Origin of the sequence: Nonomuraea sp. NPDC050786, assembly GCF_040654115.1 — a bacterium.
Taxonomy (GTDB): Bacteria; Actinomycetota; Actinomycetes; order Streptosporangiales; family Streptosporangiaceae; genus Nonomuraea.
Genome location: NZ_JBFAHJ010000041.1, coordinates 1 through 56471, shown reverse-complemented (window position 1 = coordinate 56471; position 56471 = coordinate 1). Strand labels below are relative to the sequence as shown.

Annotated in this window: 54 protein-coding genes (1 of these 54 running past the window's edge); 29 read left to right on the top strand and 25 right to left on the bottom strand. The window is 69.7% G+C overall.

The window, feature by feature from the left end:
- Nucleotides 1-1200: the 5' portion of an ABC transporter permease subunit gene (locus tag AB0H84_RS47085; protein WP_357619818.1), read on the bottom strand. It extends 762 nt beyond the left edge of the window; the window shows 1200 of its 1962 coding nt (coding positions 1-1200); it begins with the start codon at nucleotides 1198-1200; the stop codon falls past the left edge of the window.
- Entirely contained in the window at nucleotides 1197-2252 is a 1056-nt protein-coding gene (locus AB0H84_RS47080) for a glycine betaine/L-proline ABC transporter ATP-binding protein (RefSeq protein ID WP_357619816.1), read from the bottom strand. Before AB0H84_RS47080 ends, AB0H84_RS47085 begins: the two co-directional genes overlap by 4 nt.
- Nucleotides 2253-2590: 338 nt before the next feature.
- On the opposite strand from AB0H84_RS47080, the gene AB0H84_RS47075 reads away from it, so the two are divergent.
- The 4 genes from AB0H84_RS47075 to AB0H84_RS47060 are packed head-to-tail and all read left to right on the top strand — an operon-like array spanning nucleotide 2591 to nucleotide 6616.
- Nucleotides 2591-5278 carry a nitrate- and nitrite sensing domain-containing protein gene (locus AB0H84_RS47075; protein WP_357619814.1) on the top strand — a complete coding sequence of 896 codons (2688 nt, stop codon included), beginning with the start codon at nucleotides 2591-2593 and terminating at the stop codon, nucleotides 5276-5278.
- Complete coding sequence (locus tag AB0H84_RS47070) at nucleotides 5278-5697, top strand: roadblock/LC7 domain-containing protein (RefSeq protein ID WP_357619812.1); 420 nt, start codon at nucleotides 5278-5280, stop codon at nucleotides 5695-5697. The genes AB0H84_RS47075 and AB0H84_RS47070 overlap by 1 nt, the downstream gene beginning before the upstream one ends.
- Nucleotides 5698-5709: 12 nt before the next feature.
- Nucleotides 5710-6072, top strand: a complete 363-nt coding sequence (locus AB0H84_RS47065; RefSeq protein WP_357619810.1) for a DUF742 domain-containing protein — start codon at nucleotides 5710-5712, stop codon at nucleotides 6070-6072.
- Nucleotides 6053-6616, top strand: coding sequence for an ATP/GTP-binding protein (locus AB0H84_RS47060; protein WP_357619808.1), 564 nt, complete (start codon nucleotides 6053-6055; stop codon nucleotides 6614-6616). The genes AB0H84_RS47065 and AB0H84_RS47060 overlap by 20 nt, the downstream gene beginning before the upstream one ends.
- On the opposite strand, the gene AB0H84_RS47055 is transcribed toward AB0H84_RS47060, so the two are convergent.
- Together AB0H84_RS47055 and AB0H84_RS47050 are read right to left on the bottom strand one after the other, a co-directional pair.
- On the bottom strand, nucleotides 6617-7576 hold the full coding sequence (locus AB0H84_RS47055) for an SIS domain-containing protein (RefSeq protein WP_357619806.1): 960 nt from the start codon (nucleotides 7574-7576) through the stop codon (nucleotides 6617-6619).
- Entirely contained in the window at nucleotides 7573-8487 is a 915-nt protein-coding gene (locus tag AB0H84_RS47050) for a hypothetical protein (protein ID WP_357619804.1), read from the bottom strand. Before AB0H84_RS47050 ends, AB0H84_RS47055 begins: the two co-directional genes overlap by 4 nt.
- A 360-nt stretch (nucleotides 8488-8847) precedes the next feature.
- On the opposite strand from AB0H84_RS47050, the gene AB0H84_RS47045 reads away from it, so the two are divergent.
- The 4 genes from AB0H84_RS47045 to AB0H84_RS47030 are packed head-to-tail and all read left to right on the top strand — an operon-like array spanning nucleotide 8848 to nucleotide 12640.
- The gene (locus tag AB0H84_RS47045) at nucleotides 8848-9972 is read left to right on the top strand and encodes a spermidine/putrescine ABC transporter substrate-binding protein (RefSeq protein WP_357619802.1); all 1125 of its coding nucleotides are present in this window, start codon (nucleotides 8848-8850) and stop codon (nucleotides 9970-9972) included.
- Between the two features lie 5 nt (nucleotides 9973-9977).
- The gene (locus tag AB0H84_RS47040) at nucleotides 9978-10832 is read left to right on the top strand and encodes an ABC transporter permease (RefSeq protein WP_357619800.1); all 855 of its coding nucleotides are present in this window, start codon (nucleotides 9978-9980) and stop codon (nucleotides 10830-10832) included.
- Between the two features lie 10 nt (nucleotides 10833-10842).
- A complete protein-coding gene (locus AB0H84_RS47035) occupies nucleotides 10843-11604 on the top strand; it encodes an ABC transporter permease (RefSeq protein ID WP_357619798.1) in 762 nt (253 codons plus the stop codon).
- The gene (locus AB0H84_RS47030; RefSeq protein ID WP_357619797.1) at nucleotides 11591-12640 is read left to right on the top strand and encodes an ABC transporter ATP-binding protein; all 1050 of its coding nucleotides are present in this window, start codon (nucleotides 11591-11593) and stop codon (nucleotides 12638-12640) included. Before AB0H84_RS47035 ends, AB0H84_RS47030 begins: the two co-directional genes overlap by 14 nt.
- Nucleotides 12641-12642: 2 nt before the next feature.
- Here the strand turns inward: AB0H84_RS47030 and AB0H84_RS47025 are convergent, their stop codons facing one another.
- Nucleotides 12643-13257 carry a TetR family transcriptional regulator gene (locus tag AB0H84_RS47025; RefSeq protein WP_357619795.1) on the bottom strand — a complete coding sequence of 205 codons (615 nt, stop codon included), beginning with the start codon at nucleotides 13255-13257 and terminating at the stop codon, nucleotides 12643-12645.
- Between the two features lie 138 nt (nucleotides 13258-13395).
- Between AB0H84_RS47025 and AB0H84_RS47020 the strand changes: the two genes are divergently transcribed.
- The 6 genes from AB0H84_RS47020 (at nucleotide 13396) to AB0H84_RS46995 (ending at nucleotide 20922) form a co-directional block, all read left to right on the top strand.
- On the top strand, nucleotides 13396-14649 hold the full coding sequence (locus AB0H84_RS47020) for a glycosyltransferase (RefSeq protein WP_357619793.1): 1254 nt from the start codon (nucleotides 13396-13398) through the stop codon (nucleotides 14647-14649).
- 1 nt (nucleotide 14650) lies between these two features.
- Nucleotides 14651-16048, top strand: coding sequence for an aminobutyraldehyde dehydrogenase (locus AB0H84_RS47015; RefSeq protein WP_357619791.1), 1398 nt, complete (start codon nucleotides 14651-14653; stop codon nucleotides 16046-16048).
- Nucleotides 16049-16297: 249 nt separating this feature from the next.
- Entirely contained in the window at nucleotides 16298-19519 is a 3222-nt protein-coding gene (locus AB0H84_RS47010; RefSeq protein ID WP_357619789.1) for a nitrate- and nitrite sensing domain-containing protein, read from the top strand.
- A 5-nt stretch (nucleotides 19520-19524) separates the two neighbouring features.
- Nucleotides 19525-19938, top strand: coding sequence for a roadblock/LC7 domain-containing protein (locus AB0H84_RS47005; RefSeq protein ID WP_201760494.1), 414 nt, complete (start codon nucleotides 19525-19527; stop codon nucleotides 19936-19938).
- Nucleotides 19939-19958: 20 nt separating this feature from the next.
- The gene (locus AB0H84_RS47000) at nucleotides 19959-20363 is read left to right on the top strand and encodes a DUF742 domain-containing protein (RefSeq protein ID WP_055507219.1); all 405 of its coding nucleotides are present in this window, start codon (nucleotides 19959-19961) and stop codon (nucleotides 20361-20363) included.
- On the top strand, nucleotides 20344-20922 hold the full coding sequence (locus tag AB0H84_RS46995) for an ATP/GTP-binding protein (RefSeq protein WP_357619787.1): 579 nt from the start codon (nucleotides 20344-20346) through the stop codon (nucleotides 20920-20922). Before AB0H84_RS47000 ends, AB0H84_RS46995 begins: the two co-directional genes overlap by 20 nt.
- Nucleotides 20923-21005: 83 nt before the next feature.
- Here AB0H84_RS46995 and AB0H84_RS46990 read toward each other — a convergent pair whose 3' ends face one another.
- On the bottom strand, nucleotides 21006-21800 hold the full coding sequence (locus AB0H84_RS46990; RefSeq protein WP_357619785.1) for an oxidoreductase: 795 nt from the start codon (nucleotides 21798-21800) through the stop codon (nucleotides 21006-21008).
- Nucleotides 21801-21861: 61 nt separating this feature from the next.
- On the bottom strand, nucleotides 21862-22440 hold the full coding sequence (locus AB0H84_RS46985; protein ID WP_357619783.1) for a TetR/AcrR family transcriptional regulator: 579 nt from the start codon (nucleotides 22438-22440) through the stop codon (nucleotides 21862-21864).
- Between the two features lie 130 nt (nucleotides 22441-22570).
- Here AB0H84_RS46985 and AB0H84_RS46980 point away from each other — a divergent pair, with 130 nt between their 5' ends.
- On the top strand, nucleotides 22571-23986 hold the full coding sequence (locus AB0H84_RS46980) for a glycoside hydrolase family 6 protein (protein WP_357619781.1): 1416 nt from the start codon (nucleotides 22571-22573) through the stop codon (nucleotides 23984-23986).
- Nucleotides 23987-24031: 45 nt separating this feature from the next.
- On the opposite strand, the gene AB0H84_RS46975 is transcribed toward AB0H84_RS46980, so the two are convergent.
- The 4 genes from AB0H84_RS46975 to AB0H84_RS46960 form a co-directional block, all read right to left on the bottom strand.
- A complete protein-coding gene (locus tag AB0H84_RS46975) occupies nucleotides 24032-24760 on the bottom strand; it encodes a class I SAM-dependent methyltransferase (protein ID WP_357619779.1) in 729 nt (242 codons plus the stop codon).
- A 31-nt stretch (nucleotides 24761-24791) separates the two neighbouring features.
- Nucleotides 24792-25667 carry an aldolase/citrate lyase family protein gene (locus tag AB0H84_RS46970; protein ID WP_357619778.1) on the bottom strand — a complete coding sequence of 292 codons (876 nt, stop codon included), beginning with the start codon at nucleotides 25665-25667 and terminating at the stop codon, nucleotides 24792-24794.
- Nucleotides 25657-26853, bottom strand: coding sequence for a CoA transferase (locus tag AB0H84_RS46965; protein WP_357619777.1), 1197 nt, complete (start codon nucleotides 26851-26853; stop codon nucleotides 25657-25659). Before AB0H84_RS46965 ends, AB0H84_RS46970 begins: the two co-directional genes overlap by 11 nt.
- 142 nt (nucleotides 26854-26995) lie before the next feature.
- Nucleotides 26996-27925 (bottom strand): LysR family transcriptional regulator, encoded by a 930-nt coding sequence (locus AB0H84_RS46960; protein ID WP_357619775.1) that lies wholly within the window; start codon nucleotides 27923-27925, stop codon nucleotides 26996-26998.
- A 149-nt stretch (nucleotides 27926-28074) separates the two neighbouring features.
- Between AB0H84_RS46960 and AB0H84_RS46955 the strand changes: the two genes are divergently transcribed.
- From AB0H84_RS46955 to AB0H84_RS46945, 3 genes are all read left to right on the top strand, one after another.
- Nucleotides 28075-29379 carry a citrate:proton symporter gene (locus tag AB0H84_RS46955; RefSeq protein WP_357619773.1) on the top strand — a complete coding sequence of 435 codons (1305 nt, stop codon included), beginning with the start codon at nucleotides 28075-28077 and terminating at the stop codon, nucleotides 29377-29379.
- Between the two features lie 27 nt (nucleotides 29380-29406).
- Complete coding sequence (locus AB0H84_RS46950; protein WP_357619771.1) at nucleotides 29407-30924, top strand: CocE/NonD family hydrolase; 1518 nt, start codon at nucleotides 29407-29409, stop codon at nucleotides 30922-30924.
- Between the two features lie 278 nt (nucleotides 30925-31202).
- Nucleotides 31203-32450: an erythromycin esterase family protein gene (locus AB0H84_RS46945; protein WP_357619769.1), complete on the top strand. Its 1248-nt coding sequence runs from the start codon at nucleotides 31203-31205 to the stop codon at nucleotides 32448-32450.
- A gap of 282 nt (nucleotides 32451-32732) precedes the next feature.
- Here the strand turns inward: AB0H84_RS46945 and AB0H84_RS46940 are convergent, their stop codons facing one another.
- The 3 genes from AB0H84_RS46940 to AB0H84_RS46930 form a co-directional block, all read right to left on the bottom strand.
- A complete protein-coding gene (locus AB0H84_RS46940) occupies nucleotides 32733-33815 on the bottom strand; it encodes a CU044_5270 family protein (protein ID WP_357619767.1) in 1083 nt (360 codons plus the stop codon).
- Nucleotides 33812-34369 carry an RNA polymerase sigma factor gene (locus tag AB0H84_RS46935; protein ID WP_357619765.1) on the bottom strand — a complete coding sequence of 186 codons (558 nt, stop codon included), beginning with the start codon at nucleotides 34367-34369 and terminating at the stop codon, nucleotides 33812-33814. Before AB0H84_RS46935 ends, AB0H84_RS46940 begins: the two co-directional genes overlap by 4 nt.
- A gap of 287 nt (nucleotides 34370-34656) precedes the next feature.
- On the bottom strand, nucleotides 34657-34896 hold the full coding sequence (locus tag AB0H84_RS46930) for a recombinase family protein (protein ID WP_357619763.1): 240 nt from the start codon (nucleotides 34894-34896) through the stop codon (nucleotides 34657-34659).
- A gap of 177 nt (nucleotides 34897-35073) precedes the next feature.
- On the opposite strand from AB0H84_RS46930, the gene AB0H84_RS46925 reads away from it, so the two are divergent.
- A complete protein-coding gene (locus tag AB0H84_RS46925; protein ID WP_357619761.1) occupies nucleotides 35074-35793 on the top strand; it encodes an SDR family NAD(P)-dependent oxidoreductase in 720 nt (239 codons plus the stop codon).
- A 60-nt stretch (nucleotides 35794-35853) separates the two neighbouring features.
- Here the strand turns inward: AB0H84_RS46925 and AB0H84_RS46920 are convergent, their stop codons facing one another.
- Nucleotides 35854-36789, bottom strand: a complete 936-nt coding sequence (locus AB0H84_RS46920) for a DUF2218 domain-containing protein (protein ID WP_357619759.1) — start codon at nucleotides 36787-36789, stop codon at nucleotides 35854-35856.
- A gap of 127 nt (nucleotides 36790-36916) precedes the next feature.
- Here AB0H84_RS46920 and AB0H84_RS46915 point away from each other — a divergent pair, with 127 nt between their 5' ends.
- Nucleotides 36917-37453, top strand: coding sequence for an ArsR family transcriptional regulator (locus tag AB0H84_RS46915; RefSeq protein WP_357619757.1), 537 nt, complete (start codon nucleotides 36917-36919; stop codon nucleotides 37451-37453).
- A gap of 10 nt (nucleotides 37454-37463) precedes the next feature.
- Here the strand turns inward: AB0H84_RS46915 and AB0H84_RS46910 are convergent, their stop codons facing one another.
- Nucleotides 37464-37931, bottom strand: a complete 468-nt coding sequence (locus tag AB0H84_RS46910; protein ID WP_357619755.1) for a MarR family transcriptional regulator — start codon at nucleotides 37929-37931, stop codon at nucleotides 37464-37466.
- A gap of 101 nt (nucleotides 37932-38032) precedes the next feature.
- Between AB0H84_RS46910 and AB0H84_RS46905 the strand changes: the two genes are divergently transcribed.
- From AB0H84_RS46905 to AB0H84_RS46890, 4 genes are all read left to right on the top strand, one after another.
- Nucleotides 38033-38980: a zinc-binding dehydrogenase gene (locus AB0H84_RS46905; RefSeq protein WP_357619753.1), complete on the top strand. Its 948-nt coding sequence runs from the start codon at nucleotides 38033-38035 to the stop codon at nucleotides 38978-38980.
- Between the two features lie 61 nt (nucleotides 38981-39041).
- Nucleotides 39042-39617 carry a sugar O-acetyltransferase gene (locus tag AB0H84_RS46900; RefSeq protein ID WP_357619751.1) on the top strand — a complete coding sequence of 192 codons (576 nt, stop codon included), beginning with the start codon at nucleotides 39042-39044 and terminating at the stop codon, nucleotides 39615-39617.
- Complete coding sequence (locus tag AB0H84_RS46895) at nucleotides 39614-40189, top strand: TetR family transcriptional regulator (protein WP_357619749.1); 576 nt, start codon at nucleotides 39614-39616, stop codon at nucleotides 40187-40189. The genes AB0H84_RS46900 and AB0H84_RS46895 overlap by 4 nt, the downstream gene beginning before the upstream one ends.
- Before the next feature lie 166 nt (nucleotides 40190-40355).
- Nucleotides 40356-41726 (top strand): MFS transporter, encoded by a 1371-nt coding sequence (locus AB0H84_RS46890; RefSeq protein WP_357619747.1) that lies wholly within the window; start codon nucleotides 40356-40358, stop codon nucleotides 41724-41726.
- 129 nt (nucleotides 41727-41855) lie between these two features.
- On the opposite strand, the gene AB0H84_RS46885 is transcribed toward AB0H84_RS46890, so the two are convergent.
- Together AB0H84_RS46885 and AB0H84_RS46880 are read right to left on the bottom strand one after the other, a co-directional pair.
- A complete protein-coding gene (locus tag AB0H84_RS46885) occupies nucleotides 41856-43520 on the bottom strand; it encodes an FAD-dependent monooxygenase (protein WP_357619745.1) in 1665 nt (554 codons plus the stop codon).
- Nucleotides 43517-44098 carry a PadR family transcriptional regulator gene (locus tag AB0H84_RS46880; protein WP_357619743.1) on the bottom strand — a complete coding sequence of 194 codons (582 nt, stop codon included), beginning with the start codon at nucleotides 44096-44098 and terminating at the stop codon, nucleotides 43517-43519. The genes AB0H84_RS46885 and AB0H84_RS46880 overlap by 4 nt, the downstream gene beginning before the upstream one ends.
- 214 nt (nucleotides 44099-44312) lie before the next feature.
- On the opposite strand from AB0H84_RS46880, the gene AB0H84_RS46875 reads away from it, so the two are divergent.
- The 4 genes from AB0H84_RS46875 (at nucleotide 44313) to AB0H84_RS46860 (ending at nucleotide 49035) form a co-directional block, all read left to right on the top strand.
- On the top strand, nucleotides 44313-44888 hold the full coding sequence (locus tag AB0H84_RS46875; RefSeq protein WP_357619741.1) for a dihydrofolate reductase family protein: 576 nt from the start codon (nucleotides 44313-44315) through the stop codon (nucleotides 44886-44888).
- Nucleotides 44889-45002: 114 nt separating this feature from the next.
- A complete protein-coding gene (locus tag AB0H84_RS46870) occupies nucleotides 45003-45608 on the top strand; it encodes a response regulator transcription factor (protein WP_357619739.1) in 606 nt (201 codons plus the stop codon).
- Entirely contained in the window at nucleotides 45605-47560 is a 1956-nt protein-coding gene (locus tag AB0H84_RS46865) for a histidine kinase (RefSeq protein WP_357619737.1), read from the top strand. Before AB0H84_RS46870 ends, AB0H84_RS46865 begins: the two co-directional genes overlap by 4 nt.
- A gap of 14 nt (nucleotides 47561-47574) precedes the next feature.
- On the top strand, nucleotides 47575-49035 hold the full coding sequence (locus tag AB0H84_RS46860) for a multicopper oxidase domain-containing protein (RefSeq protein WP_357619735.1): 1461 nt from the start codon (nucleotides 47575-47577) through the stop codon (nucleotides 49033-49035).
- Between the two features lie 84 nt (nucleotides 49036-49119).
- Here the strand turns inward: AB0H84_RS46860 and AB0H84_RS46855 are convergent, their stop codons facing one another.
- The 7 genes from AB0H84_RS46855 to AB0H84_RS46825 all read right to left on the bottom strand — a co-directional run bounded on the left by AB0H84_RS46855 (nucleotide 49120) and on the right by AB0H84_RS46825 (nucleotide 54550).
- Nucleotides 49120-49371: a hypothetical protein gene (locus AB0H84_RS46855; protein ID WP_357619733.1), complete on the bottom strand. Its 252-nt coding sequence runs from the start codon at nucleotides 49369-49371 to the stop codon at nucleotides 49120-49122.
- Nucleotides 49368-49709, bottom strand: coding sequence for a hypothetical protein (locus AB0H84_RS46850; protein ID WP_357619731.1), 342 nt, complete (start codon nucleotides 49707-49709; stop codon nucleotides 49368-49370). Before AB0H84_RS46850 ends, AB0H84_RS46855 begins: the two co-directional genes overlap by 4 nt.
- A gap of 84 nt (nucleotides 49710-49793) precedes the next feature.
- Nucleotides 49794-50648 carry a helix-turn-helix transcriptional regulator gene (locus tag AB0H84_RS46845; RefSeq protein ID WP_357619729.1) on the bottom strand — a complete coding sequence of 285 codons (855 nt, stop codon included), beginning with the start codon at nucleotides 50646-50648 and terminating at the stop codon, nucleotides 49794-49796.
- Between the two features lie 457 nt (nucleotides 50649-51105).
- On the bottom strand, nucleotides 51106-51876 hold the full coding sequence (locus AB0H84_RS46840; RefSeq protein WP_357619727.1) for an ABC transporter ATP-binding protein: 771 nt from the start codon (nucleotides 51874-51876) through the stop codon (nucleotides 51106-51108).
- Between the two features lie 60 nt (nucleotides 51877-51936).
- A complete protein-coding gene (locus AB0H84_RS46835) occupies nucleotides 51937-52743 on the bottom strand; it encodes an ABC transporter permease (RefSeq protein WP_357619725.1) in 807 nt (268 codons plus the stop codon).
- Nucleotides 52740-53555 carry an ABC transporter permease subunit gene (locus AB0H84_RS46830; protein WP_357619724.1) on the bottom strand — a complete coding sequence of 272 codons (816 nt, stop codon included), beginning with the start codon at nucleotides 53553-53555 and terminating at the stop codon, nucleotides 52740-52742. The genes AB0H84_RS46835 and AB0H84_RS46830 overlap by 4 nt, the downstream gene beginning before the upstream one ends.
- Nucleotides 53552-54550, bottom strand: coding sequence for an ABC transporter substrate-binding protein (locus tag AB0H84_RS46825; protein ID WP_357619723.1), 999 nt, complete (start codon nucleotides 54548-54550; stop codon nucleotides 53552-53554). The genes AB0H84_RS46830 and AB0H84_RS46825 overlap by 4 nt, the downstream gene beginning before the upstream one ends.
- A 621-nt stretch (nucleotides 54551-55171) precedes the next feature.
- Between AB0H84_RS46825 and AB0H84_RS46820 the strand changes: the two genes are divergently transcribed.
- Nucleotides 55172-56471: nitrate- and nitrite sensing domain-containing protein (locus AB0H84_RS46820; protein WP_357619722.1), on the top strand; the 1300-nt coding region annotated here is incomplete at its 3' end.

The following is a 56471-nucleotide window of genomic DNA, read 5'->3' as shown; positions in this document are numbered from 1 at the left end:
CGAGGTGAGCAGCGTCTCCAGGGGATTGAGCAGGGCGCCGGTGGTGAGGTCCTTGATGAACGTGGTCACCGCGAACCAGTTGTCCTCGGCCCAGAGGACGGCGACGTTCACCTCGGTGACGAAGTTGACCGTGAGGCCGTCCGGCCACGTCCGGGGGAGCACGGGGATGAGCGCGAGCCCGGCCGCCGCGAGGACGCCGGCCCCGACAAGGTCCGCCCGGCTCGGCCTGGAGTGCGGTCCTCTGCGGGAAACCGCCATCGTCATCCTGTCCAGCAGCACCGCCATGATCACGACGGCCACGCCGGCCGGGAGCATGATGCCCACCTGCGCCCGTGACAGGCCGCGGATGATGTCGCCGCCCAGCCCGGGGGCCGAGATGAGGTTCGCGATGACGACCATGGAAAGGGCCATCATGATCGTCTGGTTGACGGCGAGCGCCATCGTTGGCCTGGCCAGCGGGAGGTAGACCTTGAACAGCGTCTGCGTACGCGTGGCGCCCAGCGAGGTGGACGCCTCGACGGCCGTGGGGGAGACCTCCGAGACGGCCAGCGCGGTGATGCGGATGGCGGGCGGGATCGAGTAGATCATCGTCGCGATGGCCCCGGCCGGCGCGCCGATGTGGAAGAAGAGCGCGAGCGGCGCCAGGTACGCGAACGTCGGCATGATCTGCATGACGTCCAGCGCCGGCGTGACCAACCGCCGCACCCGGCGGGAGAGCCCGGCCCAGACGCCCAGCGGGATCCCGACCGCCAGCGACAGCAGCACGGAGACCGCGACCAGGGCCAGCGTGTCGACGCTCGACTGCCAGAGCCCGAGGAGGCCGAACGCGCTCACGCCCGCGACCGCGAGGAGCGCGATCCGCCGGCCGCCCGCCAGCCAGGCCAGCCCGCCGAGCACGCCGGTGATGCCGGGCCAGCCGAGCGCGTACAGGACGGCCTCGAACAGGTCGTAGAGCCGGCCGACGAAGAGCCGGATGTAGTTGAGGAAGTACAGGAAGAGCGGGTTGTCGTTGCGGTGGTCGTCGATCCACTCACGCAGGTCGGTGACGGCCAGGAACTGCGGAGCCTCCTTGTCGTGCGGCAGCGTGGCCGTGCCGCGGAAGAGCAGGTACGCGACCACGAGCAGGACCGACACGCCGGCAGGCGCCACCCACCTGGGCAGCCGGAGCCCGGCCGGGGTGCTGACCGCCGTCGAGCTCATGTCCCGGCCTGCGCCGCGAGGTCCTGGCCTGACAGGAAGGAGAGCAGGTCCACGCGGTCCACGACGCCCGCCAGGTCGTCGCCGTCCACGACCCGGATCGGGCGGGAGGAGGCCGAGCAGGCGGCGATGGCGTCCTTGACGAGCGTGGTGACCGGTAACGCCGGCCCGTCCAGCGGCTCGCCGGGCTCCGGGTCGCGGCAGATCCAGCGCAGCGTCAGCACGTGGCTCCTCGGCACGTCGCGGACGAAGTCGGCCACGTAGTCGTCGGCGGGCGCGCCCACGAGCTCCTCCGCGGTGCCGAGCTGCACGATCGAGCCCGCCCGCATGATCGCGATCCGCTCGCCCAGCTTGAGCGCCTCGGACAGGTCGTGGGTGATGAACACCATCGTCTTGCCGACCTCCCGGTGCAGGCGGATCACCTCCGCCTGCATGTCGCGCCTGATCAGCGGGTCGAGCGCGCTGAACGGCTCGTCGAACAGCATCACCTGCGGCTCCACGGCCAGCGCGCGGGCCAGCCCGACCCGCTGCTGCATGCCGCCGGAGAGCTGGTCGGGGTAGGCGTCGGCGTAGCCGTCGAGGCCGACGAGGGAGAGGATCTCCGCGGCCCGCGCGTGCCTGGCCGCCCTGGCGGTGCCCTGGATCTCCAGCCCGTACGCGACGTTGTCGATCACCTTGCGGTGCGGGAGCAGGCCGAAGTGCTGGAAGACCATGCTGACCCGGTGGCGGCGGATCTCGCGGAGCCGGGCGGGGGAGGCGCCGCCGATGTCCTCGCCGCCGATCCTGATCTCGCCCGCGCTGGGCTCGATCAGCCGGGTGAGGCAGCGTACGAGGGTGGACTTGCCGCTGCCCGACAGGCCCATGACCACGAAGACCTCACCCGGGCGCACCTGGAAGCTCACGTCTCTGACGGCCGCGGTGCAGCCGGTCTTCTCTCTCAGAGTCGCCTGGTCGAGATGTCTGTCCTCGCTGTCCAGCACTTTCTGCGCCCGGGAGCCGAAGATCTTCCAAAGACCCTCGACGGTGATGGCCGCGCTGTCGGGAGAATCTCCCACCCTGCCTCCTTCATGACTGGCACAACATATGTCGCAAATAACGGGTATCTCAACGCCGTGACCGTCCAGAGATCGGGGCGCTTCTCGCACGTTATGGAGTTGGAACGAGCGAAACTCCCACTACCGGACATGTAGTGCGTTAAGGGTTTATTTCCCACTGTTTTGTCATTTATGGCGTGACCCCAGATTTTGTCTCAAGAGTCACAAGACTTGTTTTTTGTAGCGTTATCTTCGTGTGGGCTACTCTGCGTTGGGATGTGTTCTAATTACCGGCACTTGCGGCTTTCCCCTGGGGCACATCACCCTCAAATACGCCGATTTCGGGCGAGGTGCGTTCTGTGAGTACGGAGCTGGGCGAGAGGCAGGCCGGCAGGGGCAACTGGCGGCTGAGCAATTGGCGGGTACGCGCACGTCTCGTCGCTCTCATCCTGATCCCGACGGCCGCCGCCGTGCTGCTCGGCGGCATCCAGGTACTCACGAGCACGGCCGCCGCCGGCGATTACGCCCGTACCAACCAGTTCGCCCAGCTCTCCGTCCAGCTGGGCAGCCTCACCCACGAGGTGGCCGCCGAGCGGGCCAGGACCGCCTGGTACATCGCCCGCGACCGCCCGGCGGACGGGCTGGCCCCGGTGCGCGAGCAGATGGACGAGGTGGACAGGATCGCCGGTCAGGTACGCGGCACCGTCCGGCAGCTGCTGGACGACGCGACCGGCCGCTCCGCCGACCAGCTCGAGAACCTGCTCGGCCGGCTCGACGACCTGACCGCCCTGCGCAAGCAGGCGCTCGACGCCACCCTGCTGCCCGGCCCGGCCGTGGAGCTCTACACGACCGTGATCGGCGACCTGCTCGCCGTCCACAACGAGCTGGTCAAGGGGAGCGTGGACGACGAGCTGTTCCGCCGCACCCGCATGCTCGACGCCCTGGCCAGGGCGAAGGAGAGCGTCTCGTACCAGCAGGCGCTCGTCACCGTCGCGCTGGTCGAGGGGGCGTTCGACGAGGACCAGCTCGAGCGCTTCCTCGGCGAGCAGTCCAAGGAGCTCAACGAGCGCAGGGCCTATGCCGTCGAGGCCACCGCGGACGAGCGGCGCTTCTTCGACGAGACCGTCAACGGCAGGTCCGCCGACCGCATGCTGTTCCTGCGCGAGCTTGTGCTGATCAGGGGCACGAAGGGGCTCCCCCTGCGCGGCCTCGACCTGAGCAGGCGCGATGACGCCAAGGAGTGGTCCGACGCGACAGGCGTGGTCGTCGACTCCATGCGCAAGGTCGAGGAGCGCCAGGCCCAGGGCATCGTGGCCCGCAGCGAGGCGCTCAGCGCCGACGAGCGGCGGCAGGCGTTCGTCGTCGCCGGCGCCGTGCTGGCGCTGCTCGTGGCCGTCCTGCTGGTCACCACCGGCGTCGCCAGGTCACTCGTACGCCCCCTGCGCCGCCTGCGGAGCGAGGCGCTGCAGATCGCGGGCAAGCGGCTGCCCGACTTCGTCCAGCACTTGCGCGAGTCGCGCGACGGCGCGGTCCAGGCCGAGGTGCCGCCCATCGGGATCTTCTCCAAGGACGAGGTGGGCGAGGTCGCCCGCGCGTTCGACGAGGTGCACCGCGAGGCGGTACGCCTGGCCGGCGACGAGGCCAGGCTGCGCGCGAACGTCAACGCCATGTTCGTGAACCTGTCGCGGCGCAGCCAGACGCTGGTCGAGCGGCAGCTGACGTTGATCGAGAGGCTGGAGCGCGGCGAGCGCGACGACGCCAGGCTCGGCGACCTGTTCAAGCTCGACCACCTGGCCACCCGCATGCGCCGCAACAGCGAGAACCTCCTGGTCCTGGCCGGTCAGGAGGCGGCACGCAAGTGGAGCGAGCCGGTCGAGCTGATGGACATCGTGCGCGCCGCGCTCGGCGAGGTCGAGAGCTACGACCGGGTCAGCATCCAGGTCCAGTCGGACGTCGCCATCGCCGGTCAGGCCGTCACCGACGCCGTCCACCTGCTCGCCGAGCTGATCGAGAACGCCGTCTCGTTCTCCCCGCAGGAGACCAAGGTCATCATCTCCAGCAGCCGCATCGACGGCGGCTCGCTGATGCTGTCGGTCACCGACCACGGGATCGGCATGACTCCCGAGGAGCTGTCGGAGGCCAACTGGCGGCTGGCGAACCCGCCCGTCGTGGACGTGTCGGTGTCGCGGCGCATGGGGCTGTTCGTGGTCGGCCGCCTCGCCCTGCGGCACAGCATCAGGGTCCAGCTGCGCAGGCAGGACATCGGCGGGCTGACCGCGATGGTGCTCGTCCCGCCCGCGCTGCTCACGGCGGTGCCGGGCCCTGCGCCCGCCCCGCAGCGCGTCCAGGTGCCCGCCCAGGCGACGCGGCCGCCCGCCGCACCGATCCCCGACCCGTTCACCGGGCCGTTCACAGAGCCATTCACTGGGCCATTCACTGGGCCGTTCACTGAGCCACTCACTGGGCCACTCACTGGGCCGGTGAACGGGTCGCCGATCTCCGGGCACCCGTCCTTCTCCACCCTGCCGCCCGCCGGGCTCCTCCCCGGGCACCCGTCGCTGGACAGCGTGCCCCCGGCGCCTCCCGAGCCCTCGTCCTGGTTCAGCTCGGCCCCGGCCCACTCGGTCGAGTCGCAGCCGCCGGACGTGCCGGGCCGGCTCGCCACGCCGCAGGACTCCTACCCCTCCTTCGCCACCCCCAGCCCGGCCAAGGACGACTTCCTGCCGATCTACGACGCCGTCGAGGAGACCGGCTGGTTCACCAAGACGGCGCCGACCGCGGACCACCGCGACCCGGCCTGGGCCTCGCCCGCCGACCAGGGCTGGCGGGCCGCCGGCGCGGCCACCGAGCCCGCGCAGGGCGGCACCACCCACTCCGGCCTGCCGAAGCGGACCCCGAGAGCGAACCTGGTACCGGGTACGGCGAATCCGAAACCCCCGCCCGCTCCCGCTCCCGCTCCTCCGGTGTCGCCTGATCGGCTGCGTAACAGGCTGGCCAGTTACCAGCAGGGCGTGCGCAAGGGCCGCGCCGAGCTCGAGGAGGATTGATGAGGGAGTTGAGCCAGGGGGCCAGGGACATCAACTGGCTGGTCAGCCGCTTCGTGGACGAGGTCCCCGGCGTGGCGCACGCCGTGGTCGTCTCGGCCGACGGGCTGCCCATGGCCTACTCCAGGGGCTTCCCCCAAGACCGCGCCGACCAGCTCGCCGCCGTCGCGGCCGGGCTCGTCAGCCTCACGCAGGGGTCGGCGCGCGTGTTCGAGGGCGGAGGCGTCACCCAGACCCTCGTCGAGATGGAGCGCGGCCTGCTGCTGGTGATGTCGATCAGCGACGGATCCTGCCTGGCGGTGCTGGCCGCGCCCGACTGCGACATGGGGCTGGTGGCGTACCAGATGACGATCCTGGTCGAGCGCGCGGGGCAGGTGCTCACACCGGCCGTCCGGGCGGAACTGTCGGCGGCGCGGCCTTGAACGGGGACGTCCATGTGGCGCAACGATGAGCCGGAGCAGGAGCGCAGCTCGCTCGTCCGGATGTACGCCGTCACCGGCGGCAGGACCGCTCCTCGCACGGAGCTCGCCATGGAGGCCCTGGTATCGTCGGCCACCTCCGCGCGACTCGGCCCGAGGTACACCCGTGAATACCGCGCGATCAGCGAGCTGTGCCGGCAGGTGCGCTCCGTCGCGGAGATCTCGGCGCTGCTCAGCGTGCCGCTCGGGGTGGCGCGGGTGCTCGTGGCCGACATGGAGGCGGACGGGCTGGTCAGGGTGTACCAGCCGCAGCTGGACGCGGGCCTCCCCGACAGAGACTTGCTCGAAAGGGTGTTGAGTGGACTTCGCAGGCTCTAGTGGGCTCACCTCCACGAAAATCGTCGTGGCGGGCGGCTTCGGCGTCGGGAAGACCACGTTCGTGGGCTCCGTCTCCGAGATCATGCCGCTGACCACGGAGGCGGTGATGACGGACGCGTCCGCGGAGATCGACGATCTCGCGCACACGCCGGGCAAGACCACCACCACCGTGGCGATGGACTTCGGGCGGCTCTCGCTGGAGCGCGACCTGATCCTCTACCTGTTCGGCACGCCGGGGCAGCACCGGTTCTGGTTCATGTGGGACGACATCGTGCGGGGAGCCATCGGGGCCGTCGTGCTGGTCGACTCGCGGCGGCTGGCCGACAGCTTCCCCGCCGTGGACTACTTCGAGGAGTCCGGCATCCCGTTCGTCGTCGGACTGAACGGGTGGGACGGGGAGTTCCCGCACGTCGAGAGCGAGGTGCGGGAGGCGCTCACCCTGTCGCCGCACGTGCCGATCGCGCGTACGGACGCCCGGGAGCGGCAGGCGGTCAAGAGCACCCTCATCACGCTCGTCGAGCACGCCCTGAGCGTCCGGCCCTAGCTAGCCCGCCGACCACCAGGAGGCGGCCACCAGCTCGGCCACCAGGGTCTCGGTGAGCAGGGCCACGTCCGGTTCGGAGTCGTGGACGTACCTGACGGCGGCCGTGGCCCCCTTCACCTCCGCGCCGACGGCGACCACCGTGGAGCCGCGCTCGCGTACCCACTCCATGGCCTGCTCGTCGTAACGGGAGCCGGGGAAGAGGACGGCGCGGTAGGCGAGGGTCTTGGTGAGGTAGACGTCCACGTGGGACCAGTCGCCGCTCTCGCAGGCGTCGGCGGGCCGGCGCGGACCCTCGCGGAACATCAGCGCCGACTGCTCGGCCGACGACAGGCGCTCCGCGGGGGCGATGGCGTAGACGCCGTGCCCGCCGTCCAGCAGCTCCATCGTCCCGGGGAGCCATTCGTCCCTGCGGTCCAGGAGGTCCTCGGTGGCCTCGGCGACCCGCTCCAGCAGTCCCGGCACGTCGCGGCCGGTCCCGGTGAGGTGCGCCTCCAAGGCCAGGAGCAGGGCCAGGGTGTGCTGGAACGTACGGCAGGCCACGCCGCCGCGCTCCTCGCCCGCCCCCATGCCGACCACCAGGTCGGCCGCCTGGGCGAGGGGGGAGCCGGGGGAGTTGGTGAGCGCGGCGAGGAAGGACGGGCCGCCCGCGTACCGTTCCGTGGCGTCCAGGGTCTCCCTGCTGGCGCCGGTGGCCGAGATCGGGACGACCAGGGTGCCCTCGGCGGCCGGGTAGGTGGCGGCGGCCGAGGCGTAGTCGGCGTACGCGTCGATGCCCGCGGCGCGCAGGCGCAGGGCGGCCACCCCGGCGGCGTACCTGGAGCTGCCCATGCCCAGGAAGAGCACCCGGGTGAGGCCCTGGGGGAGCGCGGCGAAGGGGTTCTCCTTCCTCAGGACGGCGGCCAGGCTCCTGAGCGCTGCAGGCTTGGCCTCCAGGTCGGACAGGTAGAGCTCGGAATTCACGTGATGTTCTCCTCTTGGTACCAGGTACGCAGAACGCCCATGGGGGCGTAACGCCAGCGGGGCAGGTGGCGGGCGGCGTAGATCAGCTCGCGGCACTCCTGCTCCACCTCGAACGGGCGGATCAGCCTTTCGTCCAGCAGGTCCGGCCTGTTCCGCTCGGCCAGGCGCCATCCGTAGGCGGAGAGCAGCCCGGCACGGGCCTTCGCCGCCCACGCCGCCGCCTGGGCGGGCTCGGTGCCCCGTCGCAGGATCGCCACCTGGGCCACGTGCTCGAGGCTCGTGGTGAGCTGGGCGACGTCCCGGGCGGCGGGCTGGGACGGGGCCGCGTCCGCGACGGTGGGATTGCCGTCGAAGTCGATCACCGCGTAGCCGTCCCGCCAGCGCAGGATCTGGCCCACGTGGAGGTCGCCGTGGATCCGGATGCGGGGGCTCCTGATGTCGTCCTGGAGGGGTGCCAGCTCCTGCCTCATGCGTCCCGCCCTGGTGGCCAGCCACGCGCCGTCCGCGCCGCCGGTCAGCTCCAGCGCCTCGGCGAGCGCCGCCTCCGCCCTGGCCGCGGCGAGGGTGTCCTCCGCACCGGTGGAAGGGAGTGTGGCGAGGGCGAGGTGGAGGTCGGCGGCCAGGCGGCCGATCTCGGCGGCGAAGTCCGCGCTGCCTGCGGCGGCCTCGTCCACGCACCACTCCCAGCCGTCGCGGGCCTCCGGCAGATAGCCGGTGACCAGCGCGAGGAGCTCCTCGTGGGTGTCCGTCGCAAGGGTGAGTGCGGCGTAGGGCGGGGCCGTGTCCGTGAAGCCCGCCTCAACGAGGTGGGCGAAGATCTCCGGAGTGGGATGCGGGAGCGGGACCGGCGGGGTGAGCCACTTGACCACGACCTTCTCGTCCACCACCACGGAGTAGTTCGTCTGGTCCACGTGGGGGCCGAAGTCGCGCTCAGCTGGAGCCCCAGTGTGGAGATCTCCAACCCCGTACGAGAGGGTTGGCAACGGCAGGAACCGGCGGACCGCGAACGGCGCCGGCACATCACCCTCCAGCAGCGGGAGAAGCGCCGCTGTGAGGCCGCGGTCTCGGGCAGTGAGTGGAGACTCACCCAGAGAGAGCAGCCGGGCGGCTATTGAAGCCCAATTCAACTCATTTACCAAACTTCCAGGTAGCAATGTGGGCAAAAGTCTTGCTCATGTTGATTTACCCTGCAACACTCCTGCTTTGGTCTGCTGTGTCCGGTAAGGTCGCGCGACCCCTCGTACAGCACAAATTCAGAAGGAGTAGCGGCCGTGTCCCGTACCCGGTTCACCCGTCGTCTCCCGGCCGCCGTGGCGGCGGCCGGCCTCACGCTTGCCGTCGCGGCGTGCGGCGGTGAGTCGTCGACCAGCTCAGAAGGCACGACCGCGGCGGCGGCCGACCAGCTCAAGCCGAACGCGGACCTGTCGCAGCAGACCCTCCAGATCACGGTATGGGACGGCTACACGCCCCAGGAGCTGCCGCAGAAGGTCAAGGAGAAGCTCAAGGTCAAGGAGATGAAGGTCACTCTCCACGACACCAACGAGATCGCGATGACCAAACTCACCGCTCCCGGTGACAGCGGCATCGACGTGGCGTTCGTGTCGGGCCAGTACGCCCAGGCGCTCAACGCGGCCGGCCTGCTGGAGCCGATCCACCCCGAGCTGATCCCCAACCTGGCCAACCTCTACCCGGAGGCCACCCAGCTCTCCTACGACAAGGGCAACAAGTACTCGGTGCCCTACACCTGGGGCACGACCGGCATCTGCTACCGCAGCGACCTGGTGAAGTCCGAGCCGAAGAGCTGGAACGATCTGCTGAAGCCCCCGTCCTGGGCCGACAAGAAGGTCACCATGATGACCACCGAGCGCTGGCTGGCCCTGCCCGCGCTCAAGGCGCTCGGCTACTCGCTCAACACCGACAAGGACGACGAGATCGCGAAGGTCAAGGAGCTCCTCCTCGCGCAGAAGCCCCACCTGCTCACCTACGACGACACCACGTTCGGCGAGAAGCTGAAGTCCGGCGAGGCCGTCATGGTCGAGGCGTGGGACGGCTGGTGCCCCACCACGGACCCGAAGAACAACATCAAGTTCGTGGTGCCGAAGGAGGGCAGCGACCTCTGGGTGGACACCATGGTGATCATGAAGTCCTCCAAGAACAAGGAGGCCGCGCACGCCCTGATCAACTACATCCTCGACCCCGAGATCCACAGCTGGGCCGCCGAGAACATCAACTACAAGGTCCCGAACAAGGCCGCCATGGAGCGGGTCACGATCCCCAAGGGCTCGCTGCTGGGCATCAAGCCCGCCGAGCTGCTCAACGGTGAGTCGATCATCGACCTGGGCCAGGCGTCGACCAAGTACACGCGCCTGTCGACCGAAGTCACGGCCCAGCAGTAATTGCGGTGAAGTCAGAGGTCAAGGCCCGGCCGGTGTCCCGTTGGTGGGGACGCCGGCTGGGTGCGTTCGTTTTCCTGTCACCCGGTGTCACCTACCTGATCGTGCTGCTGCTGGTGCCGCTGGCGCTGGTGCTCAGCAACACGGTGTTCCGGCGCGGCCGCTTCGGCGGCGTCGTCTACGAGTTCACCACCGAGAACTTCCAGCGCCTGGTCGACCCGCTCTACCTGGGCGTGGTGGTCGTCTCGCTGAAGCTCGCGGCGCTGACGACGCTCGTCGCGCTGCTGATCGGCTATCCGACGGCGTACGTGATCGCGCAGCTCCCGCGCAAGTGGAAGACGGTGGCGCTGGTCGCCATCGTGCTGCCGTTCTGGACCAACTTCATCATCCGCGTGTACGCGTGGATCATCCTGCTCAGCGGTCCCGGCGTGGTCAACTCGCTGCTGGGCACGCACATGGAACTGCTGTACAAGCAGGGCACGATCGTCGCCGGGCTGCTCTACTCGTACCTGCCGCTGATGGTGCTGCCGCTGTACTCCGCGATCGAGCGGCTGGACCCGCAGCTCAGGGAGGCCTCGGCCAACCTGGGAGCGTCGGGGTTCACGACCTTCAGGAAGGTCACGCTGCCGTTGACGGTGCCCGGCGTGCTGACCGGTTGCCTGTTCGTCTTCGTGCCGAGCTTCGGCAACTTCGTCATCCCGGAGATCCTCGGCGGCAGCAAGTCGATCATGGTGGGCAACCTGATCCGCGACCAGTTCCTGAAGGCGCGCGACTGGCCCTTCGGCGCGACGCTCGCGCTGGCGCTCATCGCGGTGCTGATCGTGCTGCTCCTCCTGCAGGCATGGGCGGCCCGCCGTGCGTAGATCCAGGTTCTTGTACGTCCCGTTCTGGGCCACGTACGTCTTCCTCTACCTGCCGATCGTCGTGCTGGTCGTCATGTCGTTCAACTCCGGCAGGTCGGCGTACACGTACGAGGGCTTCAGCCTCAAGTGGTACGGCGAGCTGGCCCGCGACGAACGCGTCAGGGACGGCCTGGTCAACACGCTGATCGTGGCCGCGGGCTCCACGGTGATCGCCACCGTGCTGGGCACGCTGCTGGCCGTCGGGCTGGCCAGGCACAGCAGGTCGAAGCTGCTGGACGCCATCGCGCTCATGCCGGCCGTGCTGCCCGACCTGGTGATCGCGATCGGCCTGCTGCTGTTCTACGGCCTGATCGCGCTCACGCTCGGCCTGTACTCGACGGTGCTCGCGCACGGCCTGTTCTCGATGTCGTTCGTGGCCGCGGTGGTGCGCACGAGGCTCGCCAACGCCGACACCTCGCTGGAGGAGGCCTCGCGCGACCTCGGCGCCGGGCCGGTGGAGACGTTCGTCAGGATCACGCTGCCGCAGCTCGCGCCGGGCATCATCGCGGGCGCGCTGCTCGCGTTCACGCTGTCGCTGGACGAGTTCGTGATCGCGTACTTCACGATCGGCAACAGCGAGCAGACGCTGCCGATCGTCATCTACTCAATGATCCGTTTCGGGGTCACCCCCAAGATCAACGCGCTGGCCGCGATCCTGCTCCTCGTGAGCTTCACGGCGGTGATCGCCGGGCAGCGTATGACGAAGATCGGTGAAGCTCGTGCTCAAGATTGATGGCATCACCCGCAGGTTCGGTGAGGTCACCGCGCTCGACAACGTGTCGCTGGAGATCGGCCAGGGCGAGTTCTTCGCCCTGCTCGGGCCGTCCGGCTGCGGCAAGACCACGCTGCTGCGCATCATCGCCGGGTTCGAGACGCCCGACGCGGGCACGGTGACCCTCGACGGCGAGGACCTGCTGTCCAAGCAGCCGAACCGGCGGCCGATCAGCCTCATGTTCCAGTCGTACGCGCTGTTCCCCCACATGACCGTGGCCAAGAACGTCGCCTACGGCCTCGAACGGGAGGGGCTGCCCCGCCAGGAGGTCAAGCAGCGCGTCGGCGAGGTGCTGGAGACCGTCGGGCTCTCGGCGCACGCCGGCCGCAAACCCGCCCAGCTCTCCGGCGGGCAGCGGCAGCGGGTCGCGCTGGCCCGTTCCATCGTCAAGCGCCCCCGCCTGCTGCTGCTCGACGAGCCGCTGTCGGCCCTGGACAAGAAGGTCCGCGCCGACATGCAGCTGGAGCTGAAGCGGCTGCAGCACGAGGTCGGCATCACGTTCGTGGTCGTCACGCACGACCAGGAGGAGGCCATGTCGCTGGCTGACCGCATCGCGGTCTTCGACAGTGGCAGCGTGCGCCAGGTGGACGAGCCGGTCGCGCTCTACGAGCGGCCCCGCACGCCGTTCGTGGCCGACTTCGTGGGGGCCAACAACCTCTTCCACGGCACGGCGAGCGGGCTCGACGGGATCAAGACCGACGACTTCGGCATGCTGGCCGGCACCCCGCTGGAGGAGCTGGAGGCGGGCGCCAAGGCGCTGCTGGCGGTCCGGCCGGAGAAGCTGGAGCTGGCCGGCGAGAGCGCCGCCCGCGGCCTGAAGGGCAGCGTCCTGGACGTCAGCTTCTACGGCGGCGTGTCGCACATCTCCGTGGACGTGCCGGGCCGCGCCAAGCCGGTGCTCGTCGCCGTGCAGGGGGCGAGCTCGGTGGAGGTGGGCGCCAAGGTCAAGGTGCGCTGGAAGGCCGAGGACGCGGTCATCATGGCGGTCGATGCATGATGTCAGCGGGTCAGGTCGTTGCCCGTCGCCGTGCGCGCGTACGACAGGATCAGCTCGGCCGCCTCCTCCGGGCCGATGACCGGGTGCCTGGCCGTGATGCGGTAGCCGTACGCGTCCTCCAGGGCCACCAGGTTGCGCGCGATCGTCACCGAGTCGGTGCTCAGCCTGAACACCCCGAGGGCGGCCCCCGTGTCCAGGATCGCCTGGTACATCGAGACCTGGCGGTCGTAGAGCGAGGTGAGCAGCACGCCGTAGACCCGGTTGCGGCCCGCGGCCCCGCCGAGCTCGTTGAGCAGGCGCACGTCGGGGTCGAGCGGCCCGGTCGGCAGCCCCGACCTGACCGTGACGACCAGCTTCTCGGCCGGGTCGGTGAGCGTGGCGAGCTGGCGCAGGCGCTGCTCGTAGAAGCGCTCCATGCCCGCGTGCTGCGCCTCGACCAGCAACTCGCTGAGGTCGGGGTAGTGGTAGAGCACCGCGCCGGAGGTGAGCCCGGCCTCCTCGGCGACGTGCGAGAGCTGCACGCCGTCGACGCCGTGGCGGATGATGGCCCTGCGCGCGGCCTCGATCAAGTCGATGCGCCGGTCGCCACGGCTCTTGCGCTGGGCCACTCGCACCATCCTCACTCGTTTGCCCGCCGTTCAGTTAGCCGTGACCATAGTGCCCGCTACTTGACCTCAACGCTAGACGAGTTCTTGAATTCCTCTTCAAATTGATGAGTTTCCCCCGGAGTTGAGATGTCGCTCACCATTCTGTTCATGCCTGAAAGCGCATACGGCCCGACCAACAACTGCATCGGCATCGGCGACATCCTCCGCCGCCGCGGCCACCGCGTCGTCTTCGCGGCCGAGGCGTCGTGGAAGGGCAAGCTCGAGGCGCTGGGCTTCGAGGAGGACCTCGTGGACCTCGCCCCGCCGCCGGAGAACGCCGAGGAGCAGGACCCCGGCCAGTTCTGGAAGGACTTCATCCGCGAGACCGCGCCCGAATACCGCAAGAGCACGCAGGAGCAGCTCGAGACCGTCACCAAGCCCATCTGGGTCGAGCTGATCGACGGCGTGAAGTACTGCGAGCCGCAGCTCAAGGCCATCATCGAGCGGGTGAACCCCGACGTGATCGTCGAGGACAACGTGATCACGTTCCCGGCGCTGCTCACCGCGGGCAAGAAGTTCGTCCGCATCGTCTCCTGCAACCCGCTCGAGGTGCGCGGCGAGAACATCGCGCCGGTCTTCTCCGGCCTGCCCGCCGACGACCGCTCCGAGTGGGAGGCGTTCCGCGCCGAGTACGACCGCACCCACCGCGAGGTCTGGAGCGCCTTCAACGAGTGGTGCGTCGAGCAGGGCACCGCGCCGCTGCCCGACCTCGACTTCATCCACGAGGGCGACCTGAACCTCTACGTCTACCCGGAGGCCCTCGACTACACCGACGCCCGCCCGCTCGGCCCTTCCTGGCACCGGCTCGACTCCTCGGTGCGCGAGACGGACGACGACTTCGCGCTGCCCTTCCAGCGCAACGACGAGGGATCCCTGGTCTACTTCTCGCTCGGCTCGCTCGGCTCGTCCGACGTGGAGCTGATGCAGCGGGTGATCGACGTCCTGGCCACCACGCCGCACCAGTACATCGTCTCCAAGGGTCCGCTGCACGAGGAGATCAAGCTGGCCGACAACATGTGGGGCGCGGAGTTCCTCCCGCAGACTAAGATCATCCCACTGTGTGACCTGGTGATCACCCACGGCGGCAACAACACGACCACGGAGGCGATGCACTTCGGCAAGCCGATGATCCTGCTGCCGCTCTTCTGGGACCAGTACGACAACGCCCAGAGGGTCGACGAACTCGGCTATGGTGTCAGGCTCTCCACCTACACCTTCACGGACGAGGACCTGAAGGGGGCGGTCGAGCGGCTGCTCGGGGACACCGAGCTGCGTGCCCGCCTCGCCGCCACCGGCGAGGAGATCCGCCGTCGCGACGGCCTGCGCAAGGCCGCCGACCTCATCGAGCAACTTGGCGAGTGACATGCGTGAACTGATCAACCCCGCCACCGGGCTGCCGTGTGCCGAAATTTCGGACACGCCGGTGGAGGGAGTGGCGGCGGCCGTACGGACGGCTCGGGCCGCCTACGAGGAGTGGTCGCAGGCCACCCCGGCCGACCGCGCCCGGCTGCTGCTGCGGGTGGCCGACCTGGTGGAGGCCGACGCCGAGGAGCTGACCAGGCTCGAGGTGGAGGAGACGGGCAAGCCGGCGGCGGTGTTCAGGGACGGCGAGCTGCCGTTCGCCATCGACAACCTGCGCTTCTTCGCCGGGGCCGCACGTTCCCTCGAGGGCTCCGGCGCCGGGGTGTTCAGCGCGGGCTACACCTCGGTCCTGCTGCGCCGCCCCGTCGGGGTGGTGGGGTCGATCGCGCCGTGGAACTTCCCGTTCGTCATGGCCGTCTGGAAGATCGGCCCGGCGGTGGCCGCCGGCAACGCCGTGGTGATCAAGCCGGCGCCGCAGACGCCGCGCACGACGCTGCGGCTGGCGGAGCTGTTCGCCAAGGCGGGCGCGCCCGACGGGCTCGTGCAGGCGGTCACCGGGGACGCGGAGGTCGGCCAGGCGCTGGTCACCGACCCGGGCGTGGACATGGTGAGCGTCACCGGCTCCACCGAGACCGGCCGGGCCGTGATGACCGGGGCCGCGACCACGCTCAAGCGGGTGCACCTCGAGCTCGGCGGCAAGGCGCCCGCGCTGGTCTTCGGGGACGCCGACCTGGCGGAGATGGCCCGCGGCGTGGCCCTGGGGGCGACGTACAACACCGGGCAGGACTGCACGGCCGCCACCCGCGTGTACATCGCCCGCGAGATCTACGCGGACGCGCTGGAGGCCCTGCGGGCAACTCTTGCCGAAATAACCGTCGGTGACCCCTGGGACCCGGCCACGGACATCGGCCCGCTGATCTCCGCCGCGCACCGGGAGCGGGTGCACGGGTTCGTCTCCAGGGCCGACGGGCGCGTGCTGCACGGCGGCGCCCCGATCGGGGGCTCCGGATTTTTCTACCCGCCCACGCTCGTGGCCGATGTCGCTCAGGACAGCGAGATCGTGCAAGGAGAGCTTTTCGGACCGGTGCTCGTGGCGCTACCGTTCGACGGCGAGGACGAAGCGGTCAAATTCGCCAACGACACCCGGTACGGTTTGGCGTCGTCGGTGTGGTCGCGCGACGTCGCCAGGGCCATGCGCGTGTCGCACCGGCTCGATGTGGGCGTGACCTGGGTGAACGACCATCTGCCCATCGCCAGCGAGGCGCCGCACGGCGGAGTGAAGGGCAGTGGGTTCGGCAAGGACATGAGCCAGGAAGCAGTGCAGGAGTACTCGGTGACGCGGCACCTGATGGTGAAGCACGCGGCTCCGGCAGAGCGGGATTCGTTCCGGCCCGCCTGAAACGTGGACGGCGTTATGTTGCCCAAAGTGACCAATTGGGCGCATGTGATGGGGTATGTTCGGTTGGCCGATCTGGTACGGGTTGTGTTCCAATTACCCAGCCGGACAGAATCCCATGCGCCACACGCGTGTCTGATTTTTCGAGCACGTACCGGCGAGAGGTAGCGAGAGTCAGTGAGGACGAAAGACCCCAGGCACACGAGGTCAGGGGAGTACACAGGCGGACGTTTCCGGCTGGGGAACTGGCGTGTGCGCTCAAGGCTGGTCGCGCTGATCCTCATCCCCACGGTCGTGGGTGTGCTGCTCGCCGGCGTGCAGCTGGCCGACGCCATCGGCACCAGCGCCCAGTACCGCCGGCTCACCCAGGTCGCCGAGCTGGTGCAGCGCATCGGCGCGCTCAACCACGAGCTCGGCAAGGAGCGCACGCTCACCGCGTGGTACGTCGCCGACCGCAGCAGAGGCCAGCGCCTCGTCCAGCTCAAGACGCAGCGGCAGGCCACTGACGCGGCCAAGAAGCAGGTGCTCAGCGCGGCCAAGTCCATCGACGCCACGCACTCCTCCCGCGTCCGCCAGGGCGTCGAGAACATGCGCCGCTGGCTCGACGGCCTCGACAGCCTGCGCGACTCCATGGTCTCGAACGTGCCGCCGCGCGCCTCCGTCAGCACGTACAGCACGATGATCGGCATCTTCTCCGCGATCCAGGGAGACCTGGGTGACGGCGTCGGCGACGACGCCCTCCAGCGTGACGTGGCCGCGCTCGGCTCGCTGCAGCGGATGAAGGAGGAGATCTCGCGCCAGCAGGTCATCCTGATCGTGGCGCTCGTCGAGCGCCAGCTGGACAGCGATGACCTGTCGGACTTCCTGGGCTCCTGGAACAAGCAGCAGGCCGAGCTGGCCTCCTTCGAGCAGGAGGCCGACCCGAAGGACCTGAAGACGTACCGGCAGCTCGTCCGGGGCCCCGAGATCGACCTCGCCGACGCCATGCGCCAGCGCGCGCTCGCGCAGGTGCGCGCGTACAACCGGATCAAGGACCTCGACGTCACCACCCACCGTGACCTGAGCAACTGGTTCGACAGCACCAGCCTGTCCGGCAACGCCATGCGCAAGGTCGAGGACGGCCTGACCACCAAGATCGTGACCAGGACCCGCGACCTGAGTGACACCGAGCAGCGCAACGCGATCATCTCCGGCGCGATGATCCTGGTCCTGCTGCTCCTCGTCCTGATCTTCACCACCCGCGTGGCCGGCTCGCTGGTCCGCCCGCTGCGCCGGCTGCGGGCCGAGGCGCTCCAGGTCGCCACGACCCGGCTGCCCGAGACCGTCCGCGTGCTGCGCGAGTCCGGTGACGGCGCGCACGTGCCCGAGGTGCCGTCGGTCGGCGTCAACAGCCGCGACGAGATCGGTGAAGTGGCGCGGGCGTTCGACGAGGTCCACCGCGAGGCGATCCGGCTGGCCGGCGACGAGGCCAAGCTGCGCGCCAACGTCAACTCGATGTTCGTCAACCTCTCCCGCCGCAGCCAGACGCTGGTCGAGCGGCAGCTGCAGCTCATCGAGGGCCTGGAGCAGGGTGAGGAGGACGAGCAGCGGCTCGCGAACCTGTTCAGGCTCGACCACCTGGCCACCCGCATGCGCCGCAACAGCGAGAACCTCCTGGTCCTCGCCGGCCAGGAGGCCGCGCGCAAGTGGAGCGAGCCGGTGCCGCTGGTCGACATCGCCCGCGCCTCGCTGTCCGAGGTCGAGAACTACGAGCGGGTCCAGATCCAGATCCCGTCCGGCACGCTGATCGTCGGCCCGGCCGTCACCGACGCCGTCCACCTGCTCGCCGAGCTGATCGAGAACGCCATCTCGTTCTCGCCCCGCGAGAGCAAGGTCACGGTCACCAGCACGCCCGCCGAGGGCGGCGTGCTCGTGTCGATCAACGACCTGGGCATCGGCATGAGCCCCGAGGAGCTGTCGGAGGCCAACTGGCGCCTGGCGAACCCGCCCGTCGTGGACGTGTCGGTGTCGCGGCGCATGGGCCTGTTCGTGGTCGGCCGCCTGGCCCTGCGGCACGGCATCCGCGTGCAGCTCAGCCAGCGGGAGACCGGCGGGCTGAGCGCGCTGGTCATGCTGCCCGACATGCTGATCAGCAGTGGGCTCGGCGTCCCGCAGCAGGGCGGCCAGTACGAGGCGTTCACCGACTTCGACCCGAGCATGTTCGGGCAGCCGTCGCAGAACGGGTCCCACCCGTCCGACGGTCCCGAGCAGGTGGTGGACACCCAGTGGCCGGGGTCGCTGCCGGTGCCGGGCAGCGCGGGCTGGACCTCGTTCGGCGAGCAGTCCGAGCCGTACAACGAGCGGCCGGTCGGGGATCGCCCGTTCGAGCAGCCCTTCAGCGAGCCGCAGCCGTCCTTCGGTGACCAGCCGGCTTTCGGCGAGCGGCCCGCCTTCGGTGAGCAGCCGTCCTTCGGTGAGCAGCCGTCCTTCGGTGAGCGGCAGTCGCCTTTCGCCGACCAGCCGCAGGGGGCGCAGGGTGGCGACCAGCCGCGCTGGCCGTCCTTCGCCGAGGAGACGCCGCCGCCGGCCCAGCCGCCATTCGAGGAGCCGCGCTGGCCGTCGTTCTCCGAGGGGACGCCGCAGCCCGCCGTGGAGCAGCCGTTCGCGGAGAACCGGTGGCCGTCCTTCGCGGAGCAGCCGCCGCCCCTGCAGGACGACGAGCCGCGCTGGCCGTCGTTCGCCACCGAGCCGCCGAAGCAGCCGCAGGAGGAGCCGCGGTGGTCGTCGTTCGCCGACCCGCTGCCGCGCAGGTCGCTGTTCGAGGCGGAGGAGCAGCCGCGCAGGCAGCCCGCCGACGACTACCGCTCGCCGTTCGCGGATGAGCCCAAGCCCGCCGACCCGTTCGAGCAGAACGGGCACTCCGAGTTCGACAGGTTCGGCCCCGGCGCCTACTCCTCGCAGGACATGACCGGGCCGCTCCCCGTGGTGCGCAGCTCGCCCATGGAGGACCAGGGCGACGAGTTCCTGCCGATCTTCTCGTCGGTCGGGTCCGACTGGTTCCGCCGGCCCGATCCCGAGGTGCTGCGCGACCGTGTCGAGCCGCCGTCCGGGATGGAGGCGGAGCCCGACATCACGGCCGTGCATCCGGCCGTGCCGGCGGAGGCGGCCCCTCCCACGTCCAGCGGGCTGCCCCGGCGCACGCCGGGCGCGTCCGGGGCGGGCGCGACCTGGTCGTCGCCCGCGGACTCCGGCTTCCAGGCCGCACAGGCCGCCGCGCAGCCCTCGCAGAGCGGCACGACGCCCTCGGGCCTGCCGCGTCGCGTCCCCAAGGCCAACCTGGTGCCCGGTACGGCCAGCCTCGCGGAACCCCAGGCTCCGTCCCCGGCGCCGCAGATCTCGCCCGAGCGGCTGCGTAGCCGGCTCTCCAGCTTCCAGCAGGGTGTCCGGCAAGGCCGAGCGTTCACCCGCGGAGAAGAGAATGAGGAGGACAAATGAGAGAAATGAGCCAGGGAGCGCGCGGCATAAGCTGGTTGATCACGGACTTCGTGAACAACGTGCCGGGTGTCGCGCACACGGTCGTGGTGTCGTCCGACGGCTTGCCGCTGGCCTTCTCTGAGGGTTTTCCCAAGGACCGGGCCGACCAGCTCGCCGCGGTGGCCTCGGGTGTGATCAGTTTGACCCAAGGCGCCGCGCGGGTTTTCGAGGGCGGTATGGTGACGCAGACCGTTATCGAGATGCAGCGCGGGCTCTTGATGATCATGTCCATCAGCGATGGCTCCTGCTTGGCCGTCCTGGCCGCTCCCGACTGTGACATGGGGTTGGTGGCGTACCAGATGACCTTGCTGGTCGAGCGGGCCGGTCAGGTGTTGACCCCGGCCGTACGCGCCGAACTGCAAGCGGCCCGCCCCCGCTAGCGGGGCGGTGACAGGAGAACATGGTGTCAGGTCAGGGTTGGGCTGGTGATAGCACTCCGCCGCATCCGGCGGCTCCCCGTCCGCAGAAGCCGAGCTCCCTGGTACGGCCCTATGCCGTGACCGGGGGGCGCACCGCGCCGCGGATGAAGTTCGCCATGGAGGCATTGGTGTCCTCCGTGACGTCGGAATACCAAGACATTTCCCTACTTAGTCCGGAGTATCAGGCGATCATCCAGCTGACCCGCAACGTCCGGTCGGTTGCCGAGATCTCCGCCCTTTTACGGCAGCCCCTTGGCGTGGTCCGGGTGCTGATTGCCGACATGGCGTCGGAGGGCCTGATCCGCGTGCACCAGCCTGCGCTGGACGCCGGAAAGCCGGACCTGAACTTGCTCGAAAGGGTGCTCAGTGGACTTCGCAGGCTCTAGCCCCGGCCTAACCTCGACGAAGATCGTCGTGGCCGGGGGCTTCGGCGTGGGGAAGACGACGTTCGTTGGTGCGGTCTCGGAGATCCTGCCGCTCACCACCGAAGCGGTCATGACGGACGCTTCGGCACACGTGGACGACGTCTCCCTCACGCCCAACAAGACGACCACGACCGTGGCCATGGACTTCGGCCGGGTCTCGCTCGACCGTGATCTGATCCTGTACCTGTTCGGCACGCCCGGACAGCACCGGTTCTGGTTCATGTGGGACGACCTGGTGCGGGGTGCGATCGGCGCGGTCGTGCTCGTGGACACGCGCCGTCTCGCCGACAGCTTCCCGGCGATCGACTACTTCGAAGAGGCGAAGCTGCCGTTCGTGATCGGCATCAACGGCTGGGACGGGCAGTTCGCGCACGCGGAGGAGGAGATCCGCGAGGCTCTGTCGATCGGCGGCCACATCCCGATCGTCCGCCTGGACGCCAGGCAGCGGGAGTCGGTGAAGGCCACCTTGATCACTCTGGTGGAACACGCCCTGACCCGCCACATGCACACCCCGGTGTAGCCTTCCCGGCGGCGACGCAGGCTCTCGGCGGCCCCCCACGTACCTGTGGTGGGCCGCCTTTCGCTTCGGCGGGGGGCCGGTCGTCAGAGGGTCTTGACGGTGCCGCCGTCGATGACGTGGTCGGCGCCGGTGATGTTGGCGGCGACGTCCGACAGCAGGAACGCGATGAGGGCGGCCACCTCCCTGGGCTCGGTGATCCGGCCGGTGGTGATGCCGAACGCCTGCGGGATCTGCTCGAGGAACGCGCCGTGCTCGGCCCCGGCGAGCGCGGCGACCTTGCCGCCGAAACCGTCCGGGTCCTCCCAGATGGCGGTACGCACGACGCCGGGCGAGACGGTGTTGACCCGCACCCCCTGCGGCCCGAACTCCTCGGCGAGGGACTTGCCGAGCGCGGCCAGCGCGGCCTTGGCGGCGCTGTAGGCGACGGGGCCGGCGGCCGGGAGCCTGGAGTTGATGGACGAGACGTTGACCACCGATCCGCGCCGCTCGATCAGGCTGGGCAGGGCGGCCCGGGTGACGCGGACGGTGCTGAGCAGGTTGATGTCGAAGATGGCGGCCCATTCGGCGTCGCCGGTGTCGAGGAATCCGACAGGCTCGACGGCGTCGCCGGCCCCGACGTTGTTCACCAGCAGGTCGATGCCGCCCAGCTGGGCGAACGCCGTCTCCATGAGGGTCGCGACGCCGTCCGCGGTGCTCAGGTCGGCCGACACCGCGACGGCGCCCGACTTCTCCAGCTCCGGGGTGACGGTGCGGGCGGCGCCGACCACGCGTACTCCCTCGGCGACGAGGGTCTGTACGGTGGCCAGCCCGATGCCCCGGCTGGCGCCGGTCACGACGGCGGTCTTGGCGTGCAGGTTGAGCTCCATGAGGTGCTCCAATTCTTGAACTATAGGTACAAAAAATAGGCATGGTGAACGCCCTGGCCTGGCAGGCGAGGGTTCAGAGGGAGTCGATCACCGCATCGATCACCCTGTCGAGGCGTTCCGGCCCGTCGGCGACGCGCGCGATCAGGCGCATGCCGACGACGGTGTTCAGCAGCAGGCTCCCGATCGCGTGGGCGTCCCGGTCCGCGGCGATCTCTCCGGCGCGCTGGCCCTCTTCGATCAGCGCGCGGAAGGCGTCCTCGGTGCGGTCGAGCATGCGCCGTACGAGCTGGGCCGCGCTCTCGTCGGCCCGCCCCAGCTCCGCCGCCGTGTTCACGGCCAGGCAGCCGCGCCGGTCGGGGTCGGCCAGGTCCATCTCGGCCAGGAGGCGCAGCGCCCCGCGCAGCCGGTCTTTCGTGGGCCCCGGCTCTCCCAGCAGCTCGATCAGCGCCGCCGCCTGGCTGTCGCGGTAGCGGCTCAGCGCCGCCTCGAACAGGGCGTGCTTGCTGCCGAAGGTGTTGTAGAGGCTGCCCTTGCCGATGCCGAGCGCGTCGACCAGGTCCTGCGGCGTGGTGCCGGCGTAGCCCTTACGCCAGAACACGTCCATGGCCCGGTCGACGGCCACGTCCGGATCGAACTGCTTCGGCCTTCCCATGTCCACGACCGTAGCACTTTCTGGACCTCAGGGTCAAAAACCTGTGACGGACCCCCGGCCCGCGATCTCTTGACCTTTGTCAGGCCGGTCGGTCATGATCAACCGCGAACTCCCGCCGAAAGGTGATCACGTGCGATTAATCGCAGGCACAGCCACGACCGTGGCCGCCGTCCTGACCGCCGTCCTCCTCGTTCCCCAGCCCGCCTCCGCGGCCGCCCAGCTCATCGGGAACGGCACTTTCACCAGTTCCACCTCCCCCTGGTCCGCGATCGGCCAGACCACGGTCGCGGCCGAGTCCGGTCGCCTGCGGGCGGACGTGAAGGCCGTCGTCGCCAACCCCTGGGACGCCATGGTGGCCTCGCCCACCACCGCCGCGCTGAACCCGGGCAAGAGCTACACCCTCTCCTTCGACGCCTACTCCACCGTCGCCTTCAAGGCCCGAGCGACGGTGCAGTACACGGCCACGCCCAGCAGCAACCAGTCGCTGGCCGCGGACGTGCAGCTGACCACCGCGAGCAAGCGCTACAGCATCCCGTTCACGGCCGCGACCGCCGCCAGCACGGCCGCGGAGGTGACGTTCCAGCTCGGCGGGTCCGGCGCCAAGCCCGTGGTCCGGTTCGACAACGTGTCGCTGATGGAGACGCAGACGACGCGGCCGACCGCCCTGTACGTGTCCAGCCAGTCGAACCCGGCCAAGTGGGCCGCCGCCAACCTGGGCACGGACGAGGCCAGGGCCAAGGCCATCCAGGCGAGCATCGGCAGCAAGCCGATCTTCGAGTGGTTCGGCGGCTGGTTCGGTGACCTCACCCAGGCCGTCGACACCTATGTGGGCGCGGCGCAGGCCCAGGACAAGCTGCCGATGCTGGTCGCGTACAACATCCCGAACCGGGACGCGTGTGCGAACCAGTCGGGCGGCGGCGCGGGCGACGCGGCCGGCTACCACAACTGGATCACCGAGTTCGCCAAGGCCATCGGCACGAGGCACGCGATCGTCGTGCTGGAGCCCGACGCGGTCGCCGCCGCCGAATGCGTGAAGAAGATCAACAAGGAGCCCGAGGACCAGTACCGGATGCTGCTGGACGCCACCCAGGTGCTGAAGGCCCAGGCGCCCAACGCGTGGGTCTACCTGGACGCGGCCAACGCCACCTGGCATGCGCCCGACGTCATGGCGCCGCTGCTGGTCAAGTCCGGCATCGCCAACACCCGCGGCTTCTCCGTGAACGTGTCGAACTACTTCACCACCGCCGACTCCGAGGCGTACTCGGTCGCGCTCAACGGCTACCTGTCGGGCTCGGTGGGCGCCAAGAAGTACGTGATAGACACCAGCCGCAACGGCAACGGCCCCTACTCGGACAGCACCCCGGAGGACAACTGGTGCAACCCGCCGGGGCGCAAGCTCGGCACCCCTCCGGTCAAGCAGTCGAGTGGCGCAGAGTACCTCTTCTGGGTCAAGGTGCCCGGCGACTCCGACGGCCAGTGCGGCATCTCCGACAAGACGGCCGGGACGTTCGATCCCGACCTGGCGATGGCCCTGATCAACGGCTGACGCACGCTCCGACGGCCGGGCCCGCGCCAGGGCCCGGCCGTTCGCTCACACGCGCTGGAGCAGGAGGGAGACGAAGCCGAGCGCCCCTCGGTAGCCGTTGAGCCACATCTCCCGGTGCTCCCGGGCGACGGCGAGGGCCTGCTCGCCGTCCGGGCCCGGGTTGGCGGCGGCCCATCGGGCCAGTGTGCCCGTCCAGGACCATTCGTACTCGTCCCACTCGGCCAGGGTGCTCACGTGGGCGTAGACGGTCAGCCAGCCCCCGGACTCGGCGGCGGCCGCCGTGCCCGCCAGGTCGGGGTACTCCCCGATCTCCGCCGCGATCTCCGGGGCCGGGGTGCGCTCCCAGAAACCCTCCCCGACCAGCGCCAGCCCGCCTGGCCTGACGAACTTCGCGACCGTTTCCATCGTGCCCGCCAACCCCTCGAAGGCGTGGGTCGCGCCCACGCAGAGCACCAGGTCGTACGGCTCCGAGGCGGAGAACTCGGCGGCGGGCATCCGGTGCAGCGCCAGCCGGTCGGACAGGCCACGGGCGGCGGCCGACTTCTCCGCTGCCGACAGGGCCGACGGCGAGATGTCCACCCCGTCCGCGACCGCGGACGGGACCAGCTCCAGCGCCCGGAGCGACCATTCGCCCTCGCCGCACCCCAGGTCGAGGATGCGCGCCCGCTCCGGCAGCGCCGCCCGGCGCAGCAGGCGGTCGAGGTTGCCCGCCGTGATGGGCGCGGCGATCGGGTGGTCACGATGGGCGATGGCGCTGATCAGGTCTCTGTCCATGCCGTCCATCATTTCGGCGGGCGCAACCGGTTTATCGGTCGTGGCGGGCCAGGAGCGCGCGGGCCGTGGCGGCCATGGCCTCGTCGACCATCTCGCCCTCGAACGTCACCGCCCCCGCCCCGCCGGCCTGGGCCGCCTCCACGGCCGCGATCAGCCGGGCGCAACGGGCCAGTTCGTCGGCGGTAGGGGAGAACACCTCGTTGATGACGGGGATGTGGGAGGGATGGATCGCCATCATGCCCTCGTACCCGAGCGAGCGGTTCTGCTCGGCGAAGGCACGCAGCCCCTCCAGGTCGCCGATGCCGGTCCACAGGCCCGCGACCGGGTTGGGCGTCCCCGCCGCGCGTACGTCCAGGAGCACCCGGGAACGCAGGCCCAGCGTGCTCTCCAGGCTCCACCGGTAGCCGACGGCACGGGCCACGTCGCCCCCGGGCGCGGTCACGGCGCCGAGGTAGGCGACGCGGGCGGCCGCCCCGGCGATCTCGTACGCCCCGCGCAGCGCGGAGGCCGTCTCCAGCAGCGGCACCAGGGCGATGCGCCCCGGCGGCAGGCCGTGCTCGCGCTCGCACCAGCCGAGCAGCCGGTCCGCGAGCCGTACGTCGCCGGGACCGGCCACCTTGGGCAGCACGATCCCGGCCAGCCTCTCGTGCGCGACGGCACGCAGCTCCTCGGCCCCGGCCCAGCCGTCCAGCGGATTGACGCGGACGAACAGGGCCATGCGCCCGTCGAACCCGGCCACCGCCGCGGCCACCCGGCGGCGCGCCTCGGCCTTGCCGCCGGCCGGGACCGCGTCCTCGAGATCGAGTATCGCCGCGTCCGCCCCGGCCGCCTCCGCCTTGGCCAGCCAGTCCGTCCGGGTGCCCGGGACGAAGAGCAGGGAACGGAGGGGGAGCCGTTCAGATGACACCTTGCTTCTCCAGGTCGGCCAGCTCGTCCTCGCCGAGCCCGAGCCAGTCGTGGTAGACGAGGCGGTTGTCCTGGCCGAGCCTGGGGCCGGTGCGCCAGACCTTCCCGGGGCGGCGGTGGAAGTGCGGGATGACGCCCTGCATGCGTACCGGACCGAGGTCGGCGTCCTCGACGGTGATGACGTCGCCGCGCTCGGCGTAGACGGGGTCGGCGACGATGTCGGCGGCGGTGAACACCCGCGAGGCCACCACCTCGGCGCGGGCGAACTCCTCCAGGCACTCGCCCGTGGTCCGCGCGGCCACCCATTCCCGCAGGCCCTCGTCCAGGATCTGCCGGCCCGCGTGCTGCTGTGCCGAGGTGGCGAAGTCCTCCTCCGGCAGGCCGAGCAGTCGGGCCACGTTGCGTACGGAACGGAGGGTCGCGGACGTCACCGTGATCCACTCGCCGTCCCGGGAGCGGTAGGTGTTGATCACCGCGGCGGGCGCGACGGCGAGCTGGTTGCCCGCCCGTCCGGGCACCGCGCCGAGCTGGTCGTATGTGATGATCTGCCACTCGATCAGCCGGTACAGGGGCTCGAAGAGGGCCAGGTCGATCCACTCGCCGTCGAACTCGGGGTCTGCGGCCCGGCGGTGGAGCGCGGCGAGCACGGCGTACGCGCCCATCAGCCCCGTGACCGCGTCCCCGTGCGAGAACCCGGTGTGCACGGGAGGCCCGTCGGGGAACCCGGTCAGGTGCACCACTCCGCTCCTGGCCTCGCCCATCTTGCCGAAGCCCGGCTCGTCCGCGCGCGAGGAGGTCGCCCCGAACCCGGAGATCTGCAGCAGGACCGCCGAGGGGTTGATCCGGTGCACGGCCTCCCAGTCCAGCTCCCACTCGCGCAGCCGGCCGGCCCGCAGGGTCACGATCACGACGTCAGCCCAGGCGACGAGCCGGTGGGCGATCTCCCGTCCGGCCGCGTGGTGCAGGTCGAGGGTGACCGAACGCTTGTTGCGCCCGGCGACCTTGAACCACAGGGGCACGCCGTCCCGTACGGGACCCATCGCGCGAGCGGCGTCGCCGGCGCCCGGGGCCTCCACGTGCACCACGTCCGCGCCCTGGTCGGCGAGCATGGAGCCGGCCATCGGCCCGGCCACCACGTGCGCGAACTCCACCACCTTCAGGCCGCGCAACTGCCCTGTACCTGTCACCTGTGCTCCTTCGCCTCCCGATCACGACTGCGGTCGTTTCATCCTGCCGAGGCGGTGAAATGCGTGTCCAGCACAAGAAAACCATCATTCAATGCGCTTTCCACATAAATCCACATAAATTTGCGGGTTGTTGGGTGCGGCGTCAGTCGCGGTTCCAGGAGACGCCTGTGGGCAGGTCGCGCAGTTCGCGGCGGAACGTGTCGAGCAGGTCGAGGAACGCGCTCGTCGCCAGCGGCAGCGTGCGGCGGGCGCGGACGACGACGTCCAGGCGGCGGTCCACGACGGGCTCGGTGAGCGGCCGGTACGCCAGAGACCCCGACCCCATCAGCGGCAGCACCAGGGCGGGCATCGCCGAGACCCCGAGCCCGGCCGTGACGAGCCCGCCCACCGTCGCCACGCTCCCCGCCTCCGCCGCGACCGTCACAGAGGCCCCGGCCTGGGCGAACGCCGCGTCCGTGAGCCGCCGCACGCTCGACTCCGGCCCGACGGCGAGGAAGGGCTCCCGTGCCAGCTCCTCCCACGTGACGGACTCCTGCGAGGCGAGCGGATGGCGCTCGGGCAGCACGGCGTGGAAGCGGTCCCTGATCAGCGGCCGGTGCTCGAGCTGCTCGGGCGCGGCGCCGACCGTGGAGATGGCGAAGTCCGCGTCCCCCGACAGGACCCGGCCGAGCACCACCTGCTCCAGGCCGTCCATGATCCGCAACGTCACCATGGGCCGCCGCCCGCGGAAGTCGGAGATCACCCGGGGCAGCAGCACCGCGGCCACCGACGGCAGAGTGGCCACCGCCACCACGCCGGACTCGCCGAGCAGGTAGCGCTCCAGCTCCTTCATGCCCGACCGGTGCGCGGACACGATCTGCTCGGCCACCCGCAGCGTCTCCACCCCGGCCGCCGTCAGCTGCACGTTACGGGTGTCGCGCTCCAGCAGCTGCGCGCCGAGCAGCCGCTCCAGCTCCGCCACCGCGCGGCTGAGCGACGACTGTGACACGTGCATCTCGGCCGCCGCCGCGGTGAAGCTCGCCGCCCTGGCCACGGCGGCGTACGCGGCCAGCAGCCGCAGGTTCGCCTCCATGGCGGTGAGCATAGACCCAACTGTTGCGCAGATCGCATGGATAAATGTTGCTTTGATGCTGGACCTGCGATTTAGTCGCTCGGAAACTCTTCCGTAACACTCCGGCACATCACCCCCCGTGAGCCGGGCAAGGAAGAAGGCGAACTTCGATGCTGGCAGCCCTGGGATTCACCACGATCGTTCTGTTCCTGCTGCTCACCATGACCAAGCGCGTATCGGTCCTGATCGCCCTGGTGCTGATCCCGGTCCTGACCGCGCTGGCCGGGGGCTTCGGCGGCGAGCTGGGCAAGATGATCCTCGACGGGCTGGGCAAGGTCGCGCCGACCGGCATCATGATCGCGTTCGCGGTCCTGTACTTCAGCCTGATGATCGACGCGGGCCTCTTCGATCCGCTCATCCGCGGCATCCTGCGGGTGGCCAAGGGCGACCCGCTGCGCATCGCGGTCGGCACCGCCGTGCTCACCATGTGCGTCGCACTCGACGGAGACGGCGCGTCGACGTTCCTCATCACGGTCTCGGCGCTGCTGCCGGTCTACCGGCGGCTCGGCATGAGCCCGCTGGTGCTGTCGGGCGTGGTCTGCCTGGGCGCCGGGGTCATGAACCTCATCCCCTGGGGCGGCCCCACCGCACGCGCGATGGCGGCGCTGAAGCTGGACAGCTCCCAGGTCTTCACCCCGGTGCTGCCCGCGATGGCGGCGGGCATCGTGTGGGTGCTGGTGGCGTCGTACCTGATCGGGCTCAGGGAACGCCGCCGCCTCGGCACGCTGCCGCCCGCCGACGTGCCCGAGGAGCATCTGGTCGGCGAGGGCCCCGGCACCCAGCGGGCGCCCGTACACCCGGCCCTGACCGTCTTCAACCTGGTCCTCACCCTCGCCCTGCTGGCCGGGCTCGTGCTGCAGGTGATGCCGCTGCCGGTGCTGTTCGTGGTCGGGTTCGCGATCGCGCTGCTGGTCAACCACCCGACCTGGGAACGCCAGCAGGAGCTCCTGGAGCGGCACGGCAAGAGCGTCGTCCTGGTCACCACCATGATCTTCGCGGCCGGGGTGTTCACCGGCATCCTCACCGGAACCAAGATGATCAGCCAGATGGCGTCCGCGTTCGTCGGCGTCATCCCCGACTCGCTCGGCGGGCACCTGCCCGTGCTCGTGGCCATCACCGGCATGCCGCTCAGCCTGGTCTTCACCCCCGACGCCTACTACTTCGGCGTGCTCCCGGTGCTCGCCGAGACCGTCAGCGGCTTCGGCGGCTCGCCCGCCGAGGTCGCCAGGGCCGCCATCCTCGGCCAGATGACCACCGGGTTCCCGCTCAGCCCGCTCACCGCCTCCACGTTCATCCTGGTCGGGATGAGCGGCGTGCAGCTGGGGGAGCACCAGCGCTTCATCTTCAAGTGGGCCTTCGCCTCCACGCTCGTCATGACCGCGGTCGCGCTGCTCACCGGCGCCTTCTCCCTCTGAACCACAGCGTCTCGTAGAGGATCGCACGTGAGACCCATCAAGATCATGGCTGCTCTGTCGGCCGCCTTCGCCCTGACCTGTGCCCCCGCCCCCGTCTCCGCCACGACCGACGCGCCGCTCCCGCCTGACCCCTTCTTCTCGTACGACCGCCCCGCCGAGTACGGCGTCCACCGGGAACGCGTCACCGTACCCCTGCGCGACGGCAGCCACCTGGCCTGCGACCTGCACCGCCCCGCCGCCCCTGACGGGACGCCCGCCCCCGGCCGCTTCCCCGGCATCGTCTACGACTACAACGCCTACAACCAGCTGGAGGCCCAGGGCCGGGCCGCCGCGTACTTCGTCACCAGGGGCTACGTAGCGGCCGTCTGCAATGCCAGGGGATCGGGCGACTCGCCCGGCCACCTCGACCCGTTCAGCCCGCAGGAGCAGCGCGACAACTACGACCTCATCGAATGGCTGGCCGGCCGGCCCTGGTCCACGGGCCGCATCGGGCAGACGGGCGTCAGCTACGGCGGCCACTCGTCCCTCCTGGTCGCCGTCAACAAGCCGCCCCACCTGGCCGCCGTCATCCCCGTGGACGGCATCAGCGACTGGTACGAGAACACGATCTACCGGGGCGGCATCTATTCCGCCAGGATCCGCGACTGGCAGCGCGCCACCGCCCCCGACACGCTCGTGACCTACGCCCAGCACCCGCTCTATGACGACTTCTGGCGCGGGCGCAGCGTCAAGTCCCGCTGGCAGGACCTCGACGTCCCCGTCCTGGAGATCGCCGGCTGGTACGACCGGTACCGCCAGGGCATGGTCGAGAACTTCCAGGCGCGCGAGCGCAACGTCTGGCTGGTGTCCGGCCCATGGGTGCACGGCTGGCCGGCCGGGCAGCCCGCCGACATCGGCAACGGCGCTTATCTCGCCTGGTGGGACCGCTGGCTGGCCCGCCGCCCAGGCGCGCCGCTGCCCGCGGCCAAGGTGACCTCGTACGAGGTGCCGGGCACGGGCTGGCGGCAGTTCGGCAGCTGGCCGCCCGCCGGGACGCGGCAGGTCCGCCTGGGCCTGTCCGCCGACGGCACCCTCTCGGCCACCCCCGGGGCCTCGGCGACCCGTACGTTCGAGGTCAACACCGAGCCGGTCGCCGGCGGGCCGGGGCAGCGGCTGGAGTTCGCGACGGTGCCGTTCCAGCGCGACCTGGTCCTCGCCGGTGACGTCCGGGCAAAGGTACGGGCCTCGTTCACCGCCACCGACGGCAATCTCGCGGTCGTGGTGCAGGACGTCGCGCCCGACGGCAGCGCCACCCGCATCACCCAGGGCTGGCTGAAGGCGAGCCACCGCTTCGGCCACGACCGCGCCGTGCCGGTGCGCCCGGGCAAGACGTACGACCTGGAGATCCGCACCTGGCCCACCCACTACCGCGTCGCGGCCGGGCACAGCCTCCGCGTCACGGTGTCCAGCGACGACTACCCGGAGATCGACTCGGACGCACCGGCGGGCCAGGTGTCGCTGAGGCTCGGCCACGGGGGCTCGACCATCCGGCTGACCACGCTCTGACCTGTCCCTGTCCCTGTCCCTGTCCCTGTCGCGCCGGGCTCGGCATGCGGGCCCGGCGCGACGGTGATGGGTCCGGGAGCGCTGATGCCGCTGGGGTAGGATCGGCGCATGGTAAATGGCACCCTGTTTCTCTGATCACGCACTCGTGAGAAGGCGCAGTGCCGCTGGAGCATGTCGGCTCCAGTGGCGGCTCGGCCGCGCCTGAGTCCGGCCGTAGCCCGCGTTCTCTCACCGCGTCGACCGTCAATCGGCATCAGCAGAGAAACGAGTGCATCACCATGGCTTCCGGTTTCCTTTCGGAGCACACCGCCGTCCTGAACACCCTCGACCCCGACGCCCCCGCCCTGGACGATCTCGAACCGCTGCGCGGCGTCATCGAGGACGCCCGCGTCGTGGGCATCGGCGAGGGCGCCCATTTCGTCCACGAGTTCACCCTCGCCCGCGCACGGCTGCTGCGCTTCCTCGTCGAACGCTGCGCCTTCACCCACGTGGCGCTCGAACTCGGATCCGCCCAGGCCGCCGACGTCAATCCCTGGCTCGCCGGCGAGGGTGACGAGTCCGACCTGCACCGCCTGAGCGGCCCCCTCACCCTCGGCATCTTCGGAGAGCTGCTGCGCTGGCTGCGCCGCTACAACGCGAGCAGGCCGCGTCCCGTCCAGATCGTCGGGATCGACCTCCCCAACACCCTCACGCTCCTGCCGGACCTCGATCCGGTCGCCGACTACCTGCGGCTGGTCGATCCGGACATCGCGGACCTGGTGGCGGGCGTCCTGAGCGCGGCCGGCGAGATCACCGGCGGCTCGGCCGCCGTGTCGGGGCCCCGGTGGGGGAGCCTCGACCCGGCGTTCCAGGACTCCCTCACGGCGGGCCTGGCCCGGCTGTCGACGCGCCTCAGCGCGCTGGAGCCGATCTACGTCTCCCGCAGCGACCAGCACCGCTACGACGCCGCCCGCCGGCACCTCGACGCGGCCTGCCATACCGACTACATGCTGCGCGCCATGAACGACCTGTTCTCCGGCCGGGGAGCGACGGGCGACACGTCGGCTCGCGACCACTACATGGCCGCGTCCGTACAGTGGCACCTCGCACGGGCGGACGCCGGCGCCCGAATGGTGCTGGTGGCCCATAACAGCCACATCCAGAAGACCCCCGTCACCTTCGACGGCTACCTGGCCGGCCTGCCGATGGGCCACTACCTCGCCAGAGACCTCGGCCGGCAGTACCGCGCCGTGGCGCTGACCCACACGGCCGGCCAGGTGCCGGAGATGAGCGTCACCGCCGGGGACTCTCCGGTGGGATTCACGGTCGCCCCCGTCACCCTGGACGCCCCGCCTCCCGGAAGCGTGGAGAGGGCACTCGCCGACGCCGGGCTCGGCGGGGCGGTCACCCTCACCGATCTCCGTTCGAGCACGTCGCTCGATCGCATCCGATCGCAGAGCGCCTACGTGGACACGCCGCTTCATGAGGCGTTCGACGCGGTCATGAGCGCGCCCACCGCGACGACCGACCCCACCGTGAACTTCTAGGGGTGCGGTAAGAAACATGTCATGAGCCCGAAACGCCGATTGGCGAAGGCGCTGTACGGCACCTCCGCCAATCGGCGCGAGGAGCTGGAGATGACCGTCTTGTGCCGGCGCATCCTGCAGCACGTCCAGCCGTACGGCGAGGTACGGCTGGACGTGGCCAAGCGTCTGCCGCTCGGCGACGAGGCACGACCCGCCACCTCAGGGCAGATCGACGTTGCCTGGTGCACACGGACGCGGCTACATCTGCCCCGGTTCAACCGCTGGAGCCGGGGCGGTGGTGAGTCAGTCGTTCGCCGCAGGGACCTTCGGCTCTTCGTCAGTCCAGCCAGATTCCACTACGGCGCTCCAACCGGCCGGCCGGAGATCCGTGCAGCCTTGCTTGCCGACCGACCTGCCAACGGACAGCAGGCGCCCGGTGTCCTTGTCGAACAGAACTTGCGACTCAGTGCCGTAGGCGGGCTCGCACCGTCGCAGCGCGACCCCGACCGCGTCACGACCCAGCGGGTCCCGCACGTCACCGAGGGAACGAACCTCGGGCAGATCGGCCATCAGCCGAAACAGCGCAGCCCTGACCCTCGACGGAACAGGCAGTTCGAGCAGCAACTCGGCCGCCTGATCGAAAAGGATCTCCTCCCTTTTCTGGTCACTCATCGCGCCAGGGCCCTGCCACTGGATCAGCACCTTCTTCAGGGCCTCGGGCTCGGTGGGCAGGTGCTCGATCTCGGCGACGGAGACCGCCTTGCCGTTGACGTTGGGCCACCTCGATCCCGGCTCGGCGAAGTCGTTCAACCGCGCAGCGTAGGGCGTCTTGCCCGTCTCAACACGCACTGCCCGGTTGCCGCGGGCGCAGGTGAAATGAGCCTGGTCTGAGCTGAACTCATCCTTCTTGGGTGGCTGTGCCCCCTTGACAGCCTCCACCCGGGTCCAGGAGTGAACGAGCCACCAGCTCGGGTCCTTGGGCGATCGCGCCGCCCACGTCTCGTCCCGGCATACACCCTGAGATTGCCTTTCGCCGAGCAGCAGGCCGCCCGAGTTGACACCCTGGGTGTGCCAGTACCGGCCCGCGCCAGTCGGCGCCTTCATGGTCTGCTCCGCAGCGGCGAGCAGCAGACCGCGCGCGGCGGGATCGGCGGACGGGTTGCCGGCACCGGCGAGTACCAGGGTCGAGGCTACCGCGAGCCCCGCTGCGGCCACTCCCACTGCCCATCCCAGGCCAATACGGCGGCGGCGGGGTACTGCCAGGACCTTGGACGGCCGCGTGCCCGCGCCGGCGATGATCCGCTCGAGCCGCTCCGAGTCGTCCGCCGGGTTGAGCGAGGCGGGACGAGCGTCGGCGAGCACCTTCATCACGTCGGTCTTCTTCATCGGGATGACTCCTTTGCCGATGCCAGCGATCTGGAGGGATTGGTGACCGTGCCGGGCTCCGTGGCCATCGCGCGCTCCAACCTGCGCCGGGCTCGGTGCAACCGGACGAAGAGCGTGGCGGTCGAGCACCCGACGACTTTCGCCGCGTTTGCGGCCCGGAGGCCGTGCCAGGCGACCAGCGTGAGCAGTTCACGATCTTCGTCGGAGAGCGTGGCGAGTGCCCGCAGAACAGCGATCCTCTCGGTTACCGACTCTGCGATGTCGCCCGCCGTCACCTCCTCGGCCGTGGTCCACGCTGCCAGCTCGCTCTCCAGCGACTGACGCCGTGCTTCCGCGCGGTAGGACTCGCGCAGGATGTTGCGCGCAACGCCGAGCAGCCACGGGAGCGCCTCGCCCGGCACATCGTCGATCCGCCGCCACGCGACACCGAATGTCTCGCTCGCCACCTCCTCCGCCAATTGCCGCCCTGCGCGGCTGACCGCGTATGCGTACACGCTCGAATAGCAAGAGCTGTACAGGGCGGTGAACCGGTCCCGAGGACCAGGTTCGGTCATGCGTCCCTCCCTTCCTCTAAATGCGCCATCACGAGGGAAGTGAGCGAACCGCACCAGTTCTTACAGGCCGAGGGGAATGTGTGTTGCCTGCCCCGTGTCTCCCGCGTCTTGTACTCGCCCCACCCGAAGGAGCGACAGATCCTCGTTCGACTCCTCCGGGTGGGCAGCGCCGCAGTCCTCCCTCTACGCCGAAGCCGGCTTGTCTGGGACCGAGGTGGCGGTAGATCGTGGCGCGGCTGACGCCAAGTCGGCCGGCGATCTGCTGGACGGTGTAGCGGTGCTTGCCGTCATCGCCCTTCATTTCGTACGGCGCGCGGGCCATCTCCACGCCGTGGGCGTCCTGGGCCGGTGGACGCCCGCCGACGCGGCTGGAACTGTAGGCGGCCGGACGGCGGGGAGGTATCGATGCCCTGCTTGAGCACCAGGAGGTCGACCTCGCGTTCGCGGAACTGCGCCGGCAGGTCCAGCAGGTGGCGCAGCGAGCGGGCGGCGCGCAGGTCATCAGCCATGATCGTGAAGTCGAACATCGAGAACGAGACTGCGCTTGCAGGGTGTCTCAGGGATGATCGGTTTCGCACAAGATCACGGCGCCGTCAGCGAGATCCAATGCATCGGTAGTCGTGATGGCGACCTGGACAGAGCCGGTCGCTTGGAGCTTATGACAGGCTTCTTACCGGCACCCCTTCAAGCGAAGAAAGCAGATCATGGATATCACAAGCGCCGTCGTCACCGGCGCCGCCGGCGGGATCGGCAGAGCCCTCGCCGGCCGTCTCCGCGCGACCGGCGCGCGAGTCGTACTCGCCGACATCGACGCCGCGGCCCTCGGCGGAGCCGCGGCCGAGTTGGAAGCCGACGCCGTCCGGACCGACGTCTCCGACGCCGCGCAGATGGAGGCCCTCGCCGCCGCTGTTCCGGACGTCGACCTGGTGTGCCTGAACGCGGGCATCGTCGGCCGGGACCTGGGCGCGCCGTGGGAGGTGGGCCCCGAGGACTGGGAGCGGGTGTTCGCGGTGAACGTCGGCGGCGTCGTCAACGGGTTGCGCGCCTTCGTCCCACGGCTGCTCGCGGCCGGCCGGCCCGCGCACATCCTGATCACCGCGTCCCTGGCGGGGCTCGTCACGTTCCCCGCAGGCGGCGCGTACGCGGCCTCCAAGCACGCCGTCGTCGCCATCGCCGAGCAGGCCGCCCTCGCGCTGGCGGACACGCCGGTCGGCGTGACGGTGCTCTGCCCGGCCCTGGTCCGCACCGGCATGTCACCCGAAGGCGAGGACCCCGCGACCATCGCCGAGCAGGCTCTCGCGGCCGTGCGGGCGGGGACCTTCGCCGTGGTGCCGGACGGCTGGGCCGCCGGGATCACGCGCCGCGGCCAATGGCTGGCGACCGGAGCTCAGCCGGAGCCGCCGGCCGTGGACGCGGGGCCCTGACGTCCTTGTGACGGCTCGCCCGTTCGCCCCGAGGGCATCCCCGGGAGAACGGGCGGGCGTTCAGCGCTTGCGTGCCAACGTGACGCCGTCCCGGACGGGCAGCATCACGCACTCCAGCCGGTCGTCACGGACGATCGCCTCGTTCACATCGCGCATCGCCCTGGGATTTTCCTCCTGGAAGGCCGGGTCGAGCACTCTGCCGCCGAGGAACACGTTGTCGAGGACGAGCAGGCCGCCGGGGCTGAGCCGCGGGACGACCTCCTCGTAGTAGGCGGGGTAGTTGACCTTGTCGGCGTCGATGAAGGCGAAGTCGTAGGCGGGCTCCGCGGGCAGCGCGCGCAGCGTTTCGAGCGCCGGGCCGATCCTGAGGTCGATGCGATCGGCCACTCCCGCACGCTCCCAGAAGGTCCTGGCGATGGCCGTCCATTCGGTGCTCACGTCGCAGGCGAGCAACCGGCCGTCGGCGGGCAGCGCGCGGGCGATGCACAGGGACGAGTATCCGGTGAACACGCCGATCTCGATCGCGCGGCGCGCGCCGGACAGGCGTACCAGCATGCTCAGCAGGGCGCCCTCGTCGGCCGAGATCTGCATCCCGGCGGCGTGGCCGGTCGCCTCTTGTGTCGTGGCGGCCAGTTCCTGCAGCAGTTCGTCGGCTGGGGTGCAGTGCGTGAGCAGGTACTCCTCGATGCTCGGGTCGACGATCCGAAGGGCGTCCCCGGCCACGGGCTCCGTCCAGTCGACCTTGAGCTCCTCCTGGGTGGCGAAGCGCAGGAGGTGGCGGGTGATGACGTCCTGGACGCCGGCCAGGGCGTCGGTGTCCGCTGCGGCGGCGGTCAGGACCAGCTCGTCTCCCGCGGAGGCGAGCGTGCAGGTGCCGTGGCCGAAGGCGATGGTGCCCCGGCCGTGGCCGGTGAGCTCGGCGGCGGCCTTGTGGCCCATGTGTAAGATCAGCTGCTTGACGTAACGCTCAGGGCGAGAGGTTGCTACGTGTGCCATGGAAAGGGGCATGCGAGGACCCTTCTTCATCAGAAGTGTCGAGAATCCTCGACACTTGTCCGCCGGGACAGTCTGCGTTCGCCGGTTGCCGTTTGTCAAAGCGTCGAAGAATCTAGACACTTGAGACATGGGAGACGATCAGGAACCTCTGGTGCTGCGCACGTCCGCGCACTTCAAGGCGCTGGGGCATCCCTTGCGTCATCGCATGGTGAACGTGCTGCGTCAGCGTCCCGCCACGATGAGCGAGCTGACGGCGACACTCCAGTCGACCAAGGGCACGATCGGCTACCACCTGCGGGTCCTGCGCGAGGCCGGTCTCGTCCGCCTGGCCGGCACGCGGCACGTGCGCGGCGGCACCGAGCAGCGCTTCGAGCTCGTGAGCAAGACCTTCAAGCTGGACGAGCAGGCCGGCGCGGGAGCCGAGTTCCTGATCGGCGCCGCTCTGGCAGAGATGCTGCCCGACCGCCCCGGGCACCCCGAGCACACCATGTTGCGGCACTTCTGGCTCACTCCTGACGAGGCCCGCGCCCTGGCCGGCCGGCTCGACACGTTCGCCCTCGACAACCCCACAGCCGCCGGCCGGGGTGCCGACGCCGAGGCCGAGCCGTACGGGCTGCTCCTCAGCTTCTACCGGGCCGACACCCCCGCCTTGCCGCCTGAGTGATCGGAGTGGCTCAGGATGCGGACTGGGTCTCGGCGCGCGGCGTCTGCCGGGTCAGGATGCCGGTCGCGCGGTCGAGCAGTTCGCAGAAGGCGGCGTGTTCGTCGGCGGTGAACGCGTCGGTGAGTGCGCGTTCCAGCACGATGACCTCCTGGTAGGCGTGGTCCAGCAGGCGCCGGCCCTGCTCGGTGGGTGTGGCGATCATGACCTTGGCGTGGACCGTGGAGGGCTCGCGGGCGATGAGCTCCTTGTTCTGCAGGCCGGTGAGGACGGTGGCCATGGTCTGCTGGGTGACGCCGCAGGCGCGGGCGAGCTGGGCGCCGGACATGCCGCCCTCGCGCGCCAGCGTCAGCAGCACCGTGTACTGCGTCATGGTGAGCCCGTAACCGCGCAGCACCGCTTCATGGTGGCCCATCAGAGCCTGCTCGGTACGCCTGATGCGGGTGCACAGGTACTCCTCGACCGGGATCTCGGCCATCATCCTCCACCACTCTCGCAGCAAACTGTATTGACTCAGCATGCTGATACTCATTACGGTCGCTTCAGTATCAGGTTACTGAGTCAGCTCAGGAGGCTGCAATCATGAAGGCTGTTGTGCTCGACACCGACGACCAGCTCCGTCTCGCCGATCTCGACGAGCCCACCCCCGGTCCCGGCCAGGTCGCCATCGCCGTCGCCTATGCCGGGATCCAGTACGGCGACGTGCTGGTCCGCAGCGGCCACTTCCAGGTGCCGCGGCCGTTCGTCCCCGGGTTCGAGGCCGCAGGGCAGATCGTCGCGGTCGGCGAGGGAGTGGATCCGGCCCGGGTCGGCGCACAGGTCACCGCGCTGACCGGCGGCGGCGCCTACGCGGAAGTGGCCCTCGCGCCCTCAGTGCTCACCTTCGACGCGGCAGGCATCGACCCGCGCGTCGCGGCTGGCTTCGGCTGGGTCACGCCCACCGCCTACGACCTGATCAACACCGTCACCCGCGTGCGGCCCGGGGAGAGCGTGCTGATCCACGCCGCCGCCGGTGGTGTCGGCACCCTGGCCGTGCAGTTCGCCAAGGTCGCCGGAGCGGGCCGGGTCGTCGGTGTGGTCGGCAACACCGAGCGGGCGACGTACGCCGCCTCGTTCGACTTCGACCAGGTGCTGGTGCGCGAGAAGTTTCCCGACGCACTGGACGGCGAGCGGTTCGACGTGATCCTCGACCCCATCGGGGGACCCGCGCGCCTTGCCAACCTGGAACGCCTCGCCCCGCACGGGCGGCTTGTCGTCTACGGCGACATCGCCGGCTTCGAACCCGTCCAGGTCTCCGCCAACGACCTGCTCATGCAGGGCAAGTCCCTGCTGACCTACAACAGCAACCTGCTCAGCCAGACCCACCCCGAGCGCCTGGCCGACAGCGCCCGCCGGGCACTCGAGGCCGTCGCCGAGGGCCAGGTCCGCATCGACATCACCGCCGAGTACGAACCGGCCGACCTCGACACCGCCGTCCAGAACCTCGCCGGCGGCGCCACCCGAGGCAAGAGCATCGTGCGCATCGCCTGACCACCACAGGATATGTACGAGCGTACATACCATAGGTACACTCGTACATATGGTGCCCGATATGGATGACCGCTCCATGCGTGAACGGATGCTCGCCGGCGATCCGTACCTCGCCGTCGACCCGGAGTTGGCGGAGCTCATGCTGCGGGCGGCGGACCTGATGGAGGCGTACAACGCGACCTCGGCCCGCGACCCGGGGGAGCGCCGCCGGCTTCTCGCCGAACTGCTCGGCGCGATCGGCGAGGGCGCCGAGATCCGGCCGCCGCTGCGGGTTGACTACGGCAGCAACCTCCACATCGGCGCCCGCTCCTTCGCCAACTTCGGCCTCGTCGCGCTCGACGTCGCGCCGATCACCATCGGCGACGACGTGCAGATCGGCACGAACGTGCAGCTGCTGACGCCGACCCATCCGATCGATCCGGAGCTGCGCCGGGCCAAGTGGGAAGCCGCCCGGCCGATCACCGTCGGCGACAACGTGTGGCTGGGCAGCGGGGCGATCGTCCTGGCCGGGGTCACCATCGGGGAGAACACCGTGGTCGGCGCCGGCGCGGTGGTCACCCGCGACCTGCCGCCGAACGTGGTCGCGGTGGGCAACCCGGCCCGAGTGATCCGCGCCATCGAGCCGGGCCCGGCATGACTGACCCCGCCCCGCCACGCTCCTCCGTCCCGAGGCGGCCACGCCGGCACGACCCTGGTCGGCGGGACAGGCTGATCGACGCCGCCCTGACCGTGATCGCCGAGCGCGGCGTGGCCGCCACGACGCACCGGGAGATCGCCCGCGTGGCCGACGTGCCCCTCGGCTCCATGACGTACCACTTCACCTCGCTGGAAGAGGTGCTCGCCGAGGCGTTCACCCGGCACGCCGACTCCGTGGCCCGCGTCTTCGACGAACGCCTGGGCGCCGCCCGCGATCGCGACGAGGCGACGGAGGCCGTCATCGCGCTGGTGGCCGACGACCTGCTCGGCTCCCAGCACGACCTCGTCCTGTCCGTGGAGCTGTACGTGGCCGCCGCGCGGAACCCGGCCCTGCGGGCCGTCACCCAAGCTTGGATGGCACGCAGCCGGCAGGCCCTGGAGCGCCACTTCGACGCCACCACCGCCCGCGAGCTGGACGCGCTCATCGAAGGGCTCGTGCTCCACAGCGCCCTGTCGACCGACCCGATGACGTCCGACCAGATCCGCCACGCCATCCACCGCTTCCTGCACTGACCTGATGTCCCGCCCCGTACCCACCGGTTCCTGCATTGACCTGATGCCGCGCCCCTCATCCACCGGTTCCTGCACTGACCTGTCGGACTGCCGCTGCCCCCGGTTCCTGCTCTGACCTGACGTCCCGCCCCTCATCCACCCTTCCGTCACTCTGATCGGAACGCCGATGTCCGCCGCCCCGCTCACCCTGTCCACCCGCCAGGCGCGCCTGGCCCGCGCCGCCGTCGCCGCGCTGTTCCTCACCAACGGCGCCGTGTTCTTCAACATCGTCCCGCGCTACCCGCAGATCAAGGCCGAGCTCGGCGTGAACAACGCCGTCTTCGGCACCGCGCTGGCCGGCTGCTCGATCGGCGCGTTGCTGGCCGGGCTGCTCGCCGGCGCCGCCATCCGCCGCTTCGGCTCCGCCCGCGTGGCGGCGTTCGGCATCGTCCTGACCTCCGTCGTGACCCTGGCCATCCCCTTCGTGCCGAACTGGATCGCCTTCGGCGGCGCGCTGTTCGTCGTGGGCGCGCTCGACGCGGTCGTCGACGTCGCGCAGAACGCCCACGGCCTGCGCGTCCAACGGCTCTACCGGCGCTCGATCCTCAACTCACTGCACGGCGTGTGGAGCATCGGCGCCGTCCTGGGCGGCCTGATGGGTTCGGCCGCCGCCGGTCTCCGCCTGCCTCTCGCGGTCCATCTCGGGATCTCCGCGACGCTGTTCAGCATCGTCGCCCTCGTCGCCTACCGGTTCCTGCTGCCCGGCCCGGAAGATGCCGAGCGCCCTGTCGAAGCCCAGGATCTGGCCGCCGCCGCCCCCGACGGCCACCCGCCCGCCTCGCTGGCCTCGCCCGCCTCCGCTGCTTCGCCCGCCTCCGCTGCTTCGCCCGCCTCCGCTGCTTCGCCGGCCTCCGCTGCTTCGCCGACCTCGACCTCGCCGACCTCGCCGACCTCGACAGCCTCGCCCGCCCCGCACGCGGGCCGCCGCTCGTTCACCGGCCCGGCCGTGCGGATGCTTGCCGCGCTCGGCGTGCTGGCCGCGTGCGGCGCGCTGGTCGAGGACGCCGGCGCGTCCTGGGGCGCGCTCTACCTCAGCGGCCTGCACGCCGACGCGGCCACCGCCGGCCTGGCCGTCGTGGTCTTCCAGATCGCCATGACCGTCGGCCGCCTCACCGGCGACCGCGTCGTGGACCGCTTCGGCCAGCGCACGGTGGCCCGGGCGGGAGGCGTCCTGGCCGCCGCCGGCATGGGCGCCGCGCTGGCCGCGCCCTCCGTCGCCACCGCGCTGGCCGGCTTCGCCCTGGCCGGGCTCGGGTTCGCCACCCTGGTCCCGGCTGCCATGCACACTGCCGACGAACTCCCCGGCCTGCCCCCCGGCACCGGCCTGACCATCGTCAGCTGGCTGCTGCGTGGCGGATTCCTGCTCTCCCCGCTCCTGGTCGGGTTCGTCGCCGACCTCAGCAGCCTGCGTGTGGGTCTGCTCTCCGTCGTCCTGGCCGGCACCGTCACCATCGTCCTCGCCCGCGTCCTGGTCAACCGCACCCAGGACGCCGCTTAGTGGTCCGGCCCGCAAGTTTCCGGACGCGGATGACCTGCCGAGAGGGGGCGGTGCGAGAGCAGGCCGGCTTCTCGAGCCGACGCCGTTCGGACGTGGTCAACACGATCTGGTCCTGAGGCCGTCGCGTGGTCAGGTGATGGTGCAGAGGATGCGTTCCAGGACGTCGGCGATGGTGCGGTGCGGTGCGGGTGTCAGGGTCGCGCTGCGCCAGGCGACGAAGCCGTCGGGGCGGATGAGGAGGGCGCCTGATGCGGTGATGCCGTGCGCTCGGGTGATCTGGGCGTCGGGGCCGGTGATGTCGGTGCCGATGCGGACGGTGCTGAGCGCGATTCCGCGCTGGTCGGCCTGTTCGCTCGCGGCTTTGACCCAGTCGTCGCCGTCAGGTCCGGCCAGGAGGACGAAGCCGTCGCCGTACAGGTCGAGTGTGGATCTCTCGTGTGAGCCGCGCCGGACCGGCAGGTGCGGGGCGCGTGTGCCGGGCCGGCCCCTGAGCTGAGTAGGTGCAATCGCCGGGGCGTCGTCAGAGGGTGCGTCGAGGATCGCCGCCGATCGGTACCGGTATCCGAAGATCACGGTGGGGGCCGGGTCGAGATTCTGCGGTGGGCTGTCGGTGCCGCGGTATCCGGTGCGCTGGTGCGCCCGGGCCAGGGCCTGGTCCAGCGTGTACGAGGCGACCGGGTGCCGTTCGGCGTGGTAGGTGTCCAACAGTCCGTGACCGGCCTGACCATGGTGGACAGCGGCGAGCTTCCACGCCAGGTTGTGGGCGTCCTGGACTCCGGTGTTCGCGCCGAAACCGCCTGTGGGAGGCACGACGTGCGCGGCGTCACCCGCGAGGAAGACGCGCCGGTGACGGAAGCGCTCGGCGACCTGGGCGCCGATCACGAACGGTACCGCGATCTCGTCGGTGCCCGGGATCTGGGGCAGCAGCCTCACCTTCACCCGGGAATCGCCCAGTGCGGCGGCGATCAGCTCTCTGCATCGCTCAGGGGGATAGTCGGCGAGGGTCTCCCCATGCTCGGGGAGGTATCTGGTGGCCAGGGACCAGCGGCCCTCGCCGGCCGGCGCCAGTACGGTGCCGGGAGACGGGCGGTCGAGGTAGCACACGTTGAACCGGCGCCCGTTCAGCAGATCGCCCAGATCGGCCTCGAACATGAGGCTGATGACCTGGGCCAGTGTGCCGGGCCCGTGCACGGGGATTCCGCACTGCCGGCGGATCGGGCTGCTGGATCCGTCGGCCGCGATGAGATGGTCCGCGCGGATGACGGACTCGACGCCTTGGCCGTCGCGCACTGTGGCGGTGACACCGGCCGGGTCCTGATCGAGGCCGACCAGGCGCGTCCCGAACCGTATGTCGGCTCCCAGCTCGATCGCGCGCCTGCGCAGCACCTCCTCGACCCGGTCCTGGTGCACCGGCTGTGCGGCGCAGGGGCTCAGCGCCGACATGGCGTCGAGCGCTCCCGGTTCGAACCACTGGAAGTCCGGGTCGGACAGCGTGGTGGCCCGCATGCCCGGTGTGGAGGGATCGTCGCTGCCCAGCCCGGCCGCCGCGATGACGGCGTCCTCCACCCCCAGCTGACGGAAGATTTCGACGGTGCGCGGGTTGAAGCCGCGCGCGCGAGGATGGATCAGCGCGGCACGGTGCTTCTCCACCAGCACGCACGGAACGCCGTACCGAGCCAGTAACGCGGCCGCCGACAGCCCGACCACGCTTCCGCCCACGACGAGAACGGCCGTCTGGTCCTGCGTCGGCCGGTCCCCGCGCGTCCCCGATCCGCTGCCGGTCTCGATGCTCATGTCAACGTCCTTTCGGGCCAAGTCAGTCGTTGTTCACGCAGGTCGTCGGCGAAGGCGCGCAGCCAGTCGCATTCGGAACGGCGTAGCGCCTGCGCGTAGGCGTCCTCGGACAGGAAGACCGCCTCGACGCCGCGCTCCTTCGCCGCGCCGATGGCCGCGTCGGACGCATCGATCTCCTCCTGGAGGAGCCGGGCCCGCCGCATCACCAGGTCGGCGACCTCGGCTCGCGGTAGCGCGTACATGAACATCAGCGCGCTCATGAACGCGGTCCGGTCGTGTGCCGGATCGCCGAGAACCTCGCGTAGCCATTCGAGCAGGCGCTGCTCGCCGGCCGAAGTGAGGTGGTAGACCGTCCGCTCCGGCCGGGCGCTGTCCCGGATGGTCGCGCCGGCTTCCACCAATCCTGCGGAGGCGAGGCGGCGCAGCGCGTCGTACAGCGAGGCGTTCTTGATCTCCAGCACCCTGTCGTGACCTCGTTCGCGCATCGCCACACGCATGTCGTACGTGTGCCTGGGCCGCTCGGCGAGCAGGCCCAGCACGGCGATGGTCATCGGCGTGCGCAGCACACGCGCAGGCATCGCGCCTCCTAGACGAATTCGTATAGTCGAATTCGACTATACACCGGGCCTGGCGGAGGTGATCACATTCGGGCGAGCGCTCAAACGGATCGGACGATCCCGGAAAGTTCTGAAAAAAAATCCGGGAGGCGTGTCGGATCGGGGCGGTGGTGTTCGTAGCAGGGGTGAGGCCGCCACAAGGCGGCGCGCGACCACCTTTCCGCAAGGAGACACCATGACTGCCACCTACACCTTCGACATCTTCTCCACGCTCGACGGCTTCGCCAACCACAACGGCGACTGGGGCGGTTACTGGAGCAAGCAGGGCCCCGAATTCCTCGCCTACCGCGCCGCCGCCTACCGCGACCCGCTGCGCATGGTGCTCGGGGCCACGACCTACTCCTCGAACGCGCCGTTCCTCAAGGCAGGCTTCGACCGCAGCCTGTTCGACGAGTGGATCACGCGCATGTTCGACTCCCCGGTCACGGTGCTCTCCAGCCGGCTGACCGAGCCGCTCGAGTGGCCGGGCACGACCATCGAGTCCGGCGATCCTGTCGAGGTGGTCACGCGCCTCAAGGCCGAATCCGACGTGCCGCTGCGCTCCCACGGCAGCCTGACGCTCAACCGGGCGCTGCTGAACGCCGGCCTGATCGACGCCATCGAGGTGACGGTCTTCCCCGTGATCTCCGGGGCGACCGGCGTGGACCGGATCTTCGACGGTGTGGACGACTTCGACCTCGAGCTGCTCGAGGCCCGGACCTTCGACGGCCACACGCAGGTGCTGACCTATCGGCCGACCCGGCACGGTTGATCGGCGACGGGGCGTCGCGCCGATCTGACCTGAGAGCTTCATGCCGGTTCGTGAGGATCTCACGAAGTGGTGTAAATGCGGCACAATCGGTCCCGTGTGGCAACGGGATGGCGGATGATCCGCGTACTGCTCGCCGAGGACATGCATCTGGTGCGCGGCGCCTTGGTCGCGCTGCTGGAGCTGGAGCCCGATATCGACGTGGTCGCGGACGTCGGATCCGGTGAGGAGGTCGTGCCCGCGGCGCTCGCCTCCTTACCCGACGTGGCCGTGCTCGACATCGAGCTGCCGGGTGTGGACGGCCTTGCCGTGACGGCCGAGCTGCGCAAGCGGCTGCCGGAGTGCCGCGTTCTCGTCGTGACGAGCTTCGGCCGCCCGGCCAATGTCCGGCGGGCCTTCGCCGCCCGGGCGTCCGGGTTCATGGTCAAGGACGCTCCGCCGCACCAGCTCGCGGACGCGATCAGGAAGGTGGCCGCGGGCGAGCGGGTGATCGACCCCCAGCTCGCCGTGGCGGCCCTGGAGGTGACGGAGAGCCCGCTCAACGAGCGCGAGCTGGATGTACTGCGCCGTTTCGCCGAGGGGGCCGACATCGAGCAGATCGCCGAGGAACGGTTCCTGTCGGTGGGCACGGTGCGCAACTACCTCACCGCGATCGTCACCAAGCTGAACGCCCGCAACCGGCTGCACGCCGTCCGGATCGCCACGGACGCCGGCTGGCTGTGAAACCGGCCGCGCTCCTGATCTGGTTCCTGTGCGCCTTGTGGGGCGTGCGGGTCAGCTCCCACTTCGACCACGGCGCGGGTCCCACGTTGGTCGTCGTCACCGTGACGCTGGTCGCACTCCTCCAGCTGCCGATCTCCCTGCCGTTCCGGCCGCCGGTCTTGCGGGCGTGGCTGCTGGTGGCGCAGGCCGTGATCAACTACCTGCCTCTCCTGGTGACGCCGGACACCTGGTGGACCGGGGGATCGGCGTTCGTCGCCGCCTCCGTCCTGCTGGTGGTCCGGGGGCCGTTCGCCTGGCCGCTGTTCGCGCTGGTCGCGGTCTTCGAAGGTGTCGTCGCGTTCCTGCTGGGCCGCGAGACCGGGGACATTTACCACGCGATCGTGGCGCCGCTCAATGCCGGCCTCGTCCTGTACGGCCTGAGCGACCTCATCGGCATGGCCGACCGGGTCAGGCAGGAGCGGGACGAGCTCGCCGCGAGGGCCGAGGAGGTGGAGCGGCTGCGCTTGTGGCGGCACACCCGCGGCCTGCTCCTGACGAGCCTGTCCACTGTCGAACGGCTGGTGGAGCGGGCCAGGTCACATCAGGGGGAGGTGGCCGAAGAGGAGATCACCCGCGCGGTCTCCGTGGCCCGGGAGACGCTGGCCCGGGTGCGCTCCCTGCCCCCGGCCCCGGACCCGGCCCCCTTCGCGCTGCCCGTGTACGACTGGCGGGTCGTGCGTCTCGCCACGCCCAGCCTGGTCCTGGTGCACCTCATCTTCATCGGCCAGGCGGCGTTCAACCTCACCCTCCATGGCGCCGACCCGGGTGCCGGCGACGTGGTCGGGATGGCTCTCCTGCCGGTGACCTTCGGCCTGCAGTTGCGGCATCTGGCGGCCGCGCGGGCGGGCGGGCGATCGAAGGGCTGGACCTGGACGCTGCCGCTCCAGGCCCTGGCCACCTACCTCTCCGTCGCGCTCGGAGCCGAGTCCGGCCTCATAGTGTCGGGCTTCCTGGGCGGCGTGGTGCTGCTGTATCTGGCGGCACCTGCGTCCTGGCTGCTCTGCGCGGTGATCGTGGGCGTGAGCGGCGTGAGCGGCGTGTTCTCGTCGGGACCGGTCATCGGAGCCTACTCCGCCTGCAGCACGCTCCTGGCGTCTGTGGCCGTATATGGCCTGACCCGGCTGACCAGGCTGGTCGTGGAGCTCAGGCGCACGCAGGCGGAGTCGGTGCAGCTGGCCGCGCTGCGCGAGCAGCTGAGAGCCGGCAGGGACCTGCACGACCTGCTCGGCCGCGGACTCACCACGGTCATCATCCACGGCGAGCTCGCGCTGCGGCTGCTCAGCTCCGACCCGGTGCGGGCGCGGGTGGAACTGCGGCGGGTGGCCGACGCGGCGCGCTCCGCGATGTCCGACACCGACGGTCTGCGCGACCGCGTACCCCGGCTGCGGCTGGCCGACGAACTGGCCGCCGCCGAGACCGCGCTGGAAGCGGCGGGCGCGCGGGTCAGGACCGCCGCCGATCAGCCGCCTGGCGGGGCACCGGTGCCGGACCCGCTGGGCTCGGTGCTGGCGCTGGTGCTGCGCGAGGCGGTGACCAACGTCCTGAGACACAGCTCGCCCAAGGAGGTCGTCATCGAGCTCACCTCCGTCGGCGGGCGGGTACGGCTCCGTGTCGTCAACGACGGCGCCGGCAGGGCCGCACCGCCGACCGAGGCCGCAGCCGCGCCGGCACCTGGGATGGGGGCGGGCTGCGTGCACCGGCACGGAAGCGGGCTGCGGAACCTGCGCGCCCGCCTGGAGGCCGTGGACGGCCTGCTCACCGTCGTCCGCGAGGGCGATCGCTTCGAGCTCCACGCCGAAGCACCTGTCGATCATGAAGTTCTCACGCCACGAGGTGAAATCGGCGACTGTTCCGGACCAGGCGGGGCGGGCCAGACTGCGGTCGCACCTCGGAGATCGAGAGAATTGGACTGATCATCATGTACGGCATGAGCCGCCGGCGGTTCCTGACGGCCGTGGCGCTCTCCGGCCTCGCGGCCGGTTGCGGCTCGTCATCGGAGGCAGGAGAGCCCCGCCCGGTCGGCAAGCTGGCCTTCCGCACCCAGCTGCGCATCCCGCCCCTGCTCCGCCCCGAGACCGGCAAGGACGGCGTGCGGCGCTTCCGGCTCACCATGCAGAGCGGCCGGACCGGCATTCTGCCCGGCACATCGACCGCGACATGGGGATTCAACGGCTCGTTCCTCGGGCCCACGATCCGGGCGTCCAGGGGCGACAGGATCCAGATGGCGGTCACCAACCGGCTGCCGGAGACCAGCACGGTGCACTGGCACGGCATGCGGCTGCCGGCGAAGATGGACGGAGGCCCGCATCAGCCGATCGAACCGGGTGCGACGTGGCGGCCGTACTGGACCCTCGACCAACCCGCCGCCACCTCCTGGTACCACCCGCATCCGCACGGCAGGACGGCCACGCACGTCTACCGCGGGCTCGCCGGGATGTTCATCATCGACGACGACGTCGAGGTAGAGCTGCCGGACCGCTACGGGGTCGACGACATCCCGCTCATCCTGCAGGACAAGACATTCGCCGCGGACGGCTCCCTGGCCGGGGACCCGCTGAAGGACACCTTCGGCATCCTCGGCGACCACATCCTGGTGAACGGCACCTACGACCCGTTCGTCAACGTCACCACCGAGCGGGCGCGTTTCCGGATCCTGAACGGCTCCAACGCCCGCATGTACAACGTGGTGTTCTCCGACCGCCGGGCGTTCCACGTCGTCGGCAACGACGCCGGGCTGCTGCCCGCCCCGGTCAGGGTGGACCGGGTGTCGCTGACGCCGGGTGAGCGGGTGGAGATCGTGGCGGCGTTCGCGCCCGGCGAGCAGGTCGTGCTGCGCAGCCTCAGCGGCTCCGCGGGCATCGACGAGGGCGACCTCGATCTACTGAAGATCATTACCGCCTCCCGGCTCACCGCGTCCGTGCCGCTGCCCGCACGGCTGGCACGGACCGTGCCGATCGCCGTCCCGCCGGGCGCGAGAGTGCGGCGTTTCGAGCTCAACGGGCACGACGCCATCAACCACAAGGAGATGGACCCCTCCCGGATCGACGAGGTGGTGCCGGCCGGGGCGACGGAGATCTGGGAGATCGAGAACAACGTCTACGCCCACAACTTCCACATCCACGAGGTGGCCTTCCGGATCCTGGACGTGGGCGGATCGCCTCCGCCCGGCTACGCCACCGGCCACAAGGACACCGTCTACGTGCCGTCGAAGACGACCGTCCGGCTCGCCGTGCAGTTCGGCCGGTACACCGATCCGCGTGATCCCTACATGTACCACTGCCACATCCTCCGTCACGAGGATTCGGGGATGATGGGTCAGTTCGTGATCGTGGAGCCGGGCACCGAGAACCAGGTTTCCCGCACGATCCCCGTTGCGCACCACATGTAGGGCTTCGAGAGCATGGCCCACGCCGTGCGGCACGGCAGGGCGAGCATCAGCAGGCCGACCACTCAGATCCGAAGGGCATGACTGTCAGCTCGCATCTCCGCTGACGATCAGCTTCCAGAGACCAAGTACGCGGATCCGCGCCATGCCACGACCAGTCTCCATGACCGTCGACTGGCCATTGTCATTCCACTTCGTCCGCCGGATCAGGTACGAGCCGCCTTCTATGCACTGCTCGTACTCGACGTCACCATGGGTGACGAATTCTTTGATCCTTGGTCGCGTCCCTCGTGAGCTGTAGGGGCTCCACTCAAGGCTGGTCGTGCCCGGCGTGGTCATAGCTCGACGGGAGTGTGTCGAAGAGGGTGGGGGTACTTTGTCGGCCCATCAATTCTGCCTAGGCTGCGGGACCACCGCGGGAGGTTGTTGATCGCCACATCGAACGCGACTACCTCGCCCCAACCTCCGTCAACGAGCCCCTCGATCAACCACGTCCAGGCGAACATGAGGTCGGTCGTAAGGATCGATCCGGAGACCTCTTCAGGCTCGATCGGGTTGATGTGAGCCTGCACGAGATACACGTTCGTCGCGTTCTCCGGAACGAAGATCAGCATGCCGTTGATCTCGACCGCCACCTTGTCCGGGGCGGGTAGCTGACGGCTGGTCGAGGCGTCCATGCCAGGAAGGTACGAACACCGGTTCTCGAGGGTCCACGATGTTGCTTGATGCTTCTCGTGGACCCTCGCAACAATCCCTTTTGATCAGGTCTGTCCGGCCCATTCCTGCCGTGCTGATGCGAAGAGGGCGCGCGCTTCGTCGCCGTAGACGGCCGACTCGGACAGCGCCTGGAACGCCTTCTCGTACAGCGCGACGTCGCCGGGAGCCTTGACCCGGACCTGACCGGGGACCGTGTCCACGCGAACCTGTTCAGTGTCGTAGATCCAGAAGTTCTCCGGCGGCCAGATGCCGGTGTCGGGTCGCCAGATGACCACGCCGAGACTGACGTTGGCGCGTCGCGTCAGTTCGGCGAGCTTGTCCATCTGCTCCGCCATGTCGGCCGGCGCGCAGTATGGCGTGTGAAGCGCCTGCTCGCCGATCAGGAGCGCGAACCGGCGTGCGCCGGTCGTCATGACCTCCTGTTGCTTCATGCGTGCTTCGACGGCGGTGTCTACGTCGTCCGGAATTCCCCGGAAGCCGACGATCTTCGACAGGTGGCCGCGTGCGTATGCCGTCGTTTGGACGAGTCCGGGGATCGCGCTGTGCTGGAAGACCCGGAAGTGGTTGGTCCGCTCGTACAGCGGGAGGAAGGAACGCTGTACCTGGCCGATGCCGGTTTCTTCGAGCCGTCGCCACTGGGTGTAGAAGGCGTTCACGTTCCGGACGCTAGCCACGAGATCCGTCGTCTGAGAGTGGGCGTCGCAGATCCGGCACCATTCCCGGACGTCGGTCTCGGTCGGAAGTTGCTTGTTGTTCTCCAGCTTCGAGACTTTGCTGAAGTGCCATCCTGCCTGCTGTGCCAGGTCACGGCCGGTTATACCGGCTGCACTCCGGATCTCACGCAGACGGGCGGCGAGGATTCCTCGTGCTTCGTCCAGGCGTTGCTGAGGGCTGGACATACGCCGACCTCCGTGTTTGTCGTGTGGTCCGGTATGCAGCCACCATAACCGCGATGTTGCGTCTTGTTGCTTACCTTGAGGAAACGCCTCTCTGCCTGTCAGCGCTCAACGTCGGTGACAGTGATCAGTGCTAAGAGCACGAGGTATCCAGTCCGAAGGGAACCGGAGAGGTTGAAGATCGCCTGGGGCATTAAAGGTTGGGGATCTTCTGGGTCGCCCATTGACGGATTGGTTAAATGGTCAACACGCTCGCCTGATCCAGACGGCAGGGTGGGCCTCAGCAGGCCCACACTCCAGACAGGCAAGGGGTGGGCGTGATGGCGCCGTAAGGCGCGTTGGGTTGCGCCGGAGGCGCCCCAATAAGGACAGCCCGAGCGCAGTGAGGTCCTCTGGCTCGGGGCGGGTGTCAGCAGGCCCACCACCCAGATGGGCGACGGGTGGGTGCGATCGGGCCGACCTACACGGTGGCGTGGCCGCGGACCAGGCGGCCGACCTCCGCGCGCAGGTGTACGAAGTCCGGGTGCTCGCGGGTCGTGATCTGGTCGCGCGGCTCGGGCAGGTCCACCTTGAGGTCGCCGACCACGTGGGCGGGGGCCTTGGAGAGGACGACCACGCGGTCGCCCACGTAGACGCTCTCGTCGATGTCGTGCGTGATGAGGACGATCGTCATCTGGTGGTGGCCCCGGACCTTGAGCACCAGGTCCTCGAGGTCCTCGCGGGTCTGGGCGTCCACCGAGCCGAACGGCTCGTCCATGAGCATCAGCGTCGGCCGGTACGCCAGCGCCCGCGCGATCGCCACCCGCTGCTGCATGCCCCCGGACAGCTGGAACGGGTATTTGCGCCCGGCGTCCGCCAGCCCGACCGACTCCAGGGCCTCGTGGGCGGCCTCGCGGCGCTGGCGCTTGTCCATGTTCTTGCGGCGCAGCGGCAGTGCCACGTTGTCGGCCACCGACATCCACGGGAACAGCGACCGGCTGTAGTCCTGGAAGACCACGGCCAGGTTGTCCGGCGTCTGGCGGACAACCTGGCCCTCGACCTTGACCTGCCCGCCCGTCGGCGTGATCAGCCCGGCGATCGAACGCAGCAGCGTCGACTTGCCGCATCCGGAGGGCCCGACGATGCACAGCAGCTCGCCCTCGGCGACGCTGAGGTTGAGGCCCTCGATGGCGCGGTGCTCGTTGGGGCTACCGCCGCCGTAAACATGGGAGAGGTTGTCTATCTCGAGCAATGGATTTCCTCGGGGGGCGAGACCACGGACAACGCAGAACAGATCTAGGCGATCGTACTCTCATTCGCCGGTCAGTTGCTGGACGGCGTGGTGCCAGGCGAGCACGCGCCGCTCCACGACCAGGAACAGCTCGTTGAGCACGTAGCCCAATACTCCGAGCAGGACGATCCCGCCCCACATGAGGGGCAGGTCGAACATCTGGTACGCGGACGTGAGCTGAAACCCGATGCCGTTGTCGGTGCCGGGCAGCAGTTCGGAGAAGACCATGACGATCAGCGAAAGGGAAAGGGCGAGCCGCAGCCCCGCGAACATCTTGGGCAGCGCCGACGGCAGGATCACCCGGCGGAGCCGCTCGGCCCGGGAGAGCCGGAACGCCTGGCTGGTCTGCAGGTGCAGCGGCTCGACCGAGCGGGCGCCGTCGGCGGTGTTGAGCAGCACCGGCCAGACGATGCTGAACGTCATGAACGCCAGCTGCATCTTCAGCCCGAACCCGAACACCACCAGGAAGATCGTGATCAGGAGGGGCGGCGGGATGGCCCGCAGGAACTGCAGCACTCCGTCGAGATAGTCGTACGCCCTCGCGGACAGCCCCACGGCCAGCCCGAGCACGACCCCTGTCAGCGAGCCGCCCACGAACCCGGCGGCCATCCTGCCCAGGCTCGGCAGGATGTTCTCGAGTGCCGCGCCGGTCAGGAACAGCCTGTCCGGCGGCCCCGAGAACCACGTCGCGTGCATCCTGACCACGATCGTGCTGGGCGGCGGGAAGAACGTGTTGCCGGCGGCCCGCGTGGCCGCCTCCCAGGCCGCGACCAGCACGACCAGCACCAGCGACCGGAACGTCGCCGTACGCATGCCCCTGGTCCTCATCCGGCATCCCCCAACCGCGCGTGATGCCAGCGGAACGCCCGCCGCTCGGCGGCCACCAGCACCGCGTTCACCAGCACCCCGAACAGCCCCACCCACAGGGCCGTGGCCAGGATGTCGGTCATCCGCGCGGGCACGGCGATCGAGGCGAAGAAGGTGAACACGCCGATGCCCTCGCCCCGCCCGGCCAGGAGCTCGATGATGACGGTGAGGATGAGCGCCACTCCCGCGGCCAGCCGGAACCCGGTGGCGATGAAGGGCGCCGACGACGGCAGCGACACGCGCAGCAGCACCGCCAGGGGCCCGAAGCCGTACGACCGCAGCGACTCCTTGGCCAGCGGATCGACGCCGCGCAGGCCGTACATCGTGTTGTAGAGGATCGGCCAGAGCGAGGCGTAGACCACCAGCGTGACGCGCAGCTGCAGCCCTGTGCCGATCATGAGGGAGACCAGCGGGATCAGCGCCACCGACGGGATCGGCCGCAGGAACTCCACGACCGTGCGGGTGGCGGCGTCGATGATCGGCACGCTGCCGAGCACCAGGCCCAGCGGGATCGCGATCACCGCCGCGAGGCCGAGGCCGGTGCCCCAGGAGATCAGGGTGGTCAGGGCGTGCGCGCGGAAGGCCGGATCGGATGTCAGCGCCACCGCCCGTCCGAGGATCTCCGTGGCGGGCGGCAGGTACTGCGGGTCCACCAGCTCCGTACGGCTGAGCAGCTCGATCAGGGCGGCGAAGGCGAGAGCCCCGGCCGCCCGGCGACGCCAGCGTGTGGCGGCGGCCGCCGGACGGGCCCGAGCCAGGGTCTGAGCGCTCACCCGGAGGTGGTGGGCGACATCAGCGACTTGACGTCGATCGCCTTGGAGAGCCATTTGGCCTCCAGCATCCAGTCGGCCACCCGCTGGAGCCTGACCGGGTTGTCGTTGCTGGAGAAGTACGGGAACGTGACGGTGGCAGCGGTGGCCGCGTCGATCTGCGTGAAGTTGGGCAGCACCTTGGCCACCACCTCGCGGTTGTTCTCCATGAGCTTGGCCGCGTTGTGGATGGCCCGCTGGAAGGCCGCCGCGGTCTTGGGGTTCTTGTCGTACCACTCCTGCGTGCTGACGTAGCCGGAGATCGGGAACTCGGCGGCGGGACCGGACGCCGGGTCGAGGATCTTGCGGGCGCCCATCGAGGACGTGGCCGCCGTGACCATGGGCTCGCCCAGGTACGCGGCGTCGATCTGGCCGCCCTTCCACGAGGGCATGATGTTCTGGAACGTCACCTGGACGTACTTGATCTTGGCGGGGTCGACGTTGTTGGCCTTGAGCACCTGTGTCAGCGCCAGCTCCTGGAAGTTGTGCAGGACGTTCACGTTGATCGTCTTGCCTTCGAGGTCCTTGGGCGTCTTGATGGGTGAGTTGGGCAGGGCCATGATGCTGAGCGAGTCGGGGGCTGCGCGAGAGCCCTCGGCCAGGATGCGCAGCTTCAGCGCCTGCTTGTCGTGCGCCTGGAACATCGACACGTAGTTGCCGAACATCGCGTCGATCTCGCCTTTGACCAGCATGGGGATGGCCTCCGGAGCGGCCTGGACCACTTGCGGGGTGACCTCCAGCCCTTCCTTCTCGAAGAGCTTCTGGTCGATGGCGACGTAGATGGCGGCACTGTCGATGGCGGGCAGGGTGGCGACCTTGATCTTCGTCTTCTCCAGGCCGCCGGCGGACGCGGACGGTGGCGCGCTGGCGGTCGTGGAGCCGCTCGTGCTGCACGCAACGGCACCGAGTGTCAAAGCTAACCCGATGATGGCGGCCCTGGCGGGACGGCCAAGCCTCATGTCAGGGACTCCCTTCATGGAGCCAGGGGGGGACCGGGTGGCTTCTGCTCCCGGGGGCTGTGTGCCTGACGCACAACAGGGATCGACCGTAACACCAAATCTGTGGTCATTATCGCGAAAGTAGCACTCGTAGTTGCAATGTCCGATTACGGCTCTATCGTGAAAAATTGAAGTACGTAGGAAACTGATGTTTGTCCGGTTTGGTAAAGGAGGTGTCGGCCGGTACTTCAGTTACTGATGGGGCATGCTATTCGATCTTTTCCGCGAGTCAAGAGGCGGCTCCCGGAGGGGTTTTGTGCTGCCTCTTTCCCCAGATAGAGGGCTGTTGGACCGTTTTCATCGAATTTTCTGGACAATCGGGGATAAACACCTCAAGGGGGCACTGACGGTGGTTGGCCCTGGGCAACCCCTGTGCTCAAATGGCGCATATCTCGACGTACATATTGCCCCACCTGCATTTACCTGCAGGGTCACCGAGCATTTTCCTCCACGGGCGAGAGGTTGCGAAGGCAAGTGAGAACGCAGAGCGCTGAAGCTTCCGCTGACCGCGAGCCGCACGGGCATCAGAAGCGACGGTTGCCCAACCCTCCTTCCCGGAGGTTCGGGCTGGGCAACTGGCACGTGCGATCGCGCCTTGTCGCGCTGATCGTCGTCCCCACGGCCGTGGCCGTGGGACTGGGCGGGCTGAACGTCATCACCTCGCTCAGCGACGCCAACACCTATCAGACCCTCAGGGAGGTCGCCGAGCTCAGCGAGCAACTCGGGGCCGTCACCCATGAGCTGGGCTTCGAACGTGACGAGACCGCCCTCTACATCGCCCAGGGCCGGCCGGAGAACCGCGAGGCCCAGCTCCGCACCACGTACAGCGGCGTGAACGGCCTCATCGACGAGGCCAAGCGGCGGGCGCAGCTGCTCACGGACACCCACGCGGATGCCGTACGGCCGGTGCTGCGGCGCCTGGACGAGATCCAGACGCTGCGCGACACGGCGGTCAAGGGCAAGATCCAGCCCCTGCCGATGATCCAGAAGTACTCGCAGATCATCTCCGCCCTGCTGCAGTTCCACGACCAGGTCGGCCAGGTCGCGGTGGACGACGAGGTCTCGCACAGCGCCAGCTCGATGGCCGCCATCGCCCGGGCCAAGGAGGAGGCCTCCAAGCAGCGCGGCGTCCTGGCCAGCGCCCTGGACAAGAAGGGCTTCGACAGCGGCGAGCTGGACGCCCTCACCGACGCCAAGTCGCGCGAGGAGAGCGAGGAGACGCTGTTCGCGACCCTGGCCAACCTCGACCAGCTCGAGCTCTACCGCAACACGGTCGTGGGCCGGGACGTCGACCAGACCGACCTGTTCAGGCTCCGGGCCATGGCGCAGTCCGCCGAGGGCAAGGAGCTGAGCATCGGCGTACGGCCGGACAGGGACGTGAGCACCTGGTTCGACGTCAGCACCGGCAAGATCGACGCGCTGCGCAGCGTGGAGAAGGAGCTCGCCTCCTCCGTCATCCTGCGCGCCCGCGCCCTGGAGGAGGGCGCCAACCGCTCGGCGCTGATCTCCGGCGGCCTCATCCTGCTCCTGCTGCTCGTGGTGGTCGCGATCATCTCGCTCATCGCCCGGTCGCTCATCAGGCCGCTGCGCAAGCTGCGCGGCGAGGCGCTGGACGTCGCGGGCCACCGCCTGCCGGAGACCGTGCGGCAGCTGCGCGAGAACGGCGAGGGCTCGATCGGGCCGGTCATCCCCATCGGCGTGGACACCCACGACGAGATCGGCGAGGTGGCGCGGGCCTTCGACGAGGTGCACCGCGAGGCCGTACGGCTGGCGGGCGAGGAGTCGAGGCTGCGCAGCAACGTCAACGCGATGTTCGTGAACCTGTCGCGGCGCAGCCAGACGCTGGTGGAGCGGCAGATCACGCTGATCGACGGGCTGGAGC

Coding starts and splice junctions, on each gene's coding strand:
- AB0H84_RS47070 (WP_357619812.1), top strand. CDS start 5,278: ATGAGGGAGTTGAGCCAGGGGGCCAGGGACATCAACTGGCTGGTCAGC.
- AB0H84_RS47065 (WP_357619810.1), top strand. CDS start 5,710: ATGTGGCGCAACGATGAGCCGGAGCAGGAGCGCAGCTCGCTCGTCCGG.
- AB0H84_RS47025 (WP_357619795.1), bottom strand. CDS start 13,257: ATGGTGCGAGTGGCCCAGCGCAAGAGCCGTGGCGACCGGCGCATCGAC.
- AB0H84_RS47020 (WP_357619793.1), top strand. CDS start 13,396: ATGCCTGAAAGCGCATACGGCCCGACCAACAACTGCATCGGCATCGGC.
- AB0H84_RS47015 (WP_357619791.1), top strand. CDS start 14,651: ATGCGTGAACTGATCAACCCCGCCACCGGGCTGCCGTGTGCCGAAATT.
- AB0H84_RS47005 (WP_201760494.1), top strand. CDS start 19,525: ATGAGCCAGGGAGCGCGCGGCATAAGCTGGTTGATCACGGACTTCGTG.
- AB0H84_RS47000 (WP_055507219.1), top strand. CDS start 19,959: ATGGTGTCAGGTCAGGGTTGGGCTGGTGATAGCACTCCGCCGCATCCG.
- AB0H84_RS46985 (WP_357619783.1), bottom strand. CDS start 22,440: ATGGGAAGGCCGAAGCAGTTCGATCCGGACGTGGCCGTCGACCGGGCC.
- AB0H84_RS46975 (WP_357619779.1), bottom strand. CDS start 24,760: ATGGACAGAGACCTGATCAGCGCCATCGCCCATCGTGACCACCCGATC.
- AB0H84_RS46960 (WP_357619775.1), bottom strand. CDS start 27,925: ATGGAGGCGAACCTGCGGCTGCTGGCCGCGTACGCCGCCGTGGCCAGG.
- AB0H84_RS46955 (WP_357619773.1), top strand. CDS start 28,075: ATGCTGGCAGCCCTGGGATTCACCACGATCGTTCTGTTCCTGCTGCTC.
- AB0H84_RS46945 (WP_357619769.1), top strand. CDS start 31,203: ATGGCTTCCGGTTTCCTTTCGGAGCACACCGCCGTCCTGAACACCCTC.
- AB0H84_RS46940 (WP_357619767.1), bottom strand. CDS start 33,815: ATGAAGAAGACCGACGTGATGAAGGTGCTCGCCGACGCTCGTCCCGCC.
- AB0H84_RS46935 (WP_357619765.1), bottom strand. CDS start 34,369: ATGACCGAACCTGGTCCTCGGGACCGGTTCACCGCCCTGTACAGCTCT.
- AB0H84_RS46930 (WP_357619763.1), bottom strand. CDS start 34,896: ATGTTCGACTTCACGATCATGGCTGATGACCTGCGCGCCGCCCGCTCG.
- AB0H84_RS46925 (WP_357619761.1), top strand. CDS start 35,074: ATGGATATCACAAGCGCCGTCGTCACCGGCGCCGCCGGCGGGATCGGC.
- AB0H84_RS46920 (WP_357619759.1), bottom strand. CDS start 36,789: ATGGCACACGTAGCAACCTCTCGCCCTGAGCGTTACGTCAAGCAGCTG.
- AB0H84_RS46915 (WP_357619757.1), top strand. CDS start 36,917: ATGGGAGACGATCAGGAACCTCTGGTGCTGCGCACGTCCGCGCACTTC.
- AB0H84_RS46910 (WP_357619755.1), bottom strand. CDS start 37,931: ATGATGGCCGAGATCCCGGTCGAGGAGTACCTGTGCACCCGCATCAGG.
- AB0H84_RS46905 (WP_357619753.1), top strand. CDS start 38,033: ATGAAGGCTGTTGTGCTCGACACCGACGACCAGCTCCGTCTCGCCGAT.
- AB0H84_RS46900 (WP_357619751.1), top strand. CDS start 39,042: ATGGATGACCGCTCCATGCGTGAACGGATGCTCGCCGGCGATCCGTAC.
- AB0H84_RS46895 (WP_357619749.1), top strand. CDS start 39,614: ATGACTGACCCCGCCCCGCCACGCTCCTCCGTCCCGAGGCGGCCACGC.
- AB0H84_RS46890 (WP_357619747.1), top strand. CDS start 40,356: ATGTCCGCCGCCCCGCTCACCCTGTCCACCCGCCAGGCGCGCCTGGCC.
- AB0H84_RS46885 (WP_357619745.1), bottom strand. CDS start 43,520: ATGAGCATCGAGACCGGCAGCGGATCGGGGACGCGCGGGGACCGGCCG.
- AB0H84_RS46880 (WP_357619743.1), bottom strand. CDS start 44,098: ATGCCTGCGCGTGTGCTGCGCACGCCGATGACCATCGCCGTGCTGGGC.
- AB0H84_RS46875 (WP_357619741.1), top strand. CDS start 44,313: ATGACTGCCACCTACACCTTCGACATCTTCTCCACGCTCGACGGCTTC.
- AB0H84_RS46870 (WP_357619739.1), top strand. CDS start 45,003: ATGATCCGCGTACTGCTCGCCGAGGACATGCATCTGGTGCGCGGCGCC.
- AB0H84_RS46860 (WP_357619735.1), top strand. CDS start 47,575: ATGAGCCGCCGGCGGTTCCTGACGGCCGTGGCGCTCTCCGGCCTCGCG.
- AB0H84_RS46855 (WP_357619733.1), bottom strand. CDS start 49,371: ATGACCACGCCGGGCACGACCAGCCTTGAGTGGAGCCCCTACAGCTCA.
- AB0H84_RS46850 (WP_357619731.1), bottom strand. CDS start 49,709: ATGGACGCCTCGACCAGCCGTCAGCTACCCGCCCCGGACAAGGTGGCG.
- AB0H84_RS46845 (WP_357619729.1), bottom strand. CDS start 50,648: ATGTCCAGCCCTCAGCAACGCCTGGACGAAGCACGAGGAATCCTCGCC.
- AB0H84_RS46835 (WP_357619725.1), bottom strand. CDS start 52,743: ATGAGGACCAGGGGCATGCGTACGGCGACGTTCCGGTCGCTGGTGCTG.
- AB0H84_RS46825 (WP_357619723.1), bottom strand. CDS start 54,550: ATGAGGCTTGGCCGTCCCGCCAGGGCCGCCATCATCGGGTTAGCTTTG.